The 55,574-nt window shown below is 59.4% G+C and carries 55 protein-coding genes; 29 read left to right on the top strand and 26 right to left on the bottom strand.

The annotated features are described in order from the left end of the window. Positions 1 to 94: 94 nt before the first annotated feature. Positions 95 to 544, top strand: a complete 450-nt coding sequence (locus tag QRN36_RS25425) for an EVE domain-containing protein (protein WP_285426562.1) — start codon at positions 95 to 97, stop codon at positions 542 to 544. 84 nt (positions 545 to 628) lie between these two features. On the opposite strand, the gene QRN36_RS25420 is transcribed toward QRN36_RS25425, so the two are convergent. Then, a complete protein-coding gene (locus QRN36_RS25420; protein ID WP_285426561.1) occupies positions 629 to 1,039 on the bottom strand; it encodes a flagellar basal body-associated protein FliL in 411 nt (136 codons plus the stop codon). Positions 1,040 to 1,174: 135 nt separating this feature from the next. On the opposite strand from QRN36_RS25420, the gene QRN36_RS25415 reads away from it, so the two are divergent. The 4 genes from QRN36_RS25415 to QRN36_RS25400 all read left to right on the top strand — a co-directional run bounded on the left by QRN36_RS25415 (position 1,175) and on the right by QRN36_RS25400 (position 5,083). Beyond that, on the top strand, positions 1,175 to 2,152 hold the full coding sequence (locus QRN36_RS25415) for an NADPH:quinone oxidoreductase family protein (protein WP_285426560.1): 978 nt from the start codon (positions 1,175 to 1,177) through the stop codon (positions 2,150 to 2,152). Positions 2,153 to 2,344: 192 nt separating this feature from the next. Continuing rightward, on the top strand, positions 2,345 to 3,898 hold the full coding sequence (locus QRN36_RS25410; protein ID WP_285426559.1) for an S-type pyocin domain-containing protein: 1,554 nt from the start codon (positions 2,345 to 2,347) through the stop codon (positions 3,896 to 3,898). Next, positions 3,885 to 4,169 (top strand): bacteriocin immunity protein, encoded by a 285-nt coding sequence (locus tag QRN36_RS25405; RefSeq protein WP_285426558.1) that lies wholly within the window; start codon positions 3,885 to 3,887, stop codon positions 4,167 to 4,169. Before QRN36_RS25410 ends, QRN36_RS25405 begins: the two co-directional genes overlap by 14 nt. A 44-nt stretch (positions 4,170 to 4,213) precedes the next feature. Further along, complete coding sequence (locus QRN36_RS25400) at positions 4,214 to 5,083, top strand: hypothetical protein (RefSeq protein ID WP_285426557.1); 870 nt, start codon at positions 4,214 to 4,216, stop codon at positions 5,081 to 5,083. Positions 5,084 to 5,249: 166 nt separating this feature from the next. Here QRN36_RS25400 and QRN36_RS25395 read toward each other — a convergent pair whose 3' ends face one another. After that, positions 5,250 to 5,969, bottom strand: coding sequence for an energy transducer TonB (locus QRN36_RS25395; protein ID WP_285426556.1), 720 nt, complete (start codon positions 5,967 to 5,969; stop codon positions 5,250 to 5,252). 265 nt (positions 5,970 to 6,234) lie between these two features. Between QRN36_RS25395 and glpT the strand changes: the two genes are divergently transcribed. Then, positions 6,235 to 7,584: a glycerol-3-phosphate transporter gene (gene glpT, locus QRN36_RS25390; protein ID WP_285426555.1), complete on the top strand. Its 1,350-nt coding sequence runs from the start codon at positions 6,235 to 6,237 to the stop codon at positions 7,582 to 7,584. 100 nt (positions 7,585 to 7,684) lie between these two features. On the opposite strand, the gene QRN36_RS25385 is transcribed toward glpT, so the two are convergent. The 7 genes from QRN36_RS25385 to QRN36_RS25355 all read right to left on the bottom strand — a co-directional run bounded on the left by QRN36_RS25385 (position 7,685) and on the right by QRN36_RS25355 (position 15,796). Next, positions 7,685 to 8,359, bottom strand: a complete 675-nt coding sequence (locus QRN36_RS25385; RefSeq protein WP_285426554.1) for a gamma-glutamylcyclotransferase — start codon at positions 8,357 to 8,359, stop codon at positions 7,685 to 7,687. A gap of 186 nt (positions 8,360 to 8,545) precedes the next feature. Continuing rightward, positions 8,546 to 9,514, bottom strand: coding sequence for a CDP-6-deoxy-delta-3,4-glucoseen reductase (locus QRN36_RS25380; RefSeq protein ID WP_285426553.1), 969 nt, complete (start codon positions 9,512 to 9,514; stop codon positions 8,546 to 8,548). Then, positions 9,514 to 10,980 carry a 4-hydroxy-3-polyprenylbenzoate decarboxylase gene (gene ubiD / locus QRN36_RS25375; protein WP_285426552.1) on the bottom strand — a complete coding sequence of 489 codons (1,467 nt, stop codon included), beginning with the start codon at positions 10,978 to 10,980 and terminating at the stop codon, positions 9,514 to 9,516. The genes QRN36_RS25380 and ubiD overlap by 1 nt, the downstream gene beginning before the upstream one ends. 73 nt (positions 10,981 to 11,053) lie before the next feature. Beyond that, positions 11,054 to 13,015, bottom strand: a complete 1,962-nt coding sequence (locus QRN36_RS25370) for an acyltransferase family protein (protein WP_285426551.1) — start codon at positions 13,013 to 13,015, stop codon at positions 11,054 to 11,056. A gap of 91 nt (positions 13,016 to 13,106) precedes the next feature. Next, the gene (gene rho / locus QRN36_RS25365) at positions 13,107 to 14,366 is read right to left on the bottom strand and encodes a transcription termination factor Rho (protein WP_027979976.1); all 1,260 of its coding nucleotides are present in this window, start codon (positions 14,364 to 14,366) and stop codon (positions 13,107 to 13,109) included. A gap of 228 nt (positions 14,367 to 14,594) precedes the next feature. Next, entirely contained in the window at positions 14,595 to 14,924 is a 330-nt protein-coding gene (trxA, locus tag QRN36_RS25360) for a thioredoxin TrxA (protein WP_166594126.1), read from the bottom strand. Positions 14,925 to 15,091: 167 nt separating this feature from the next. Further along, positions 15,092 to 15,796, bottom strand: coding sequence for a FadR/GntR family transcriptional regulator (locus tag QRN36_RS25355; RefSeq protein WP_285426578.1), 705 nt, complete (start codon positions 15,794 to 15,796; stop codon positions 15,092 to 15,094). Positions 15,797 to 16,052: 256 nt separating this feature from the next. On the opposite strand from QRN36_RS25355, the gene QRN36_RS25350 reads away from it, so the two are divergent. The 5 genes from QRN36_RS25350 to ppx all read left to right on the top strand — a co-directional run bounded on the left by QRN36_RS25350 (position 16,053) and on the right by ppx (position 20,817). Continuing rightward, a complete protein-coding gene (locus QRN36_RS25350) occupies positions 16,053 to 16,838 on the top strand; it encodes a transporter substrate-binding domain-containing protein (protein ID WP_285426550.1) in 786 nt (261 codons plus the stop codon). Positions 16,839 to 16,879: 41 nt separating this feature from the next. Continuing rightward, positions 16,880 to 17,545: an amino acid ABC transporter permease gene (locus tag QRN36_RS25345; RefSeq protein ID WP_285426549.1), complete on the top strand. Its 666-nt coding sequence runs from the start codon at positions 16,880 to 16,882 to the stop codon at positions 17,543 to 17,545. Next, positions 17,542 to 18,192: an amino acid ABC transporter permease gene (locus tag QRN36_RS25340; RefSeq protein WP_285426577.1), complete on the top strand. Its 651-nt coding sequence runs from the start codon at positions 17,542 to 17,544 to the stop codon at positions 18,190 to 18,192. Before QRN36_RS25345 ends, QRN36_RS25340 begins: the two co-directional genes overlap by 4 nt. Further along, entirely contained in the window at positions 18,179 to 18,913 is a 735-nt protein-coding gene (locus QRN36_RS25335; RefSeq protein WP_285426548.1) for an amino acid ABC transporter ATP-binding protein, read from the top strand. Before QRN36_RS25340 ends, QRN36_RS25335 begins: the two co-directional genes overlap by 14 nt. A 401-nt stretch (positions 18,914 to 19,314) precedes the next feature. Beyond that, complete coding sequence (gene ppx / locus QRN36_RS25330) at positions 19,315 to 20,817, top strand: exopolyphosphatase (protein WP_285426547.1); 1,503 nt, start codon at positions 19,315 to 19,317, stop codon at positions 20,815 to 20,817. Here ppx and ppk1 read toward each other — a convergent pair. After that, a complete protein-coding gene (gene ppk1 / locus QRN36_RS25325) occupies positions 20,804 to 22,975 on the bottom strand; it encodes a polyphosphate kinase 1 (protein ID WP_373568800.1) in 2,172 nt (723 codons plus the stop codon). The genes ppx and ppk1 overlap by 14 nt on opposite strands. 702 nt (positions 22,976 to 23,677) lie before the next feature. Here ppk1 and QRN36_RS25320 point away from each other — a divergent pair. After that, the gene (locus tag QRN36_RS25320) at positions 23,678 to 24,295 is read left to right on the top strand and encodes a DedA family protein (protein WP_285426545.1); all 618 of its coding nucleotides are present in this window, start codon (positions 23,678 to 23,680) and stop codon (positions 24,293 to 24,295) included. Here QRN36_RS25320 and QRN36_RS25315 read toward each other — a convergent pair. Next, complete coding sequence (locus QRN36_RS25315) at positions 24,273 to 25,511, bottom strand: sterol desaturase family protein (RefSeq protein WP_285426544.1); 1,239 nt, start codon at positions 25,509 to 25,511, stop codon at positions 24,273 to 24,275. The two genes, QRN36_RS25320 and QRN36_RS25315, sit on opposite strands and share 23 nt — an antisense overlap. Before the next feature lie 188 nt (positions 25,512 to 25,699). On the opposite strand from QRN36_RS25315, the gene elbB reads away from it, so the two are divergent. After that, entirely contained in the window at positions 25,700 to 26,380 is a 681-nt protein-coding gene (elbB, locus tag QRN36_RS25310) for an isoprenoid biosynthesis glyoxalase ElbB (protein WP_285426543.1), read from the top strand. Between the two features lie 80 nt (positions 26,381 to 26,460). Here the strand turns inward: elbB and QRN36_RS25305 are convergent, their stop codons facing one another. Beyond that, entirely contained in the window at positions 26,461 to 26,913 is a 453-nt protein-coding gene (locus QRN36_RS25305) for a YaiI/YqxD family protein (RefSeq protein WP_285426542.1), read from the bottom strand. A gap of 462 nt (positions 26,914 to 27,375) precedes the next feature. Here QRN36_RS25305 and QRN36_RS25300 point away from each other — a divergent pair, with 462 nt between their 5' ends. Genes QRN36_RS25300 through QRN36_RS25285 form a run of 4 tightly spaced genes read left to right on the top strand, consistent with a single transcriptional unit; the run spans position 27,376 to position 30,540 of the window. After that, on the top strand, positions 27,376 to 28,782 hold the full coding sequence (locus tag QRN36_RS25300) for a COG3014 family protein (RefSeq protein WP_285426541.1): 1,407 nt from the start codon (positions 27,376 to 27,378) through the stop codon (positions 28,780 to 28,782). Positions 28,783 to 28,795: 13 nt separating this feature from the next. Continuing rightward, positions 28,796 to 29,167 carry a YcfL family protein gene (locus QRN36_RS25295; protein WP_285426540.1) on the top strand — a complete coding sequence of 124 codons (372 nt, stop codon included), beginning with the start codon at positions 28,796 to 28,798 and terminating at the stop codon, positions 29,165 to 29,167. Between the two features lie 39 nt (positions 29,168 to 29,206). Then, the gene (gene lpoB, locus QRN36_RS25290; RefSeq protein WP_373568799.1) at positions 29,207 to 29,794 is read left to right on the top strand and encodes a penicillin-binding protein activator LpoB; all 588 of its coding nucleotides are present in this window, start codon (positions 29,207 to 29,209) and stop codon (positions 29,792 to 29,794) included. A gap of 2 nt (positions 29,795 to 29,796) precedes the next feature. Continuing rightward, positions 29,797 to 30,540: a penicillin-binding protein activator LpoB gene (locus tag QRN36_RS25285; protein WP_285426538.1), complete on the top strand. Its 744-nt coding sequence runs from the start codon at positions 29,797 to 29,799 to the stop codon at positions 30,538 to 30,540. A gap of 74 nt (positions 30,541 to 30,614) precedes the next feature. Here QRN36_RS25285 and QRN36_RS25280 read toward each other — a convergent pair whose 3' ends face one another. The 3 genes from QRN36_RS25280 to QRN36_RS25270 form a co-directional block, all read right to left on the bottom strand. After that, on the bottom strand, positions 30,615 to 31,241 hold the full coding sequence (locus QRN36_RS25280; RefSeq protein WP_285426537.1) for a LysE family transporter: 627 nt from the start codon (positions 31,239 to 31,241) through the stop codon (positions 30,615 to 30,617). A 105-nt stretch (positions 31,242 to 31,346) separates the two neighbouring features. Beyond that, positions 31,347 to 31,949: a mechanosensitive ion channel family protein gene (locus tag QRN36_RS25275; RefSeq protein ID WP_285426536.1), complete on the bottom strand. Its 603-nt coding sequence runs from the start codon at positions 31,947 to 31,949 to the stop codon at positions 31,347 to 31,349. Beyond that, positions 31,949 to 33,859 (bottom strand): ATP-binding cassette domain-containing protein, encoded by a 1,911-nt coding sequence (locus QRN36_RS25270; protein WP_093466007.1) that lies wholly within the window; start codon positions 33,857 to 33,859, stop codon positions 31,949 to 31,951. The genes QRN36_RS25275 and QRN36_RS25270 overlap by 1 nt, the downstream gene beginning before the upstream one ends. Before the next feature lie 46 nt (positions 33,860 to 33,905). Between QRN36_RS25270 and QRN36_RS25265 the strand changes: the two genes are divergently transcribed. Further along, positions 33,906 to 34,373: a TIGR02444 family protein gene (locus QRN36_RS25265; protein WP_285426535.1), complete on the top strand. Its 468-nt coding sequence runs from the start codon at positions 33,906 to 33,908 to the stop codon at positions 34,371 to 34,373. Here the strand turns inward: QRN36_RS25265 and QRN36_RS25260 are convergent. Beyond that, positions 34,370 to 35,521 (bottom strand): AlgP family protein, encoded by a 1,152-nt coding sequence (locus tag QRN36_RS25260; RefSeq protein WP_285426534.1) that lies wholly within the window; start codon positions 35,519 to 35,521, stop codon positions 34,370 to 34,372. The two genes, QRN36_RS25265 and QRN36_RS25260, sit on opposite strands and share 4 nt — an antisense overlap. 180 nt (positions 35,522 to 35,701) lie before the next feature. On the opposite strand from QRN36_RS25260, the gene QRN36_RS25255 reads away from it, so the two are divergent. Beyond that, the gene (locus QRN36_RS25255) at positions 35,702 to 36,379 is read left to right on the top strand and encodes an FKBP-type peptidyl-prolyl cis-trans isomerase (RefSeq protein WP_285426533.1); all 678 of its coding nucleotides are present in this window, start codon (positions 35,702 to 35,704) and stop codon (positions 36,377 to 36,379) included. A gap of 94 nt (positions 36,380 to 36,473) precedes the next feature. Here the strand turns inward: QRN36_RS25255 and rsd are convergent, their stop codons facing one another. From rsd to QRN36_RS25215, 8 genes are all read right to left on the bottom strand, one after another. Continuing rightward, positions 36,474 to 36,932 carry a sigma D regulator gene (gene rsd / locus QRN36_RS25250; RefSeq protein ID WP_093466016.1) on the bottom strand — a complete coding sequence of 153 codons (459 nt, stop codon included), beginning with the start codon at positions 36,930 to 36,932 and terminating at the stop codon, positions 36,474 to 36,476. Between the two features lie 183 nt (positions 36,933 to 37,115). Next, positions 37,116 to 37,643 (bottom strand): disulfide bond formation protein B, encoded by a 528-nt coding sequence (locus QRN36_RS25245; protein ID WP_285426532.1) that lies wholly within the window; start codon positions 37,641 to 37,643, stop codon positions 37,116 to 37,118. 251 nt (positions 37,644 to 37,894) lie between these two features. Beyond that, positions 37,895 to 39,142 carry a heme biosynthesis protein HemY gene (locus QRN36_RS25240; protein ID WP_285426531.1) on the bottom strand — a complete coding sequence of 416 codons (1,248 nt, stop codon included), beginning with the start codon at positions 39,140 to 39,142 and terminating at the stop codon, positions 37,895 to 37,897. Then, positions 39,139 to 40,281: a uroporphyrinogen-III C-methyltransferase gene (locus QRN36_RS25235; protein ID WP_285426530.1), complete on the bottom strand. Its 1,143-nt coding sequence runs from the start codon at positions 40,279 to 40,281 to the stop codon at positions 39,139 to 39,141. Before QRN36_RS25235 ends, QRN36_RS25240 begins: the two co-directional genes overlap by 4 nt. 51 nt (positions 40,282 to 40,332) lie before the next feature. After that, positions 40,333 to 41,106, bottom strand: coding sequence for a uroporphyrinogen-III synthase (locus QRN36_RS25230; protein ID WP_285426529.1), 774 nt, complete (start codon positions 41,104 to 41,106; stop codon positions 40,333 to 40,335). Beyond that, entirely contained in the window at positions 41,103 to 42,044 is a 942-nt protein-coding gene (hemC, locus tag QRN36_RS25225) for a hydroxymethylbilane synthase (protein ID WP_285426528.1), read from the bottom strand. The genes QRN36_RS25230 and hemC overlap by 4 nt, the downstream gene beginning before the upstream one ends. 255 nt (positions 42,045 to 42,299) lie before the next feature. Further along, positions 42,300 to 43,046: a LytTR family DNA-binding domain-containing protein gene (locus QRN36_RS25220; RefSeq protein ID WP_093466028.1), complete on the bottom strand. Its 747-nt coding sequence runs from the start codon at positions 43,044 to 43,046 to the stop codon at positions 42,300 to 42,302. Next, positions 43,043 to 44,125, bottom strand: coding sequence for a sensor histidine kinase (locus QRN36_RS25215; protein ID WP_285426527.1), 1,083 nt, complete (start codon positions 44,123 to 44,125; stop codon positions 43,043 to 43,045). Before QRN36_RS25215 ends, QRN36_RS25220 begins: the two co-directional genes overlap by 4 nt. A gap of 143 nt (positions 44,126 to 44,268) precedes the next feature. Here QRN36_RS25215 and argH point away from each other — a divergent pair, with 143 nt between their 5' ends. From argH to QRN36_RS25195, 4 genes are all read left to right on the top strand, one after another. Next, the gene (gene argH, locus QRN36_RS25210; protein WP_285426526.1) at positions 44,269 to 45,663 is read left to right on the top strand and encodes an argininosuccinate lyase; all 1,395 of its coding nucleotides are present in this window, start codon (positions 44,269 to 44,271) and stop codon (positions 45,661 to 45,663) included. Positions 45,664 to 45,723: 60 nt separating this feature from the next. Continuing rightward, the gene (locus QRN36_RS25205; RefSeq protein ID WP_285426525.1) at positions 45,724 to 46,017 is read left to right on the top strand and encodes a hypothetical protein; all 294 of its coding nucleotides are present in this window, start codon (positions 45,724 to 45,726) and stop codon (positions 46,015 to 46,017) included. Between the two features lie 540 nt (positions 46,018 to 46,557). Beyond that, on the top strand, positions 46,558 to 46,806 hold the full coding sequence (locus tag QRN36_RS25200) for a TIGR02647 family protein (protein ID WP_093466040.1): 249 nt from the start codon (positions 46,558 to 46,560) through the stop codon (positions 46,804 to 46,806). Positions 46,807 to 47,013: 207 nt separating this feature from the next. Continuing rightward, positions 47,014 to 49,863 carry a class I adenylate cyclase gene (locus QRN36_RS25195; protein ID WP_285426524.1) on the top strand — a complete coding sequence of 950 codons (2,850 nt, stop codon included), beginning with the start codon at positions 47,014 to 47,016 and terminating at the stop codon, positions 49,861 to 49,863. A gap of 150 nt (positions 49,864 to 50,013) precedes the next feature. Here QRN36_RS25195 and QRN36_RS25190 read toward each other — a convergent pair whose 3' ends face one another. Then, on the bottom strand, positions 50,014 to 50,232 hold the full coding sequence (locus QRN36_RS25190) for a DUF1289 domain-containing protein (RefSeq protein ID WP_285426523.1): 219 nt from the start codon (positions 50,230 to 50,232) through the stop codon (positions 50,014 to 50,016). Then, positions 50,232 to 50,588 carry an iron donor protein CyaY gene (cyaY, locus tag QRN36_RS25185; RefSeq protein ID WP_285426522.1) on the bottom strand — a complete coding sequence of 119 codons (357 nt, stop codon included), beginning with the start codon at positions 50,586 to 50,588 and terminating at the stop codon, positions 50,232 to 50,234. The genes QRN36_RS25190 and cyaY overlap by 1 nt, the downstream gene beginning before the upstream one ends. A 239-nt stretch (positions 50,589 to 50,827) precedes the next feature. Between cyaY and QRN36_RS25180 the strand changes: the two genes are divergently transcribed. The 6 genes from QRN36_RS25180 to QRN36_RS25155 are packed head-to-tail and all read left to right on the top strand — an operon-like array spanning position 50,828 to position 55,425. Then, positions 50,828 to 50,989, top strand: coding sequence for a lipoprotein (locus QRN36_RS25180; RefSeq protein WP_285426521.1), 162 nt, complete (start codon positions 50,828 to 50,830; stop codon positions 50,987 to 50,989). Positions 50,990 to 50,998: 9 nt separating this feature from the next. Next, positions 50,999 to 52,246, top strand: a complete 1,248-nt coding sequence (gene lysA / locus QRN36_RS25175; RefSeq protein ID WP_285426520.1) for a diaminopimelate decarboxylase — start codon at positions 50,999 to 51,001, stop codon at positions 52,244 to 52,246. A 4-nt stretch (positions 52,247 to 52,250) separates the two neighbouring features. Continuing rightward, positions 52,251 to 53,081, top strand: coding sequence for a diaminopimelate epimerase (gene dapF / locus QRN36_RS25170; protein ID WP_285426519.1), 831 nt, complete (start codon positions 52,251 to 52,253; stop codon positions 53,079 to 53,081). A gap of 13 nt (positions 53,082 to 53,094) precedes the next feature. Next, positions 53,095 to 53,832, top strand: coding sequence for a DUF484 family protein (locus tag QRN36_RS25165; protein WP_285426518.1), 738 nt, complete (start codon positions 53,095 to 53,097; stop codon positions 53,830 to 53,832). Between the two features lie 2 nt (positions 53,833 to 53,834). Then, on the top strand, positions 53,835 to 54,740 hold the full coding sequence (gene xerC, locus QRN36_RS25160; RefSeq protein ID WP_285426517.1) for a tyrosine recombinase XerC: 906 nt from the start codon (positions 53,835 to 53,837) through the stop codon (positions 54,738 to 54,740). Then, positions 54,730 to 55,425, top strand: coding sequence for an HAD family hydrolase (locus QRN36_RS25155; RefSeq protein ID WP_285426516.1), 696 nt, complete (start codon positions 54,730 to 54,732; stop codon positions 55,423 to 55,425). Before xerC ends, QRN36_RS25155 begins: the two co-directional genes overlap by 11 nt. Positions 55,426 to 55,574 lie beyond the last annotated feature (149 nt).

Below are 55,574 nucleotides of genomic sequence, written 5' to 3'. Positions count from 1 at the left end.
GTGACGCAACACGCAAATACTGGCGTCAACCGACCGTCGGGTTGTCATAAAAGCGTAGGACAAACTGTCCAGACCCCATTCAGGAGCCACAAAAATGGCCTATTGGCTGATGAAATCCGAGCCCGATGAGCTCTCGATTACCGGTTTGCAAAAACTTGGCCAGACCCGCTGGGACGGCGTCCGCAACTATCAGGCACGTAATTTTCTGCGCGCGATGGCAGTGAGTGATGAGTTCTTTTTCTATCACTCAAGCTGCCCGGAGCCAGGCATCGCCGGCATCGGCAAAATCATCCAGGCCGCGTATCCGGATCCCACCGCACTTGATGACAAGAGCCACTACTTCGACGCCAAAGCAACTCAGGAAAAGAATCCCTGGAGCGCCATCGACGTGGCTTTCGTCGAAACCTTTCCACGCGTTCTCAGCCTCGGTTTTCTGAAACAACAGACCGCGCTCGAACAGCTGCCGCTGGTGCAAAAAGGCAGTCGGCTATCGGTCATGCCAGTGACGGCCGATCAATGGGCCGCAGTGCTGGCATTGCGCTGAGGCGCCCGAACGCTCGGTGCCAGCAGCAACACGCTGACCGCCTCGTTGCTTATCCTGTCAGGGGCGCTTACACAACTGAATGCGTCATTGCGCAATAAAGTTGTTGAACAGCAGATCGTCAACGACAGGCTTGCCGGTCTCTTGGGTCAGTACTTCCTGCGTCTGCTTGAGGGCTTCCTGACGCAGCTTTTCCTTGGCTTCGACATTGCTCATGCTGTCGACCGTCTGCTGTGTGAACAGCGCGACCAGTTGATTGCGGATCAGCGGCTCGTTCTGTTTCACCAGTTTCTGCGCCTCGGCGCCCGTCACGCGCAATGCGACGTCGGCTTTGTAAACATGCAGCTTCGGACTGCCATCCAGCGAGTAATTGCCCACGAATGGTGGCGTCAGCGCCACGTAAGAGACCTTGTTCGGGTCATCCTTCTCACCGCCCTCTTCGGCCATTGCCACCACAGGAATCGACAACGCCAACAACATCAGAATCCACGCTTTCACAGTCCACTCCTCAATCCGGTTCGACGCATAGCTTACTGCAGCTTATGCACACCTATCAGGCCGGGGCATGCTCATTGACCCGACAACCCCGCTACCTACACTTATCGGCCATCACCGGAAAAGGAATAGCCCTCGATGAAAGCCGTGCTCTGCAAAGCCTTCGGTCCTGCCAGAAATCTGGTGCTGGAAGACATTCCGGCGCCTGAACCGAAGAAAAACGAAATCCTTCTGGACGTGCACGCTGCCGGGGTCAACTTCCCGGACACCCTGATCATCGAAGGCAAATACCAGTTCAAACCGCCCTTCCCCTTCTCACCAGGCGGAGAGGCTTCCGGCGTCGTGGCCGCCGTCGGAGAGAAGGTGAGTCATCTGAAAGTCGGCGACAGAGTCATGGCCCTCACGGGCTGGGGCAGTTTCGCAGAGCAGATCGCCGTCGCCGGGTACAACGTCCTGCCTATTCCACAGGCGATGGACTTCACCACAGCTGCCGCTTTCAGCATGACTTACGGCACGTCGATGCACGCACTCAAACAGCGCGCCAACCTGCAGCCAGGCGAAACCCTCCTCGTGCTCGGCGCGTCAGGCGGAGTCGGCCTGGCCGCAGTGGAAATTGGCAAAGCCATGGGCGCCCGCGTCATTGCCGCCGCCAGCAGCGCCGACAAACTCGAAGTCGCCCGAAACGCAGGTGCAGATGAGCTGATCAATTACAGCGAATCCAGCCTCAAGGACGAACTCAAGCGCCTGACCAAAGGCAACGGTGTCGACGTCATCTACGACCCCGTTGGCGGCGACCTTTTTGACCAGGCCATCCGCGCCATCGCCTGGAATGGCCGCCTCCTCGTCGTCGGCTTCGCCAGCGGACGCATCCCCGAACTCCCCGCGAACCTTGCTTTGCTGAAAGGCGCCTCGGTGGTCGGCGTGTTCTGGGGCTCATTCGCCCAGCGCCAGCCCCAAGACAACGCGGCTAATTTTCAGCAACTGTTCAAGTGGTATAGCGAAGGGAAGTTGAAGCCGCTGGTCTCGAAGGTTTATCCGCTGGAAGAGGCAGGGGAAGCGATTGATTCGTTGGGTCAGAGGAAGGCGGTTGGGAAGGTAGTGATTGGGGTGAGGTAAATTCACCATTCGAAAGCGAATCTACCGCTGCTATTTCTTCTGTAGATTTTAGATTTAACAACATTGGGGGTCAGCAAGGAAGCCACTAACCCCTACCACGAAAGCAGATAGATCCTAACATAAATATATATGTAAATATTTTATAAAAATCAGGTTACGTATCCCCCATACAGCTAACAAGGAGAAAACTGTATGGGCGAGAAAAACATAGTTGTAAATTGGGGCCAGCCTCAAGCCTCACGTTCTGATCCTAACAGTGGTTCGCACAGAAATTTGCCTGCTGGATATGGACTGAGCAGCAGGGGAGATTTCCTGAGTCAAGATTTTGATAACAGCGACTTTATTTCATTCTGGCTTCATGAGATTTGGGTAAGAGAGGCCGAAGCTGCGAGGGAAAAAAAAGCAGCGGCTATCATGGCTGCCGAAGTCACGAAGAGAGACGCAGAAGCCGCTGCGCGGGCAATAGAGCATCAGACGAACGAACTCGCTAGACTTCAGGTTGAAAAGGCCGCTGCCGAGCTAGCAGAACAGCAAGCCCGAAAGGCGGCGCAGGAAAGTTTAAAGCGTGATGCTGAAGACTCCGCACGTATAAAAGCGGAGAAATTAGCTGATGAGGCGAATTCAGCTGCCAAATTCGCAAAAGCCGAAAAGCTAAGAACTGATGCAGCAGAACATGTAAAGCGTACTTCCGATGCAAAGCGATTTTGGTCAGCGATCGCAAGCCCTAACGCACCGACAATAGAGGCTCCAGGTGTGCTGGAAAGGGCAACCGATTTGACAAAAAAGTTTTTTATCAACAACGCTATAAATACATTAGGCAGGCAATTACCACTCCTCGCCGCTCTTTACCCGTCGGGTCTTGACCCCGCCGAGAGGTTCCCGCAAGTATTCACAACTCCCGCCTCTGGGTTGGGAGCATTGAATGCTGACCTCCTGTTTATTGCAGGCAAAAAGGGAACAGTCGATGTAACTCACCGACTAATGCCTGACGCTCAGGGCACTCGACTAGAATGGCACAAGGCTGATGGAGTTCTTGTTGGATCGAAGGTGCGTGTTCGGCCAGCCGTTTACGATCCACATACGAACACTTACAACTTCACACGAGATGGCGAGACCATTCCTTCGCTCACTTGGACCCCGCAGATCCGGCCAACGAGTAGCTCGACGACCTTACCAGCAACCTACCAAGACACGCCTGCATACCCGGGCGCCGAAAGCACTCCTGCAGTTCCTCAGCTTAATTTACATCCCGAGCAAACTGCGGAGCCGGACGATTATATAATCGACCTACCGGCTGAGTTAGGACTCGAAAACCCATATGTTTATTTCAAGAATCCTCGGCAAATTCCGGGGATTGCAAGTGGCTATGGCCAGCCAGTTACAGGAATATGGCTAGGTGACTGCACAAATACACAAGGAGCTCCTATCCCTTCACAAATTGCAGACAGACTGAGAGGTCAACGTTTTTCAGACTTTAATAAAATGCGAGAAGCCATTTGGGCAGAAGTTGCCACTGATACGATCCTTAGCGGGGATTTTTCTAAACAAAATCTCAGCCTAATGTTGAACGGGGACGCGCCATTTGCTAAGGAAGCAGATCAGCGCGGCGGGCGCAAAAAATTTGAGATACATCATATTGAAGAAGTAGCAAAAGGTGGCGAAGTGTACGACTTTTCCAATATGGTTATAATGACCCCTAGCGCTCACATCACTTACCATGGAAAAACCCAGCATGAATCTCTTTAAAGACACGATAGAAGAGTATACTGAAAGCGAATTCTTGGCCTTTTTGGAAGCGATGATGGCTAACCCTGATAATTTAAAGGGTCGCGATTTCGGTAAGCGAGTAGAAAAATTTGTCGAACATTTCAAAAAGGTTACAGAACATCCGGAAGGATCGGACGTTATCTTCTATCCCAAGGAGGGCCAAGAGGACAGCCCGAAAGGTATACTGAAAGAGGTGAAACAATGGCGAGCGGCGAATGGCAAGCCTGGATTCAAGCGTGAAGATGATTAACCCGACACGTCAAATATAACCATACAAACAAGGAAGTCTTATACATGTACGAAGTCACTCATCAACTTAATCTGTTGCCTAATGCCGTTCGCTCAGAGCTGATTGCCCGCGCCGGGCATACCGCTGGTATGGCGCCTCTCCTGCTCGTCACACATCACCGAGCAATCGCGCATGACCTGATCGCGCAGAAGCGAGCACGGTTTGAGCCTTTGCCGCCACATGGCGAAATGGCCAGCTTGATTTCCGACATGCTGCAATCTAACGACCTCTCACTTCTCAGCGGTCCTGCTCATCAACCATTTTCGCGCTGGGTTACTCACGAGATCGTCAAATCTTTGCAGATTTTCATGGATAACCTTGCGCCCTTGCAGGCAAACCTTGAGCAGGAGGCGCATGAAAGAGCAGTGCATGCAGCTCGAATTGCCCAACGCCAAGCAGAAGAAACAGCCCGGAAGCTAGCCCAACGTCAGGCTGAAGAGGCAGCACGTATGCATGCTCAACGTATGGCAGATGAAGCTGCCCGTCAATTGGCTCAACATCAAGCCGAAGAGGCGGCGAAATCAGCCGCCCGACAGCTTGCGGAGCAACAGGCGTATGCTGCGGCGCAAGCGTTAGCAGAACAGAAGGCACAGGAAGCTGCACTACAGGAAGCCCGATTTACGCTGGAATTAGTCCCTTTGATAACGGAGCAACCTCTTGAAGCAGCGTTCACCATTGAGCCTTCTCTTAGCGAGACCGCTATAAACACCTCAGTGGTTAAAATCGCATTCATGCCAGGTCCTGCAGCGATGGCGGAGATTGACCGCGCAACATTGGTACTTAAACAGAGCATCGATGCTGCGGTGATTGAGTATGCCTCTGCAATCAGCCCTTATCTGAAGACTCCTGAGGATACCGTCCAGATGGCCCGATAAAGGCTTGCCTAGTAACACTTGCCATTAGCGAAACGTAGATCTGATCTCCGTTTCGCCTGCCCCAACAGGGGAGATGAGCAAAACATGAAATAAGCGCCTTCGTTGGCAACACCTGCGTATACCGTACGTTGAGCGCTTATTTATTTATCAACGCCAGCGCCTGAACCTAAGCATGGATATTTCCAATCAAAACATCCTCAGTCAACCTCACACTTCCTACTTCTGACCGGGCGTTCTCATCTGTCGCCAGGTTCAGCATCAACCTGCGAATGGCCTCGGGCAAATGATCGGCATAGCGGCTGTTCGGCTTGCGCCGACAGAGGGTGGCGACTTGTGGAATCGACTTCTTGAATTGCACGAGTAACGCATTGCGCTGGTTTTCATCGGGCACTCTCGACGCCACGTAGTCGCTGGCAAGAAATTCAGCCATGTACCAGAAGACGTCAACGTCGCTCAGCTGCGCCTCGGGAAAATCTCGTTTGCTGGCCTTGATCTCATGGTTCAGGTACGCGCAGAGCGTCTGGTTCAGGCCGACCGTGATCTCGCGCGAGAAAGGTTCGATGCCGCGAGCGCCGAACAGGACCAGTACCATGAATTCCTCTTTATTGGGTCCGCTGCTCTGCGCGTTCCAGGGTTTGAATCGCCATTGCACCACTGCCCGTTGGACGGCAAGGGCCAGCTCGGGATGCCCGCTCTCGACGACACGTGTGGCCTGCACGGTGCCGCTCGGCCCCACGGTGAGGCTGACCCGGACCTTGCCGGCGTAACGAGCTTCTGCCAAATCGGGAGGAAACTCGGGCTTGGGGGCATATACGGCAGTCAATGCCTCCCGTGCATGAACTTCCAAGGCGCAAAGCAACAACAGAATGAACGCAAATAACCGCACAGCTTCCTCAACATCCAGACACCTTTCGGCAGACGGCGGCGATGGTAGGCGCTCCCTGACGCCCGGTTAAGGTTATCGCTTCCTGTACGCAAGTAGGACCGATCCTAAACGCCGAACACCCAGTTACACATCCGCGCCATGTTCGTAATCCAACACGCCAACGCGCCTGAAATCGGGAGATTTCCCGATGAGAAGCCTTCCTATTTTCTGTAATGAAAATGTAATATTCACTTTCGCATAACAATACAAAAACTGGAGTGTCTCGATGTTTGCCTTCTTCCGCCCAGCCGCGCATCAGGCTCCGCTGCCTGCCGAGCGCGTCGATAAAACCTACCGTCGCCTGCGCTGGCAGATCTTCGCCGGTATTTTCTTCGGCTACGCGGGCTATTACCTGCTGCGCAAAAACTTCTCGCTGGCAATGCCTTATCTGATCGATCAGGGCTATACGCGTGGTGAGCTGGGTGTGGCGATTTCGGCCATTGCCATCGCATACGGCCTGTCGAAGTTTCTGATGGGGCTGGTGTCCGACCGCTCCAATCCGCGCTATTTCTTGCCGTTCGGCTTGCTGATTTCCGCGCTGGTCATGTTCGTCTTCGGCTTCGCGCCTTGGGCGACGTCGAGCGTGACCATCATGTTCATTCTGCTGTTCATCAACGGCTGGGCTCAGGGCATGGGTTGGCCGCCGAGTGGCCGGACCATGGTGCACTGGTGGTCGCAGAAAGAGCGCGGCGGCGTGGTGTCGGTATGGAACGTGGCCCACAACGTGGGCGGCGGTCTGATCGGTCCGCTGTTCCTGCTGGGCCTGGGCTGGACCAACGACTGGCATGCGGCGTTCTACGTCCCTGCAGCGGTGGCCTTGTTCGTCGCACTGTTTGCCTTCATCACCATGCGCGACACCCCGCAATCAGTCGGCTTGCCGCCGGTTGAGGAGTACAAGAATGACTACCCGGAAGGCTACGATGCGAGCCACGAGGAAGAATTCAGCGCCAAGGAAATCTTCGTCAAATACGTGCTGCGCAACAAGATGCTCTGGTATATCGCGCTGGCTAACGTGTTCGTTTACCTGCTGCGCTACGGCGTGCTGGACTGGGCACCGACCTACCTCAAGGAAGCCAAGCACTTCACGGTAGACACGACGTCCTGGGCGTACTTTTTCTACGAGTGGGCAGGCATCCCCGGCACGCTGTTGTGCGGCTGGATGTCGGACAAAATATTCCGGGGCAATCGCGGCCTGACCGGCATTGTGTTCATGCTGTTGGTGACTGTCGCCACTCTGGTTTACTGGCTCAACCCGCCGGGTAACCCGACCATCGACATGGTTGCATTGATCTCCATCGGCTTTCTCATTTATGGACCGGTCATGCTGGTCGGCCTGCAAGCGCTGGAGCTCGCTCCTAAAAAGGCGGCAGGCACTGCGGCGGGCTTCACAGGGCTGTTCGGTTATCTGGGTGGTTCGGTGGCTGCGAGTGCTTTGATGGGTTACACCGTGGACCACTTCGGCTGGGACGGCGGCTTCATCATGCTGGTGGCTGCGTGCGTGCTGTCGATCGTGTTCCTGGCGCCGACACTCAAGCACACACGCGTGGCGAGTCAGTCGCGTGAGGCCGCGGCGTAAAACGTCCGGAAGAACGGCTTGATAGGCTTCAACGCTTATCAAGCCGACGGGCGAAACTCCCGCATCGCCTTGGCATGAAAACAGCGTTCGCGACCAGCTGTTAAACCGCCAGCAATATCGGTTTGCACCGTTTGAACCGCTCTTCCAGGCTCAAGTCCGGCATTGCATGGCTGCGCAAGGCGTGGATGGTCTGTTCAACGTACTCCCACGTCGTGCCATAGCGGCCGCTGGCGCTTGCCAGCACTTGGGTCAGCACGCTGTCCGGCAGATTTCCTGCGTAGCTGGGCAGGTGACGCTCCAGCACGAATCCGAGCGCTTGCACCTTGGTGCCATCCTCCAGGCGGCAACTGAGCCAATGAGGACGATAGGACGGGAACGGCATTTCTCGCTGCCACAAAGCCAGCAACGATTCCTCGATGTTCTCTTCCGGCAAGCGATAGGCGAAGCCGCTGCACGAACCGCCGCGATCAAGACCGAAGACCAGACCGGGCTGCTCCGGGGTGCCACGATGCTCGTGGGACCAGAGGTAGAGGCCGCGGTGATAACCATGCACGCGGCCGCGCTGACGCTCCACGGCGGAGCATTCCGGACGCCAGATCAACGAGCCGTAAGCGAACAGCCAGACAGGCCCGCCCTTGTGGCGGCTCATGGTGGCATGCATGGAGGCGAGAAGTTGTTCGCGGGTCAGTTTAGGCCCAAGGTCGATAACGGGTGGATATGACAACCCGAGGCCGTCGTGTACAGCTTCCACCAAGCTATTGATTTGATTCCCCATCTGGCTCCCCCGCTGGCCAATATGACGCCAGCGTAGTGCAAAGTACTGCTTAAAGCGGCTCACGCAACAGCGAATCAACAATCAGACACTGTTGCGAGCAACGTGCGGGCCGTGACGCCGAAAAACCGACCCCGCACCTATTCTGATGCAATTAGCTCTCCACGGCTGCCGCCATCGGGCGGACGGTCAGGCGCGCGGCGCGTAGGCGAACACGTCAGCACGCATCTGATGCGCATCCATTCCGGCCAGCACCAGCGCATCGAGCGTGGAATAGACCATCGCCGGCGAACCGCTGGCGTAGACGTAGATCGACTTGAGGTCCTTGAAATCCTCGCACACAGCTTCGTGCAGCATCCCGCAGCGTCCTTCCCAGCCACACAGATCACTGACGATCTTGTGCAGGTGCAAGTTGGGCAGCGTCTTCCACTCATCCCAGTGCTTGAGCTCGTAAAAGTCTTCCGGACGGCGAACGCCCCAATAAACATGCACCGGATACGGAAAACCTTTGGCCCGGCAGTGCTCGATCAAACTGTGCATCTGCCCCATGCCGGTGCCGGCGGCGATCAGTACCAGTGGACCGTCCGGGAGCTCGCCCAGGTGCGTATCGCCAAAGGGCAGCTCGACGCGCGCCATGCCCTCGCGTTGCAACTGCTTGATCAGATTCTGAGCGCTGGCTTCTCTCGCCAGCACGTGAAACTCAAGATCGCGACCGCTCTCAGGCGCCGATGCCATGGAAAACGCCGACTTCTCGCCGTCGTCCCGCTCGATCATCAAATACTGACCCGCGTGATAGCGCGGCGGCTTACCCGCTGGTGCACGCAGCATGACACGCCAGACATCGCCGCCCACCTCGACACACTCGCTGACCTGACAGGCGAACGTGCGCACCGGCAATTCACCAAGGGCCAGAACGCTGTCCCAGAGGACCACGCAGTCCGCCTGCGGCACCGCCAGGCAGGTGTAGATTTCGCCGTGCTCAAGGACTTCGCCCGCCTGCAGCACGCGGCCTTCGACCAGCAGTGCCGAGCAGATATGGCAATTGCCGTTGCGACAGCTTTGCGGGCATTCGTAGCCCAGGCGCTGAGCGGCGTCGAGGATCCGCTCGCCAGGCAACGTTTCGATTACTGCGCCCGACGGCTGCAAGGTTACGCGCATCAATCTATTCCCAGCTGATTCCAGATGTCATCGATCCGGCGAGTGACGGCGTCGTCTTTGACGATGGTGCGCCCCCATTCCCGGGTGGTCTCGCCTGGCCATTTATGGGTGGCATCGAGTCCCATTTTCGAACCCAGGCCGGAGACCGGCGAGGCGAAGTCGAGGTAATCGATAGGCGTGTTGTCGATCATCACCGTATCGCGCTTGGGGTCCATGCGCGTGGTAATCGCCCAGATGACGTCATTCCAGTCACGAGCATTGATGTCGTCATCGGTGACGATAACGAACTTGGTGTACATGAACTGTCGCAAAAACGACCAGACACCCAACATCACGCGCTTGGCATGGCCGGGATACTGCTTCTTCATGGTCACGACCGCCATGCGATACGAGCAACCCTCTGGCGGCAGATAGAAATCAGTGATTTCCGGAAACTGCTTCTGGAGGATCGGCACGAACACTTCGTTCAGCGCCACACCCAGAATCGCGGGCTCATCCGGTGGACGGCCGGTGTAAGTGCTGTGGTAAATCGGCTTGATGCGGTGAGTGATGCGCTCGACGGTGAACACCGGGAAGCTGTCGACCTCGTTGTAATAGCCGGTATGGTCGCCATAAGGACCCTCGTCAGCCATTTCGCCGGGGTGAATCACGCCCTCGAGGACGATCTCGGCGCTGGACGGCACTTGAAGATCGTTGCCACGGCATTTGATCAGTTCGGTCCGATTGCCGCGCAGCAAACCGGCGAACGCGTACTCGGACAGGCTGTCAGGCACCGGCGTGACGGCGCCGAGAATGGTCGCAGGGTCTGCGCCCAAGGCCACGGAGACAGGGAATGGCTGACCCGGATGCTTATCGCACCACTCTTTGAAGTCCAGCGCGCCGCCACGATGGCTCAGCCAGCGCATGATCACTTTGTTGCGGCCGATGACCTGCTGACGGTAGATACCCAGATTCTGGCGTTCTTTGTTCGGGCCTTTGGTGACGGTCAGCCCCCAGGTGATCAAGGGACCGACATCTCCCGGCCAGCACGTCTGGACGGGAAGCATGCCCAGGTCGACGTCATCGCCTTCGATGACCACTTCCTGACACGGCGCGTCCTTGACGACCTTCGGCGCCATGGAGATGACTTTCTTGAAGATCGGCAACTTCGACCAGGCGTCTTTCAGGCCTTTCGGAGGCTCGGGCTCTTTGAGGAAGGCCAGCAACTTGCCGATTTCCCGCAGCTCTTCGGTGGATTCGGCGCCCATCCCCATCGCGACACGCTCGGGCGTGCCGAAGAGGTTGCCAAGTACCGGAATGTCATAGCCGGTCGGGTTCTCGAACAGCAGTGCCGGACCCTTGTTACGCAAGGTCCGGTCGCATACTTCGGTCATCTCCAGCACAGGGGAAATCGGTACCTGGATGCGTTTCAACTCTCCGCGCTGCTCAAGCTGCTGCACGAAATCCCGTAGATCCTTGAATTTCATTAACCCGGCCACTTAACAAATAGATGCACATCCTACCTGCTCTGGCGGCCGACAGCAGCTGTCGAACACGCAATCAGCCGCCCCGAAGCGTGTTTTCACCAAGGAAAACCGGCGCCAGCAGCGGCTTCATGCGCTCCCCGCCATGGTCGGACAGGTGATCTTCGTCCTTGTATTGGGAAACTCCATTGAGTGCAGCCCGACAGATGCCGTCCGGACACAGGATGGGTGCAGGGTCCAGCACATGCACATCAGGATCGGCCGCGCTGAGGCCGGCGAACAACTCACTGATGAAGCGCTGTCGAGCCAGGTGATCGGTGATCGGGCGACCAACGTCTGCCGCCGATCGCCCTACCATCGCCAGGCTGCTCAGCCGCGCGATGGTCCCTTGACGCTGCAAAGGCACTTCCTTGACCAGCCATACCTGGGCGCCGGTCTGACGAATGCTGGCGACGGTCTCGCGAATCTGCGCTGACACGCGCTGCTCGGCAACCTCGCGGCTCTCGTGCTTATAGATCGCGTTGCGCATGTCGCCGTCCTCGGCACCGTAAAGGTACAGACTCCAGCGCGCGGCAAGGACCACGTCGTGGATGCGCTTTTCCTGAATCAGGCTCGCCACCCGCTTGTTGAAGTCCGCGCATTGTTTTCGAGAAACCTTGCCCGGAATCGGCGGGCACCCGGACAGCGATATGAGCCAGACCGGCTGGTTGTACAGTTCTGCGTCCGACTTGATCGCAGGAAGCAGGTGTGCCGCATGGCTGTCGCCCCACACCAGCTGTTCAGGGGTATCGTGCGACTCGGGACCGAAACGGCACACTTTCATCGGCTCTTTGCTGTCGCTGTCCATCAGGCACTGCAACTGACCTGCCTGCCACTCGCGTGAGTCGGCATACGCCTTGGCAAGCCCGGACAGCCTGTCCGGTACGCCATCGGCCGAGCGGATGACCTGCCCGGCAGTGCCTAACACGACAATCGCCGCCAGCCCGCCGACCAATATCGATTTACGAGTGGCCAGCACACGCCTGTCGCGGAACGGCAGCTCGACAAACTTCCAGCTCAGGAGGGCCAGCACCACGCTTAATGCAATCCAGAGCACCGACTCACTCCAGACCATCGCGTCTACCGATATCGCATTCGCATAAACGAAAACCGGCCAGTGCCACAGATACAGCGAGTAGGAAATCAGCCCGACACCCACCAGCGCCGGATGGCTGAGCACGCGGCCCACTAACGTGCTGCGATGACCGTTGGCCCAGATCATTGCTGCTGCGCCCAGTACCGGCAGCAGCGCAGCCTTGCCGGGAAACGGCGTGAACTTGTCCAGAGCGAACATCGCATACAGCACCGACAATAGCCCCAGACCGCTGACCGCCTCATAGACCCAAGGTCGCAATCTAGTGGAGGTTGCCGGGACGACCGCGAGCATCGCGCCACACAGCAGCTCCCAGGCGCGCATCGGCAGCAGGAAAAACGCAGCGTCGGGGTTGCGATTGATAATCCAGACATTCAGGCCGAAGGACAGCAGCAAAAGGCCGCCGAGGACCATGCGCCAATGCTTGAGGAAGCGGGTGAGCAGGACCATGAGCATCGGGAAGAACACGTAGTACTGCTCTTCGACCGACAGCGACCAGGTATGCAGCAGCGGCTTGAAATCCGAGGCCGGATTGAAATAACCGTCCTGCCTCATGAACAGGATGTTGGACATGAAGGTGGCCTGATAACGAACCGCCCTTCCCAACTGCGAGAGATCCTTCGGGGTCAGTAACAGCCAGCCCACGACAAGGCAGGCCAGCAACACCACGCTGAGCGCCGGCAGGATACGACGCGCACGTCTTGCCCAGAAATCGACGAAGCTGAAACGCCCCGCGCTGATTTCACGAAAAATGATGGAGGTGATCAGATAGCCGGAAATGACGAAGAATACGTCTACACCGACGAACCCTCCGCTGAAACCAAGGCCGAAATGAAAGAGCACGACCGGTATTACGGCCAGAGCCCTCAGCCCGTCGATGTCACGACGGTTGCCAAACGTATGCATGACGCTCCCTGTCTCCTGATGTGCGAATGAAAACTAAAAAAATGGTGCCCCAAGGGACACCATTTTTTTATAGCCGGTTCGGTGAGGCGCTTTACTTGCGCTTCATCGACAGGAAGAACTCATCGTTGGTCTTGGTCTGTTTCAGCTTGTCGACCAGGAATTCGATGGCGGCCACTTCATCCATCGGATGCAGCAGCTTGCGCAGAATCCACATGCGCTGCAGCTCGTCATCGGCGGTCAGCAACTCTTCACGGCGCGTGCCGGAACGGTTGATGTTGATGGCCGGGAAGACGCGCTTTTCAGCGATCTTGCGATCCAGAGGCAGCTCCATGTTGCCGGTGCCTTTGAACTCTTCGTAGATCACTTCGTCCATCTTCGAGCCGGTTTCAACCAGCGCGGTAGCGATGATGGTCAGCGAGCCGCCTTCTTCGATGTTACGAGCCGCACCGAAGAAACGCTTTGGTTTTTCCAGTGCGTGGGCGTCGACACCACCGGTCAGTACCTTGCCGGAGCTCGGGATGACGGTGTTGTAAGCGCGCGCCAGACGAGTGATGGAGTCGAGCAGGATGACCACGTCCTTCTTGTGCTCGACAAGACGCTTGGCCTTCTCGATCACCATTTCGGCGACTTGCACGTGACGGGTAGGTGGCTCGTCGAACGTGGAGGCGACCACTTCGCCGCGCACGGTGCGCTGCATTTCGGTCACTTCTTCCGGACGCTCATCGATCAGCAGAACGATCAGATGGACTTCAGGGTTGTTACGGGTGATGTTCGACGCGATGTTCTGCAGCATGATGGTCTTGCCCGCCTTTGGCGGAGCAACGATCAGACCACGCTGACCCTTACCGATCGGGGCGCAGAGGTCGATCACGCGACCGGTGAGGTCTTCGGTGGAACCGTTACCGGCTTCCATCTTCATGCGCACGGTCGGGAACAGCGGCGTCAGGTTTTCAAACAGAATCTTGTTCTTCGCGTTTTCTGGACGGTCGAAGTTGATGGTGTCGACCTTGAGCAGTGCGAAGTAACGCTCGCCTTCTTTCGGCGGGCGGATCTTGCCGACAATGGTGTCGCCCGTGCGAAGGTTGAAGCGGCGGATCTGGCTCGGCGAGACGTAGATGTCGTCTGGGCCGGCGAGGTAGGAGGCGTCTGCAGAGCGGAGGAAGCCGAAGCCATCCTGGAGGATCTCCAGCACGCCATCACCCGAGATTTCCTCGCCGCTTTTAGCGTGCTTTTTCAGCAGGGAGAAGATCACATCCTGCTTGCGCGAACGGGCCATATTTTCTATGCCCATCTGTTCGGCCATTTCGAGCAGATCGGTAATAGGCTTTTGCTTGAGTTCAGTCAGGTTCATATAGGAATGACGTAATCATGTATGGAGGGGGAAATTAAGCTTTTGGCTTAATGAGGCCGCGCCGCAGAGAAGGCGACAGGATCGCGTACAAATCGAAAGGAGAGCGTCGGCGACGGCTAGCAGGGGGCAACGGAGAAGCCGTTGCGGGGCCGAATGTACCACTTGATTTTCCAAGCGTCTAGTGCAACGCCAGAAAAAAGCCCCGCTGTTTGCGGGGCTTTAGCGCCATCAGATGTTGGCGTCCAGAAACGCTTGCAACTGAGACTTGGACAGAGCGCCGACCTTGGTGGCAGCCACTTCACCGTCCTTGAACAGCATCAGGGTCGGAATGCCACGAACGCCGTGCTTGGCCGGAGTTTCCTGGTTTTCGTCAATGTTCAGCTTGGCAATGGTCAGCTTGCCTTCGTAGGTGCCGGCGATGTCGTCCAGAACCGGAGCGATCATTTTGCACGGGCCACACCACTCAGCCCAGTAATCAACCAGCACAGGGCCTTGTGCCTTCAGGACATCGGCTTCGAAGCTCGCGTCGCTGACGTGTTTGATAAGGTCGCTACTCATGAGATTTCTCCGAGGTCATAGGCAAAAAAACGTGGACCATCATAACTGTGTCACGCCGTGACAGGAAGGCGCGGGCGATTGTCTCTTGCTATGAACATCGATGACTAGCTTTATTGAAGTGACGGGGGCGCCCATACACGGCTCGCCCGCCCTAGGGGCATGATCCTTCATGCAGAAGGCGCGACGAATACGATTCCGGTACGCAGCGCCGCACCTCTTATATGCTCCTGCATCGCTTTCTGCGCCGGACCTGAGGCGTTTCGGGCCAGCGCGCGGAGGATTTTGCGATGCTCCTGCCAGGTTTCCATGGCCCTGCCCGCGCGAATGAAGGGCAGTTTCTGGCTCTCGAGAAAAATGTCTGCGCTCGCAGTAATGATGCTGAGAATCGCCTGGTTGCCGCTGGCGATCAAAATGCGTCGGTGAAAATCGAAATCGAGCCGGGCGGCGCAATCGAAGTCGCCCGCTTTCAGCTCCAGACGCATGGCCTCCACATTGTCTTCAAGCACATCGCGCTCATCGGCCGTCAATGTCACCGCGGCAAGGCCCGCGGCGAAGCCTTCGAGCGCGTAGCGCAACTGGAAGGTTTCTGAAGGCGACGCATGGGCGGCATACGGCCATGAAAAACCGCTCGTGCGCTGTTCTGGTTCAGAAACGGCCTGCACGAATACGCCTTTCCCGGGCTGCACACTGACAACGCCCAACGCACTCAAAGACGACAAGGCCTCTCGCAACGAGGCACGACTCACGCCGAGGCGAACCGCCAGATCCCGCTGCGATGGCAGGCTGTCGCCGGGCGCGTAGCCCTGCTCGGCGATCAATTTGCGGATCGCCTGAAAGGCTGCTTCGGGTACTGCAATGGGACTCGGATGCATGGCTGTCCGGAGGCGATAACCGTTGGAAATTCCTCTTTTATAGTCATCCGCCGGATTCGGCAAGTCACGCCCAAGCAAGGGGCGCCGGGGCTTTGCGGCGCGCCAAAGGAGGGCGAACCATTGATCGACTGTTCAGACCAGTTAGACCGCTTTGGCGCCACAGCCCGCATTCCGTGGTCGCGTCCGTGTGGGTGGCATGGGCTGTGCAAATGACGTTCGGCATCCGCTAACCATACGATCGATCCGGAGACGTCACATGACCAAGCGTTACAACGCTCTGCTTGCTGCCCTGTTTGCCAGCCTGATGCTCGGCCAGGCCCCCGCTCAGGCCAATGGCCTGGACGATGTGACTGCGCGCGGCACACTCAAGGTCGCCGTTCCTCAGGATTTCCCGCCGTTTGGTTCGGTCGGCCCTGACATGAAGCCACGCGGGCTGGACATCGACACCGCACAGCTGATCGCCGATCAATTGAAGGTCAAGCTTGAGCTGACGCCAGTCAACAGCACTAACCGCATTCCGTTCCTGACCACCGGCAAGGTCGATCTGGTGATCTCCAGCCTCGGCAAGAACCCGGATCGTGAAAAAGTCATCGATTTTTCCCGAGCCTACGCGCCCTTCTACCTGGCGGTATTCGGTCCGCCTGATGCTTCCATCAACGGCGTGGACGACTTGAAAGGCAAGACCATCAGCGTGACCCGCGGCGCCATCGAAGACATCGAGCTGACCGCCGTTGCGCCCAAGGAAGCCACGATCAAGCGCTTCGAAGACAACAACTCCACCATTGCAGCTTATCTGGCCAACCAGACTGACCTGATCGCCAGCGGCAACGTGGTGATGGTTGCCATCAGCGAGAAGAATCCGAAGCGTATCCCGGCCCTGAAGGTCAAGCTCAAGGATTCGCCGGTGTATGTCGGTGTCAACAAAGGTCAGCCGGAACTGCTGGCCAAGGTCAACGAAATCCTTGAAGCGGCGAAGAAAGACGGCGCGCTGGAAAAGAACTCGCAGACCTGGCTCAAGCAGCCGCTGCCTGCTGATCTCTGATCGCCGTTCTCCAGCCACCCCACCTGATTCGAGGCATTTAGATGGCTTATCAGTTCGACTTCGTTCCGGTCCTGCAAAACGCCGATCTTCTGTTGCGCGGGGCGCTGTTCACACTGGAATTGACTGCCATCGGAACGCTGTTGGGCGTAAGCGTCGGCGTCGTCGGCGCGATCGTCAGGGCCTGGAAGATTCAGCCGTTCTCGGCGCTTTTCGGGGTTTACGTCGAGCTGATACGCAACACGCCGTTTCTGGTGCAGCTGTTCTTCATCTTCTTCGGCCTGCCCTCGCTCGGGCTGCAGATTTCCGAGTGGCAGGCCGCGGTGCTGGCGATGGTGATCAACCTGGGCGCGTATTCGACGGAAATCATCCGCGCCGGCATTCAAGCGATATCACGCGGTCAGCTCGAAGCATCGGCTGCGCTGGCGATGACCCGTTACGAAACCTTCCGTCACGTGGTGCTGATCCCCGCCCTTGGCAAGGTCTGGCCCGCACTGAGCAGCCAGATCATCATCGTCATGCTGGGTTCGGCGGTCTGCTCGCAAATCGCGACGGAGGAGCTCAGCTTCGCTGCCAACTTCATCCAGTCGCGTAATTTCCGCGCCTTCGAGACCTACATCGTCACCACTCTGATTTATCTGGCCATGGCGCTGCTCATCCGCCAGTTGCTGGCGTGGGTCGGCCGACGTTACATCGCGAGGAGTCGCTGATGGATTTCACTCTATGGGACATCGTGCGCAATCTGCTCACGGGCCTGCAATGGACGCTGGCCCTGTCGCTGGTGGCGTTCATCGGCGGCAGCGTGATTGGTCTGCTGGTCATGACGATGCGCATTTCCAGCACCTCGTTCTGGCGCAGCGTCGCGCGTGGCTATATAGAATTGTTTCAAGGCACGCCGCTGCTGATGCAGCTGTTTCTGGTGTTCTTCGGTGTTGCGCTAATGGGCGTCGACATTTCACCGTGGTTCGCCGCAGCGCTTGCACTGACGCTGTTCACCAGTGCCTATCTGGCGGAGATCTGGCGTGGCTGCGTCGAGTCGATCTCCAACGGTCAGTGGGAAGCGTCCGCGAGCCTCGCGCTGACGCCTCTGGAGCAACTGCGCTACGTGATCCTCCCGCAAGCGCTGCGCATTGCGGTCGCGCCAACGGTCGGCTTCTCGGTGCAGGTCGTCAAGGGCACCGCCGTGACCTCGATCATCGGCTTTACCGAGCTGACCAAAACCGGCGGCATGCTGGCCAACGCCACGTTCCAGCCTTTCATGGTCTACGGCTTCGTTGCCTTGGGCTACTTCCTGCTTTGCTACCCGTTGTCACTCAGCGCGCGCTACCTGGAAAGGAGACTTCATGCCTCTGCTTAGAATTTCCGCCCTGCACAAATATTATGGCGACCACCACGTCCTCAAAGGGATCGACCTGAGCGTCGAGGAAGGTCAGGTCGTGGCGATCATCGGTCGCAGCGGCTCGGGCAAGAGCACGCTGCTGCGCACGCTCAATGGGCTGGAGTCGATCAACGACGGCGTGATCGAGGTCGACGGCGAGTACCTCGACGCAGCCCGTGCCGACCTGCGCACCCTGCGGCAGAAGGTCGGGATGGTCTTTCAGCAATTCAACCTGTTTCCTCACCTGACGGTGGGCGAGAACGTCATGCTGGCGCCGCAAGTCGTGAAGAAGGTGTCCAAGGCTGAAGCCGCCCGGCTGGCCAGGGAAATGCTCGATCGCGTTGGGCTGGGCGAGAAATTCGACGCGTTCCCTGACCGTCTGTCAGGCGGGCAGCAGCAACGCGTGGCGATCGCTCGCGCGCTGGCCATGTCGCCGAAGGTGTTGCTGTGCGACGAGATCACCTCGGCTCTGGACCCGGAGTTGGTCAACGAGGTGCTCAGCGTCGTGCGTCAGCTGGCCAAGGACGGCATGACCCTGATCATGGTGACCCACGAAATGCGCTTCGCCCGCGAGGTCGGCGACAAGCTGGTGTTCATGCACCAAGGCAAGGTGCACGAGGTGGGCGACCCACGGGAATTGATGGCCAACCCGAAGACGCCTGAGCTGGCGAATTTCATTGGGTCGGTTGAGCAGGCGTGACTTCGGGCGGCTGATGTTTGCAGCCAGCCGATAACTGACGGCGTACATACCGGCCTCTTCCCGGCTGAAGCCGGTCCTACATATCGACCTACGCGCGCGCTCTGTAGGACTGGCTTTAGCCGGGAAGGCGTCAGTGACCCCACCGCAAATCGATGGCGCACGTACTGACCTCTTCCCGGCTGAAGCCGGTCCTACATATCGACCTACGCGCGCGCTCTGTAGGACTGGCTTTAGCCGGGAAGGCGTCAGTCGCCCCACCGCAAATCGATGGCGCACACGGCCTCTTCCCGGCTGATGCCGGTCGTACATGCCGTGCAACAGTGTCGGCGAGGTGTTGTCGGTTTGGCGGCAGTGATGGATCGTGGCACGATGTCGGGGTTATCGACCGAGATCTTTTGACCATGCCGCACTCAACAGCCAAAAACCTCTCGCTGATCGCCGCGATCGACCTGGGCTCCAACAGCTTTCATATGGTCGTCGCCAAAGCCCACCAAGGTGAGATACGCATCCTTGAGCGGCTGGGCGAAAAAGTGCAGCTGGCCGCCGGGATCGACGATGAGCGCCGCCTCAACGAAGAATCCATGCAGCGCGGGCTCGATTGCCTCAAGCGTTTTGCCCAACTGATCAACGGTATGCCGCCCGGCGCCGTACGGATCGTCGGCACCAACGCCCTGCGCGAGGCTCGTAACCGCAACGAATTCATTCATCGCGCCGAAGAAATCCTCGGGCATCCGGTTGAAGTCATCTCTGGCCGCGAAGAAGCACGCCTCATCTATCTGGGTGTGTCTCACACCTTGGCGGACACGCCGGGCAAACGTCTGGTGGCCGACATCGGTGGCGGCAGTACCGAATTCATCATCGGGCAACGCTTCGAACCGCTGCTGCGCGAGAGTCTGCAGATGGGTTGCGTAAGCTTTACCCAACGTTACTTCAAAGACGGCAAGATCACTCCGGCTCGGTACGCCCAGGCGTACACGGCAGCGCGGCTGGAGATCATGAGCATCGAGCACGCCCTGCACCGCCTGACCTGGGATGAAGCCATCGGCTCGTCGGGCACCATTCGGGCCATCGGCCTGGCGCTCAAGGCCGGCGGACATGGCAACGGCGAAGTCAATGCGGACGGCCTTGCCTGGCTCAAACGCAAGCTGATGAAGCTGGGCGAGGTCGACAAAATCGACTTCGACGGCATCAAGCCGGACCGTCGCGCAATCTTCCCGGCGGGTCTGGCGATTCTGGAAGCGATTTTCGACGCGCTTGAACTCAACCGCATGGATCATTGTGAAGGTGCGCTGCGTGAAGGCGTGTTGTATGACCTGCTTGGGCGTCATCACCATGAAGACGTCCGCGAGCGCACGCTCAGCTCGCTCATGGATCGCTACCACGTCGACCTGAAACAAGCCGAACGCGTCGAGCGCAAAGCGTTGTCCGCGCTGGAGCAGGTGGCCAAGGCCTGGGAGCTGGAAGACGATCTGTATCGCGAACTGCTGCGATGGGCCGCCAAGGTGCATGAAGTGGGGCTGGACATCGCCCATTATCACTACCACAAGCACGGCGCTTACTTGATCGAGCATTCGGATCTGGCGGGATTTTCGCGCGAAGACCAGCAGATGCTGGCGCTACTGGTGCGCGGACACCGTCGCAATATCCCCAAGGACAAGTTTGCCGAGTTCGGCGGTGAAGGCGTGAAGCTGATTCGCCTGTGCGTGTTGCTGCGCTTCGCGATTCTGTTCCATCACATTCGCGGCACCCAAGAGATGCCGCAACCTGTGCTGACTGCCAACGGTAACCATCTGGACATCCTGTTCCCCGATGGCTGGCTGGAAAACAACCAACTGACTCAGGCCGACTTCGCCCTGGAAGCGGAGTGGCTGACCCGAGTCGGTATCGTCCTCAGCGTACGCTGAGGACTGGGTTGCTCAACTTCTCGAGCAGCATCGCCTGCACGTTGCGGGCGTTCTGGTTGCCGGTCGGCGTGCTGCGGATGTAGCGCCCGTCCGGTTGCAGCAGCCAGGCGTGGGTGTTATCGGTCAGATAGCCTTCCAGTTCCTTCTTGACCCGCAGGATCAGCTTCTTGCCCTCGACCGGGAAGCAAGTCTCCACACGCTTGTCGAGGTTGCGCTCCATCCAGTCGGCACTGGACAGGAACATCTGCTCGTCGCCGCCATTGAGGAAATAAAACACCCGCGTGTGCTCAAGGAAGCGGCCGACGATCGAGCGCACCTGAATGTTATGGGAGACGCCCGGCACGCCAGGACGCAGACAGCACATGCCGCGCACGACCAGATCAATTTTCACACCGGTCTGACTGGCCTTGTACAGCGCCCGAATGATCTTCGGATCGGTCAGCGAGTTGAACTTGGCGATGATGTGCGCAGGCTTGCCCTCGGCCGCGAACTGCGTCTCGCGGGCGATCATGTCGAGCATGCCTTTCTTGAGCGTGAATGGGGCGTGCAGCAGTTTTTTCATGCGCAGCGTCTTGCCCATGCCGATCAGCTGACTGAACAGCTTGCCGACGTCCTCACACAACGCATCATCGGAGGTCAGAAGGCTGTAGTCGGTGTACAGGCGCGCGTTGCCCGCGTGGTAGTTGCCCGTACCCAGATGCGCATAACGCACGATCTCGCCGGCCTCACGGCGCAGGATCAGCATCATCTTCGCGTGGGTCTTGAAACCGACGACGCCGTAAATCACCACCGCGCCAGCTGCTTGCAGACGACTGGCGAGCTGCAGGTTGGACTCTTCATCGAAACGCGCGCGCAGCTCGATGACGGCAGTGACTTCCTTGCCGTTTCGCGCAGCGTCCACCAGCGCATCGACGATCTCCGAGTTGGCGCCGCTACGATAGAGCGTCTGGCGCACGGCCAGAACGTGAGGGTCCTTCGCGGCCTGACGCAGCAGGTCGACCACCGGCGTGAACGACTCGAACGGGTGCAGCAGCAAAATATCCTGCTTGCTGATGACGTTGAAGATGTTCTCGCTGTTCTGCAAAAGCTTGGGAATCGCCGGCGTGAACGGCGCGTTCTGCAGCTCCGGATGGCTGTCCAGACCGGTGATGCTGAACAGCCGGGTCAGGTTCACCGGACCATTGACCTGATATAACTCGGTTTCACTGAGGTTGAATTGCTTGAGCAGATAGTCCGAGAGGTGCTTGGGACAGGTATCGGCCACTTCCAGGCGCACGGCGTCGCCATAACGCCGGGAAAACAACTCGCCACGCAGCGCGCGGGCCAGGTCTTCGACGTCTTCGGAGTCCAGCGCCAGATCGGCGTTGCGGGTCAGGCGGAACTGATAGCAGCCCTTGACCTTCATGCCCTGGAACAAGTCATCGGCGTGAGCGTGGATCATCGACGACAGGAACACATAATTATCGCCAGGACCACCGACGTCTTCCGGCACCTTGATGATGCGCGGCAGCAAGCGGGGCGCCGGAATGATTGCAAGGCCCGAGTCGCGACCGAACGCGTCGATACCTTCCAGCTCGACGATGAAGTTCAGCGACTTGTTCACCAGCAACGGGAACGGGTGCGTCGGATCCAGGCCGATGGGCGTAATGATCGGCGCAATCTCATCGCGGAAATAGCGCCGCACCCAGGTTTTCAGCTTGGTCGTCCAGGCCCGGCGACGAATGAAGCGCACCTGATGTTTTTCCAGCTCAGGCAGCAGGATGTCATTGAGGATCGCGTACTGGCGATCGACATGCCCGTGCACCAGCTCGCTGATACGCGCCAGCGCCTGATGCGGCTGCAGACCATCGGCCCCAGCCTGCTCGCGGGCGAATGTAATCTGCTTCTTCAGGCCCGCTACACGGATTTCGAAGAACTCATCCAGATTGCTGGAAAAGATCAGCAGGAACTTGAGCCGCTCGAGCAGCGGATAGGACTCGTCCAGCGCCTGCTCCAGCACACGAATGTTGAACTGCAGCTGCGACAGCTCGCGATGAATGTAGAGGCTGCTGTCATCCAGATTGGGAATCACCACGGCTGGCGCGGCGGGAGGATGCGGCTCGATGGCAGGCAGCACTTCGATGCTCGGTTCGACCACGGCAGTGATTTCCTGCGTCATGGCCTGGGGGTCAAGTTCAACTGCTGCTTCGGTAGATCCTTCGGTGCTCATGAATAATCCTGTAAGGCAATTGGCCTTGTAACAGTTGGGCCGCGCAAACGGCGAATCCGATCGACGTGCCGTGTGCGCCACAACGATGGTGACGTCCAGCGCCCCGGTCCGGTCACGCCATCAGCAGGGTGACGCCAGGATCGGGCAGTCAGCGGCACGAACGTAAAAACGGGGTGGGCCTGCCCAAGGGACGAAGTACGCGCGATGACTCCCCACGCTACGCATTTCTGCGCGGCCTGCAACCCCAAACGGGCCATCGGCAGTGCGACGAGTGGTTGCTCGGCCGAATCCTTGAGGTGAGCCGATGATCGGAGGAAACAAGGCGTTTGCGCCGAAAGCAGGTTCCTTGGAACCGTTCGGCAGAACAGATCGGCGTGGCCTGACGATTCGAAAGGCGGTGATCGGGGGATTAGGGCAACGCGCACGGAATGCTCCCGGGCCCATGCATACGGGCAAGCGTGACATTTATAAGCTGGGAGTATGACGCTTGTGTGACAGCTATGATCCCGACTTATCTTGCAGGACTCAAACCTGCTTTCCAGACGATCATTCCCTCAAGCCTGTAGGAAACTTTAACGAGGAGACACATTTCCACACTTTCCTGAATGTCTTCGGCGAGTTAGGCTGCGCGTTCATTTCGCCAGCACCTACATGATGCTCCAGCATTTTTTACAAGAATTTGGCTACTTCGCCCTTTTCCTCGGGACCTTTTTCGAAGGTGAGACCATTCTGGTTCTCGCCGGATTTCTTGCGTTCCGTGGTTACATGGACATCAACCTGGTGGTCGTCGTCGCCTTTTTTGGCAGTTACGCAGGCGACCAGCTCTGGTACTTCATGGGACGCAAGCATGGCCGCAAGCTTCTGGCACGCAAGCCACGCTGGCAATTGCTGGGCGATCGCGCGCTGGAACATATTCGTCGTCATCCCGACATCTGGGTGCTGAGTTTCCGTTTTGTGTACGGCCTGCGCACCGTCATGCCGGTCGCCATTGGCCTTTCAGGCTATCCGCCAGGCCGTTATCTGCTTCTCAATGGTATCGGCGCGGCGGTCTGGGCAGCGGCACTGGGCGCAGCCGCCTACAAATTCGGCGCCGTGCTTGAAGGCCTGTTGGGCAACGTCAAGAAATACGAGCTGTGGGTGCTGGGCCTGTTGTTGGTCATTGGCGTGCTGCTCTGGATTCGGCGCCGCATCAAGAACGCGCGAATCGCCAAAGAAGCCAGGCTCGCCGTTGCGGCGAATGCCGACGTCAAGAACCCTCCAGACGAGTGATGCGCACTCGGGCGCCATGCAGCGCGGCCGCGCTCAGCGCCGTGTAAGCCAGCGTCATCACCCAGCCGAGCGCACTGACTTGCCAAAGGCCCACCACGGGCGCCACAGCCATCAGTGGCAGATTCGCTGCCAGCCTCAACCCTTCCAGCTTCATCGCAGACGGCCTGTCCTCCAGCGCAGCGCCGAAAACACACAAACCGAATGCCACCCAGCCCCAACCGAGCACCAACGCAGGTGATGGCAGCGTTTCGCCATTGGACAGCAGATAGCTGCCGAGCAACGTGTACAGCGAAAACTGCACGCCCACATACAGCTGTCGGGCGAGGCTTATCGGCACCTCGTATTTGCAGAACTGACCGAGGTCGGGCTTTTCGATCGGATGCATTTGCGCCACATCCGCTGGCCGCCAACCGGTGCGCATGAACCAGATCCTCAGCTTGTCTTTCCACGATGCGGTGTGGCGCGCGTCCGAAGCCAGCCGAGCATAGAACTGCAGGTTTGCCCATATCGGATTCCAGCTGCGCAATGGCGTGGTCACGCCGAAAACCGGAGGATCACTGTCCAGTTCCTCCTGGAATGTGCCGAACAGCCGGTCCCAAACAATGAACACCCCGCCATAGTTGCGATCCATGTAGATAAGGTTCTGCGCATGGTGGGCTCGATGATTGGACGGCGTGACGAAAACCTGCTCGAACCAGCCAAGCTTGGGAATGTGCCGGGTATGCACCCAGAATTGATACAGCAAGTTGAGCGATGCCACCGCGACGAACACCACCAGCGGCACACCGATCACGGCCAGCGGCAGGTAGAAGATCCAACTCAGCAGGAAACCCGTGCTGGTCTGCCGCAAGGCAGTGGAGAGGTTGTAGTCCTCGCTCTGGTGATGCACCGAGTGAGCGGCCCAGAGGATATTCCGCTCGTGCCCCATTCGATGCAGCCAGTAGTAACAGAGGTCATAAGCCACGAACGCAAAAACCCAGACCCACACGCTTTGCGCCGGCAACTGCCACAACGCCAGATGCTCCAGGGCGAAGGCGTAGGAAACAAGCCCGACGCCCTTGGTCAGCAGCCCGGTCGTGGTCGACAGGACACCGGTACTGAGGCTGTTGATTGCGTCTGCGACTCGGTAATTGCTGACCTTTCGCCAACGGTCCGCAAGCAGCTCAACTGCGATCAGTACGAAGAAAAAGGGCACCGCGTACAGAATGAAATTCATCAACGTCACCTGACGACGAAACATCGAAGACTAGGCGTGCTCCGGGCAAAACCCTATGGCACCGAATGACAAATTAGTAGACATTTGTCGACATCGTTGGCGACGCGGCTGGATTGCGCAGCGCCATGGAAAACGACAGAACCGGCGCCCTGATACGCACCGGATCGCCCAAGAGAGGGAGCACACGCATGAGCAAAAAAGTTGCCGTTATTCTTTCCGGCTGCGGCGTCTACGACGGCGCGGAAATTCATGAAAGCGTGCTCACCCTGCTGCGCCTGGACCAACGCGGCGCTCAGGTGAAATGCTTTGCACCCAACATCGCGCAGCATCACGTCATCAATCATCTGACGGGTGAGGAAATGCCCGAAACGCGCAATGTGCTGGTTGAGTCGGCGCGCATCGCTCGCGGCGCCATCGAAGACATTCGCGAAGCCGACATCACCGAATTCGACGCGCTGATCATCCCTGGCGGCTTCGGCGCTGCGAAAAACCTGTCGGACTTCGCCGCACAAGGCGCTGGCTGCAAGGTACAGGCACAGGTGCTGGCCATGGCGGAGGCTTTTGCCGAAGCGGGCAAACCTGTGGGTCTGATCTGCGTATCACCGGCACTGGCCGCGAAAATCTATGGCCCGGGCGTCACCTGCACCATCGGCAACGACGCCGACACCGCTGCGGCGATTACCCGAATGGGCGGCACCCATCAGGAATGCGAGGTCAGCGACATCGTCGAAGACAGAGACCGCAAGCTGGTGAGTACGCCCGCGTACATGGTCGCCAAGTCGATCGGCGAAGCGGCGTCCGGCATCAACAAGCTGGTGGACCGCATACTGGAATTGGTTCAGGAAAACGAAGAACAGGTCACCGCCTGATTCGCGCATCGCCTGATCGCTGACCGCTGCAGTTCAGCACTCAGGGCAAGCCGCGCTGCGGCGATCAGCGAGCAAGCCGCTCAGCCGCGGGCGAGTCGGGTCAGAATCCTGTCCAGTGAATTGGCGAACGCCTGTTTTTCCCGGTCGCCGTAAGCGCCCTGCCCGCCGCTCGCTTGCCCTTGCTCGCGCAGATCAGTGAACAGGTTGCGCACGGCAAGCCGCTCGCCCATGTTCTGTGCATCGAACTCCTTGCCTCGGGGGTCCAGAGCCGACACGCCCTTTTTCACCAGGCGGTCAGCCAGCGGCACGTCGCTGCAGATCACCAGCTCGCCCGGCACGGCATGTTCCACCAGATAATCATCGGCAGCATCAGGCCCGCTGGGCACGACGATCAGCCTGACCAGGGTGAAGCTCGGCTTGATCTGACTTTGACCCGCCACCAGCACGACCTCGAACTGCCGCTTGAGGGCGAATTTGATGACCTGGTCCTTGGCCGCCTTCGGGCAGGCGTCGGCATCGATCCAGACGCGCATGACTCATACTCCACGATCACATTTGAAAACATCCCGCAGCCATCTTGCTGAGGGATCACTCGGTATTACGTTGCCGCCAACTCGGCCCTGACAACGTCAGCAAGCACTGTCGGAAAGCGGCCTGGCTCGACTTACGGGGCTGGAAGCGGCCATTGTTCCTGCCGCAGCGTCGGCACTCAAGCTTTGCTTCACCTCATGCAGAAACAATGGATTCTCTGGCGGGCAGGCTGATTCCTGAGCCTTTGAGACAGCCGTGCGAAGAACTCAGATCAGCGGGTCGGACGTTTCCGAAACAGTCGTGAGATATCAAATAGCCATTGTTTTAGCTGGCACGCTCTCTATAATCCCCGCCCCACGACGAGGCCCTCCAGCGGCGCTCGTGTTTGTTTGAAGGTGCACGCCTTCTGAAACGGATTGTAGCGCCGCCCTTCTATCGGGCCGGCCTTTTCAAGGATCGATTTGATGCTTCGCCGCGCCCTCACCCTATTCAGCCTGATCGTGATCCTGACCCTGACCGGCTGTGCGGCGTTTCGCAGCTATGACACCGAGTTGCAGCAGACCAACCAGCAACTGAGCAGCGGCAACGTGGACGGCGCGCTCGCCTTGCTGGAAAAGAACAACACCGGCGACGAAAAAGACCTGCTCTATTACTTCGAAAAAGGCGAGCTGTTGCGTTCCAGGGGCGATCTGATCGGCAGCCAGACAGCCTGGAGCCGAGCGGACCAGACCGTCATCGCATGGGAAGACGCGGTCAGGCTCGACAGCAGCAAATACCTGGCCGGTTTCGGCAGTCTTCTGATTAACGACAAGGTTCGCCGCTACGAAGGCTACGACTATGAAAAGGTCATGCTGACGACGCAGATGGCCCTGAACAGGCTGGCCCAGAACGACTTCGATGGCGCCCGTACCGAAATAAAGAAAACCCACGAGCGCGAGGCGCTCATCGCTGAACTGCACGACAAGGCCTACCTCAAGCGTGAGGATGAAGCGCAAAACCACGGCGTGACGACGCAACTCAAGGACTTGAAGGGCTATCCGGTCGAGTCTCTGGATGCACCGGAAGTGGTAAGCCTGAAGAACAGCTATCAGAGTGCGTTCAGCCATTACCTTGCCGGCTTTGTCTACGAAGCGCTGGGTGAAAAAGACCTTGCTGCGCCCGGCTATCGTCAAGCTGCGGAACTGCGGCCGGGCACTCCACTGCTGGAACAGGCGCTGCTGAATCTCGACGCGGCCGGCAGCAAGCACGGCAACGCCGACGCAAACAGCGAAGTTCTGATTGTCGTGCAGAGTGGTTTTGCCCCTGCCCGGGACTCGATCCGCATCCCGCTTCCCCTGCCGATCGACAATAACGTTGTGATCACTGCGCTCTCATTCCCGGTAATCAGAGCTGACACCTCGACGCCGTTCTTCAATCAGATCGGTCTCGACGGACAGCAAATCAACCTGACCGCACTCAACAGCACCACCGCCATGTCCCGCCGTGCATTACGCGACGACATGCCCGGCATCATCGTGCGCACGACGGTACGCGCGGTCAGCCGCGGTGTCGCGCAGAAGAAACTGAATGAGGTGAACCCGCTGGCTGGCCTTGCCGTGGGGATAGCATCGGCGATCACCGAGGGCGCAGACACCCGCACATGGCGCACGCTGCCGGACCAGACGCTGGTCGCACGCCTGCGCCTGAAGCCCGGTGAACATAACCTCGTACTGCCATCGACAGTCGGCGGCACGCACGTGCGCCTCGACATTGATCGCCCATATCAGGTCGTCACACTTCGCGCCATCGGCAATCAGGTCTACGCCAGCGGTCTGGCTGCTCGGGTAATGCCCACAGACCTGCCGCAGGCCGTGGCCATTAACAAACCGTGAACGGAGAATCTCCATGCGTTGCAAATCGTTCGGCCTGATGGTGCTGGCCTTGCTCGCCGGCTGCGCCACACCGCCGCCGCCGGCCCCCGGCAGTGCGGCCAGCAAGGTCGTTGCCATGGGCAGCCTTAAAAACATCGAGATAGGCGCGATGCGCGTCGCACGTGAAAACGGCTACCTGACCGTCAACGTGTCACTCCAGAACACCAGCCGTTACAACAAGACGATGTATTACCGATTTGCCTGGCTGGGTAATGACGGTTTCCCGGTCGCCGAGCCGGATGTCTGGAAGAGCGTTGTGCTGTACGGCTCTCAGAGCAGTTTCCTGCCCGCTGTCGCTCCCTTGCCGAAGGCCACGGACTTCCGGCTTGAAGTCAAAACCCCTTGATCGATACCGCTTCGTTCAGTTCACGAGATTCCCTGCATGCTGACATTCCGCTTTTCGCTCCTCGCCGCGCTGGCCGTGCTCACCGCCGGTTGCGCCAACAATTCACCCGTACTGGGCAGCAAGAACATCAGCTACGGTGACACCAAGGCCATCGAAACCGTGACCAATGAGTTCGGCTCGACCGATCTGCAAATGATCGCCGAAAGCATGACCCGCTCTCTCGCCCAGTCCGGCACCCTCCAGGGTCGCCCGGTGGTGCAAGTCTACGACGTGAAGAACAAGACCAGCGAATACATCGACACCCGTGAGATCACCACCTCAATCAAGACTCAGCTCATGAAGTCTGGTGCTGCCCGTTTTGCCAGCGACAACACGGACATGCAAAGCCAGATCGATCAGTTGAAGCTGCAAAACCAGAGCGGCCTGTACAAGCAGTCGACAGTCAGTAAAACCGGCAACATGGTCGCCGCCAGATATCGTCTTGAAGGCTCGATCAGCTCGATCGTCAAGCGCAGCAGCGACTACAAGGACGTCTTCTACAAATTCAGCCTGCAGTTGGTCGACGTTGAGACCGGGCTGGCCGAATGGATGGACGAAAAAGAAATCCGCAAGACCACGGAGCGATGATGATGCGTGCATGGATCGGCGTTCTCGCGCTGCTGTGCGCGATGGAGGCACAAGGAGCGCCCAGATTGGCAGTCACTGACCTGGCCTTCGAACAGCGTGTGGAGGAATACATCCACACTGTTTCGGCGCAAACCAGGTTCCAGGCCAACACCTACAGCGCGAACGGCTCGGCGAACTACAGCGAGTACGAATCGCGCAACACGTACATCGAACAGGGTGAGCTGCGACAATTCAGCGGCGACATCAAGGGCCAGATTCTCAAGTCCGGCCTGTTCCAGCTGGTGCAGGGCGCGCCCTACACGGCGAGCTCCAGAGAGGATGTTCACGACATCATCAAACGTATCAAGAACGGCAACTTCAAAGGGGCTGACTACGTTCTGTTCGGAACCGTATCGGACATCGACTTTCGACAGAACATCAACGAAATCGCCAGCACCAACAGCCACTCGGCGGTGTTGGGACTGACACTGGTGGGTGATTTCAGCCTGATCAATACCCGGACCTACGAAATCACCTCGGCATTTACCGCGATGGGCGAGGCGCAGGACACCAGGTTGGTCAACGGCAACGACGTACGCGTCTCGCCCAATCGTGGCCGTGTGGTCCGTGAAGTGTCGAAGTCGATCGGTATGGACGTCGCGCGCCAGCTCAGCGAGCAATTGCGCGGCGAGGTGGAGTACTCGCAAGACCAACCTGCACCGCGCAGCAGCCTGCCCCGCGATGAGGCACCGAAGATTCTGCGTTAAATCGTAAGGAATCTGCGAAGCGCTGTGGGAGCGAGCTGGCTCACTCCCACTCAGTCAGACCACCGAGCGATCAATCACGCGCGGTGCAATGTCGCGAGGAACGCCGCGGCGCTGACGAACAATCCGGCAAAGGTGCGGTTCATGCGCCGTTGCTGCTTGGGGGTTTTCAACAGGCGCAGGACCTTCGAGGCAAGCCCCGTGTAGCCGGCCATCACGATCAGATCAACGCTGACCATTGTCGCCATGATGGTCAGGTATTGGGGCATCAGTGACAGGTGGGTATCAATGAACTGAGGCAGGATCGCGAGCATGAACACCAGCGCCTTAGGGTTGCTGATGTTGACCAGAAAACCTCGCGCCACCAACGCCAGAGGCTTGCCGATCGGGCGAACCGCCGAGTCGTCTGACAGGTCGCCCGGCAGCGCGCGCCATTGCTTCACGCCCAGATAGACCAGGTAGGCCACACCGAACCATTTGATCAGCGTGAACGCCAGCGCGGAGGTCGCCAACACCGCGCCCAGGCCAGCGGCGATGACTGCGATCTGAACGATGAGCGCCAGTTGAAGACCCAGCGCGTTCCAGTAGCCGCGCCAGAATCCGTATTGCAGACCACTGGACATCGATGCAATGGCACCGGCACCCGGCGAAAGGCTGATGACCCAGCAAGCTGCAAAGAAAGCCAGCCATGTTTCAAGCGACATATGCACCTCGGCGACGAAAATCTTCGCTTAACCTAAGGTTTATGCGATTCAAAAACCATTTATTTCTAACTGTTGCTGTGACTTCGCAGGCAGCTGTGCAGGTCGTTAGCGCTGCGCGTGTTCGCCCGCGCGCTTTTCACCGGAGATGATCGGAGTGCCGTCATTGCCGCGCCAGCGGCGGATCGATTTCTGGAAAAACTGACTGTTGGGCACCTGCACCAATGTGCCGCCCAATTCAGCGGGCTCGACCAATGTGGTGAACATCAGGTTGATCGCGGTGACGCGCCCTTTGATGCCGGGTTTGTCCGTGGTGTCGACCAGCTCGACCATATCCCCGATCCTGAACGGCCCCATCGTAAAGATGAACACCGCACAGAGCAGGTTGGACAACACACTCCACATCGCGAAAAACGCGACGGCGGCGACCGCGACGAAGCCGGACAGCGCCGCCCACAACACCGAGGCCGAAACCCCCAGGCGGCCCAGCACCGCAACGAACGCAGTGCCCATGATCAACCAGCGAAGGCCGCCGCGCAGCATCACCAACAGCTCTGGCGGTAACAGCGGATAGCGCTCGGCCAACCCCGTCAGAAAACGCGCGACGATGCGCTGCAGCGTGTAGCCGACGAGCAGAATCAACAGAATCTGCAGGCCGACCAGAATCGGCTCGATCCAATAAGCAGGAACAGGCAGTGCCAGCGATTCCATCAGGACAGTGCTTCCAGCTCGGCCTGCATCGATTCGAGCAACTCCAGGGCTTCCATCCAGGCTTCTTCAAGCTCGGACTCACGGACCTTGAGCTTCGCCTGATCCGCAAGCAGATCGCGTAGCTTGTCCTTGTTGGCCGCTTCATAAATGGCGCTGTCGCCCAACGCGGACTCAATCTTCGCCAGCTTTTCGTGAAGCGTCCCCAGCTCTTTCTCCAGCTTCTCGGCTTCGCGCTTGTGCGGCGCCAGTTGTTGGCGCAGGGCAGCCGCCTGCTGACGCTGGGCCTTCTTGTCGGTCTTGTCGGCATTGACCGGCGATGTGCTCACCGGCGCGTTGCGCAAGCGATAATCCACCAGCCAGCGAGCGTAATCATCCAGATCACCGTCGAATTCCTGTACGACGCCATCGGCGACCAGCAGGAAATTATCGGTCGTGCTCTTGAGCAGGTGGCGATCGTGAGAGACCACCAGCACCGCGCCGCTGAACTCTTGCAGCGCCATGGTCAGCGCCAGGCGCATCTCCAGATCGAGGTGGTTGGTGGGCTCGTCGAGCAGCAACAGGTTCGGCTTGTCCCAGGCGATGAGCGCCAACGCCAGCCGGGCCTTTTCGCCACCCGAGAAATTCAGGACCGGCTCATCCAGCCGAGCGCCGCGAAAATCGAAGCCACCCAGGAAATCACGCAGCGTCTGCTCCCGCTCGGTCGGCGCAATACGCTGCAGGTGCAGCAGCGGGCTGGCCTTGGCATCAAGTGAATCCAGTTGATGCTGGGCGAAATAACCGACGACTGTGTTCTCACCACGAACCAGGCGGCCGCTCAACGGCTCAAGCTCGCCAGCAAGGTTCTTGATCAACGTGGATTTACCGGCGCCGTTCGGGCCCAGCAAACCAATGCGAGCGCCCGGCGTGAGCTGCAGCTTGACCTTCTGCAGGATGGCTTTTTCGCCATAGCCCAGGCGCGCATCAGACAAATCCAGCAACGGGCTGGAAATCTTGTCGGACTCGCGGAAGGTGAAATCGAATGGCGAATCGACATGCGCTGCCGACAGCTCTTCCATGCGTTCCAGCGCCTTGATACGGCTCTGCGCCTGACGAGCCTTGGTGGCTTGGGCCTTGAAGCGCGCAATGAATTTTTCCATGTGCGCGCGCTGCGCCTGCTGCTTCTCATACGCCTGTTGCTGCTGCGCCAGACGCTCGGCACGGGCGCGCTCGAAGGCGCTGTAACCGCCGCGATAAAGCGTGATTTTCTTTTGCTCGACATGGGCGACGTGATCGACCACAGCGTCGAGAAAATCCCGGTCGTGGGAGATCAGCAAGAGTGTTCCGGGATAGCTCTTGAGCCAGTCCTCAAGCCACAGAATGGCGTCGAGATCCAGGTGGTTGGTTGGCTCATCGAGCAGCAGCAGGTCCGATGGGCACATCAAGGCTTGCGCCAGGTTCAGACGCATCCGCCAGCCGCCGGAGAAGTCTCCTACCTGCCGTTCCATCTGCTCATTGGTAAAGCCCAGACCGGCCAGCAACTTGCGGGCCCTTGCGTCAGCGGTGTAGCCGTCCGCGCTGTCGAGCTCCGAATGCAATCGCGCCTGAGCCGCGCCGTCGTGCGCGGCCTCGGCTGCCGCAAGATCACGCTGCACCTGACGCAAACGCAGATCGCCGTCGAGCACATAGTCCACAGCCAGACGGTCAAGGGTGTCGACCTCCTGACGCATGTGCGCGATGCGCCAGTCTGCAGGCAGCGAGCAATCACCGTTGTCGGGAGACAGCTCACCCCGCAACAGTGCGAACAGGCTGGATTTACCGGCGCCATTCGCGCCGATCAAGCCGGCTTTCTGGCCGGCGTGCAGCGTCAGCTCGGCGTCTTCTAGCAGACGTTGCGGACCACGCTGTAAGGTAAGGCTTTGAAGTCTGATCATAATGGCGGCGGAGTCTACCAGCTTCGTCCAGAACAGGTAGATGACTATGCCTTGCGACCTTTGGAGTTTCACCCTGGATTTCTATGCCCGAGCGGGTGTCGAGCAAGCCTGCCTGACGCTGCAGGCCAGCGGCGCCAACGTTTGTGCGCTGCTGTGTGGCGTCTGGATGGATCAACGTGGCGTTCCGTTCGATCAGCGACGCGCCGAGGAAATCGGACAATTGGCGACCCCGTGGCACGATCAGGTGGTGGGCCCATTGCGGGCGGTTCGTACACGCTGGAAGGCCGACTCAGCGAACGATGAGGAACTCAAGGCACTGCGCGAAAGGGTTAAAACGCTTGAGCTGGATGCCGAGCGCGAGCTGCTGGTGAGGCTCGAACGCTTGACCAAAGACTGGCCGGAAGACGGACCGAGCCAGACAGGCGCCTGGCTGGCGGCGCTCGCAGGGCGAGCGGCGAACGAAAATCCCGACGCGCTTCATGTTTTGCTGCGCGCCGGGACGGAGATTGCTTAAGAAGCGCTGTTCGAGGTCGAACCCGTCGACGGCGTCGCTGCAGGAGTGGCAGGTGCCGCTGGGGCGGTAGTCGATGCGGGCGCTACCGGTGCTGGAGCAGCGGGCTTGGCGGAAGCCGGCGTCGCAGGCTTGGCCGCAGGTTTCGCTGCAGGCTTGGCAGCGGCAGGCTTTGCCGCTGTCGGCTTGGCTGTTGCAGGCTTGCTGGCGGCTTTGGTGGCGGCAGGTTTTGCAGCAGCAGGTTTGGCGGCCGCTGGCTTGGCAGCCGGAGTCGCTTTGGCAGCAGGCTTGGCAGTGGCAGATTTGGCAGGCGCTTTGGTAGCCGCAGGTTTTGCAGCAGGTGCTTTCGCCGCAGGCTTGGCAGCAGCGGTTTTCGCAGCAGGTTTAACGGCTGGCTTGGCAGTCGCGGCGGGCTTGGCGGCCGCGGTCTTGACTGGAGTTTTCGCCGCGACCGGCGCCTTCACAGCGGGTTTCGCAGCTGGCTTGCTTGCAGCTTTGACGGCTGGTTTTGCGGCAACCGGCGCCTTGCTTGCGGCAGGTTTGGCGGCAGCGGTTTTCACCGGCGCCTTGGCGGCAGGTTTCACAACAGCCTTGGCAGAGGCTTTTACCGGGGCTTTGGCAGCAGGCTTGGCAGCAGGCTTGGCAGCTGCAGTTTTGACAGCGGGTTTGGCGACCGTCGTTTTGCCGGCCGGCTTGCTGGATGCTTTGACAGCAGCCTTGGCGGCAGTCTTCTCGGTGGCAGCTTTGGCCGCGCGATCACTCAGCGCTTTGCCAACGGCTTCTTTCACGCGACCCACGCCCTGCGCGAGCTTCAGGCTTTCCTGCGCGTCACGCTTGAGGTTGAGGATGTAGGCGCGGGTTTCGGTCTGACGATCTTTCAATGCATCGAGCAGGGTCTCAAGCTCAGCAACGCTGCCCTTGGCTTTGGTCTGAGCCTTGGCTTTACCGGCGTTGGCAGAGTCTTGCAATTTGATGCGGGATTTATGCAGTTTTTCCTGGGCTTTGCCGCGTTGCTTTTCCAGCTTGGCGAGCAATTTTTCAGCGTCTGCGAGCGCTTGAGAACAGGCATTTTCAAGGTGCTCAAGCAGACTGCCCGAAAGTTGTTGGAGCAAATGCAACGGAGTGTTTACTGGCTTCTTGGTGGCCGACATGACTTACCTCCTGGCTGATTTGAATGCGGCTCATACTAGACCTCTGCCCGCACCGCCGCTAGGGCATCTTGACACTGCAATTTCCGGTCTGTTGCAGTTCGGGCAAAATCGCTGCATTCCCCATCACATTCGGCGCGCGGCGCTGGCATAATCGCTCACTTCCCAGGCCGGAGAGCATTCATGTCGCGCTACCTGTTTATGTCGTTGTTCCTCTTGGTACCCTTTGCTCACGCGACCGATGCCCCGCCGTCCGATAACGCACACGACCTGGCGTACAGCCTGGGCGCCAGTCTTGGCGAACGTCTGCGTCAGGAAGCGCCGGATCTGCAATTGCCTGCGCTGATCGAAGGTCTGCAGCAGGCCTATCAGAACAAGCCTTTGGCGATCAAGCCGGAACGCATGGAACAGATCCTCAGTGACCACGATGCCGCGCTCGCTCAGGCTGAAAATTCCGGGCAGTCCGAGCCACAGACCGAGGCGGCGCTGAAGGAAGAACGTCGATTCATGGAGGCCGAAAAAGCCAAGCCTGGCGTCCGTCAGCTGGCCGACGGAATCCTGATGACCGAGCTGGCGCCCGGTAACGGTCCGAAGCCTGACATCAATGGTCGTGTTCAGGTCAAGTACGTCGGCAAGCTGCCTGACGGCACCATCTTCGACCAGAGCCAGCAGCCGCAATGGTTTCGACTGGACAGCGTAATCGCCGGCTGGACCACCGCGCTGGTGGACATGCCCGTAGGCGCCAAGTGGCGTCTGGTGATTCCGTCGGCCCAGGCCTACGGCGCTGAGGGCGCAGGCGACCTGATTGATCCCTACACGCCGCTGGTGTTCGAGATCGAGCTGATCGCAGTGTCCCAATAACGTCGGATTCGGGCACGCATCAGTGGAGAGCCGCTGTGCGCAAGGCCATAAAAAAGGGTGCCCCGAGGCACCCTTTTTTGCGACCTGAACGGGGTCAGGCCTGAACAGCCAGCTTGTCTTTGTGTGCGGTATGCAACACTTCGATCAGGCAGTCTTCCAGCTCGAAGCGCTCATGCAGCAAGCCGCCCAATTCTTTGAATTTCTCTGCCACGCATTTCCCTTCATCGCACAGATCATTGAACGCCAGCAGCTTTTCAGTGATGACGTCGATTCGGGGATAGAGGGTGTCTGCGAGTTCGAGACCGCGCTGATCGTTGAAAGCCTTGGCTTCGCCCGTCAACTGCTCGTAGATTTCGAAATGACCGGCCGATACGTAATCGACCAATGTGCCGCAGAACTCCTGCAGCTGCTTGCGAGTTTCAGACAACGCTTCTGGCTCTGCACCAAGCACATCGTAGGCTTTGATCAGCTCGTTGCGTTCTTGCAGCCAGCGATCGATCAGCTTGTGAACTCCGCCCCAGCGTTCCTGAGCATTCTGACAACTTTCCAGCATGATGTTCTCTCTTCCCTTCAGGGGCATGCTGCCTTGAATCGCTTGGCGATCCGGCCGATGCGTATGAAAACCGGCTCAGAAAAACCGTCGATGGCAGCATTATTCCGATGATGCGTGCGGCCCAGATTATGCCCGCATGACTAGGCCTTCAAGGTACGCAGGAGAGAAAGTTCATACAAGTGTTTAATCAGAGCTGCCCGATTCCATTGGTCCGAATCGACGAAACTTGATGAAAAGGCAGTACAGCGCGAACAGGCTCATGCCCGCAAACGCCAGCAGACTCCACTCCGGCAGGCTGATGCCAAACAACGACCAGGTGATTTCAGAACACCCTGCATTGCCAGCCAGCACCAGGGAAAGAACCTTCGCGTACGGTTGCGTATCCAGCAAGTAGCGAAGGTTCTCCAGACACGCCGACATGTTTTCCGGAGGCGATGCTTGTAACCAGACTTGCCGGGCGGCAACTGATGCACCGATCAGTGAAAGCAGCAGGAGCGTGGCGGAATAGATTCGCAAACCAGTGCGAGCTGGCGCATGACAGGCGGCGATCAGGCAAACGCCCGCGAAGGTCATCAGCAGCGCGCGTTGCAGAGCGCACAGCGGACAAGGCGCGAAGGTCAATGTGGAGCCGAGATAGACAACCGCTCCTGTAATCGATGCACAGGCCAGAAACGCCAGAAAGAACAGGGAGCGCGTGCGAGCCAGATGCATGGAAAATCCGTAACAAAAGACGAAGGCGGCTACGGTAGAGGAAAGCGAGAGTCGCTTTCAAGGCAACCAGCGGAGGATATTTCTTAGTTCGTGTAGGGAAATCCCGACGCTCGCCCTAAGACGTTATACCGGCATCGCGGAACGCATTCTAAAGCCCTACAGAACATTAGGAAACTTCCCACATCTCCAACAAAGCAAAACAGAAAAGGCCCCTGATGGGGCCTTAAGTTCTGCGAAGCCGACCCGCTCGATCAGACGCTGGTCAATGCCGGCAACGGTCTTGCCAGTAAACGCTCATCCAGTAATCCGAGGCCTTCCTGAAACAACTGATTGCTGCGATCCGTTTCACCCAGCTGCCCAAGAAGGCGCGCCAGTTCGGCACACGCTTCAGGATTGCGCTGCAACCTCAGGCTGCTCTCGAGATAGTCCCGCGCCTTGCCCCACAGACTGCTCTGCAGGCACAGCCGTCCAAGGGTCAGTAACAGTCCTGGATCGTCGGAATGGTTCTTCAGCCAACCTTCTGCGGTCTGCAATTGCTTGCCGGGATCACTGCCGCGGACCAGCCCATAGAGACGCGCCAGATGGCTGCTGTACTCACGTTTGAGCGAGTTGCGCAGCACTTCTTCGGCCTGAACCTCGGCCCCATGGCGACGCAGTTGCTCGGCGTAGGCCAGAACCAACGCAGGCTCCTGACGCTGGGCGGACGACAGCTGCTGCCAGGCCTTCTCCAACGCGGGCAATCCGGCAGCGCCCGCCTCGCCTTCCGCCCCGCGATAGGCCGCCAGCGAAAGGTTCTCACCCCAGGCACGCTTCTCGAGTTCGGCCAGCTCCTGGGCGGGCAGCACTTTGTCTTTGCGCAGCTCCGGCATCAGGCGGATCAGCTCGGACCACTCGCCGCGCTGACGATAAAGCCGCTGCAACTGACGCAACACTTGCGGGTTGTGCGGGTGACGTTCCTGCATGGCCTGCAAGGTCGCCAGAGCACCCTCACTGTCGCCGCGATCAAGTTGCAGTTGTGCATGATTCAACGCGATTGCCAGCTCGGCTTGCGGCTGACGTTCGAGCGCGCGTTCCAGCAGGTTGTCACTCTCCTCATAACGGCCCTGTTCGTTTGCCGCGCGGGCAGCGCCGAGGTAATACAAGAGCGGCTGGCTGTCAGCTTCGGCAGCACGATGCAGGTGCCGTTGCGCACTGGCCCAGCGACCTTCGGCAAGATCCATCTGGCCCTGCTCGATCGCGATCTGCACACGGCGGCTGCGGTTACGACGGGACCATGGATTGACTACGCCACCGGAGGTCGTCAGCAGCCGGATCAGGCCGCGAACGAACCAGATAATGAAGCCGATCGCGACGAGCAAGGCGAGCGCAGCCCAGAGGCTGGATTCGTAGCGGAACGTGTCGTAAGCAATCAGCACGTACCCGGCATGATGCGAAATGGCGAGACCGATCAGCGCCGCGACCACGATCAGTACGAAGACGATCACATAGGCGCGCTTCATGGGCGACTCCCCGACTGCGCCCCGTCAGCCTGGCCGTCCAGCGCACCACCGACCGGCGAGTGGCGCTGCTGCAGATAGGCCTGAACCGCACTGAGACTTTGACTCAGGTCGGGCGTGACAACAGACACGGGTTTGCCGGCCAACTCGTCGAGGCGCTGGCCAACGACCTTGCTTTGCGGGTTGTCGCGGTTGAAGTTGGTATCCAGCACGCTCCGCGCTTCGGCAATCGCTTTACTGTAAACCGGCGCTTCTCCGTTCAAGGCTGCCCACTGCGCCTGCTCCAGCGCAAGGCTCAGCGCCAGTCGTACCTGGGTCAGGCTCTGGCCCGCCAACAGAGGGCGAATGTTGCGATCGGCATGAAAATCAATGCGCACGTACTGAGAGATCTTGTCCCACCACTTCGCCCAGTAGCTGTCTTCGCTGCCGTCAGTGAGGCCGAACAGGGAGTCGCCCTTGTCTTTGTATTCAGGAGCCAGGGCATTCAACTCGCCAACCTGATCGCGCAAGGCAGCCAGTTGCAGGAACAACCCCGTGCGGTCCGGTTGATCGACGCTGCGCAGCGCCGCGAGGCTCTTGGCCAACTGCTCGCGGGCGGCAAATGCGCCTGGATCGTCTTGTTCGCGCAGGATCTCGTCGGCGCCCTGAACCAGCGCCTGCGCGCTGTTGATGTCTTGCAACGCAGACAGGCGCAGCGTCGCCAGACGCAGTAAATGCTCGGCTTCGGCCAGACGCCAGTCCTTGCGGCTCGCGCCCAGCACTGTCTCCAGACGCTGGCTCAGACGCTGCTGATCACCCTGCAACTGCGTGACCAGCCGGCGCCGGTCTTCCAGCTCTTCAGCCGGCGGCAGTTGCGCCAGTCGTGCCGACAGTTGCTGTTCGCTCTGCTTGAGTATCTGGGTTTGCGACCCGATGTCCTGCAACTGGCCAGACTGCTGCTGGCTGCCGGCCTGAATCGCGCGCAGCTGCCAGACGCTCCAGCCTCCAACGGCGACGCCTGCTGCGCCGAGCAAGACGGCCAGGATTGCCAGACCATTACTGCTGCGGCGGCTGGACGGTTGTTTGTGCGCTGGATCAGGCACCGGCTCAGAGTGGGCCAGTACCGGTTCAACGTCATCTTTTGGCAAGACTGTTTCGCTCACGTATCCATCCTTTGCATTTGGGCGTAATCGCGTAATCCGACTCGTCGATCATTACGCCTGTGAGGCAGGCGCGGGCGTTTCCCGCAATGCTGCCAGCAAGGCCGAAGCGCTGGCGCCACGGCAGTCCACTACGGTCGAAGCGCCGGCAGCACGTGCCAGTTCAGCGACCCGGGGGCTCGGTACGAATAACGGCAACTGCGAAAGCAAAGGCCAGGCGTCGCCCGCCATTTCACGCAGATGCTCAAAACCCTGTCCACTGCTGACCACCAGCCCGTTCAAGCGTTCCGCCGCAACTCTGTGCACCAGCGTCGAAGCCGGGTAAAGCGGCAGGTTTCGGCGATACAGTGGCAGATAATCGACAGTAGCACCTCGCTCGCGCAAGCGCTCAGCCAACAGCTCTCGGCCATCTTCGCCGCGCATGATCAGCACTCTAGGGTCGTAGCCGGAAATGGCCTGTTCCAGCTGCGCCAGCTCAAGCAGCGCTTCGCTGTCGTCGCCGTGCTCGGGGAAGAACACTTGCAAGCCATAGTCGTCGAGGATCTGCGCCGTGGCCGCACCGACGGTGAACCACTTTTGCATGGGTGGCTGCGGCCAGACTTCATCGACCCTCTCAAGCCCAAGCCGGGCAGCGGGTTTACTGACGACAATCACTGCACAGTAAGTGGCAAGGTTGTAGATGATCGAGCGACTTTCTTCAGACACCGGCAGCGGTTCGATCTCAAGCAGCGGCAGGCTGGAGCTGAACACGCCCTGCTCGGCCAGCACGTCGGCGACGGCTTTTGATTCTTCTGCCGGCCGGGTCAACAGCAGGCGCCAACCCTTCACTCTTCGTCCGCCTCGCCGTAGACCGCCTTGAGGATCTTCGCGGCGCCCTGCGCCAGCAACTCCTCGGCAACTTGAACACCCAACGCCTGAGCGTCGACGTGAGGAGCGCGGGCTTCAGCGCGCAGCAACACGCTGCCGCTCGGGTCGCCAACCAGTCCGCGCAGCCATAGCTGATCGTTCTCCAACACGGCGTAGCAGGCGATCGGCACCTGGCATCCGCCGTTGAGGTGTTTGTTCAGCGCACGCTCGGCGGTCACCCGCATGGCGGTGTCGGCATGATGCAGCGGAGCGAGCAACGCGTGCAGCTCAACATCAACGCTGCGGCACTCGATGCCGACGGCGCCTTGCCCGCCGGCGGGAAGGCTGTGTTCGATGCTGATGGGGGCGGTGATCCGGTCTTCGAATCCCAGACGGATCAGGCCGGCAGCCGCGAGAATGATTGCGTCGTACTCGCCGGCATCCAGCTTGGCCAGACGCGTGTTGACGTTGCCGCGAAGGAAATGGATCTTCAAATCCGGGCGCCGGGCCAACAACTGGGCCTGACGGCGCAAGCTCGATGTACCCACCACACTGCCGGCGGGCAGCTCATCGAGGCTGGCAAAGGTATTGGAAACGAAGGCATCGCGCGGGTCTTCGCGTTCGCAGATGCAGAAAAGACCCAGCCCCTGCGGGAAATCCATCGGCACGTCTTTCATCGAATGCACGGCGATATCGGCTTCGTGCTCGATCAGCGCGGTTTCCAGCTCCTTGACGAACAGACCCTTGCCGCCGATTTTCGACAACGGCGAGTCGAGCAGTTTATCGCCACGGCTGACCATCGGCACCAGCGTGACGACAAGCCCAGGATGGGCCTGCTCCAGCCGGGCCTTGACGTACTCGGCCTGCCAGAGGGCAAGCGCGCTTTTGCGGGTGGCGATGCGGATCTCGCGAGAAGACATGAATCAATCCGTACTGAGTGAATGCGGCGGATAATAACAGCTCGGCCTCACAGGGCCGAATGACTGTATTCAATCTGCACGCATCATGATCTCAATCACGGGATGGACGCCATGCGGCGGCGTGTCGCTCGCCGGGCCTGTCGGATTTCCCTGCAGGGGCGCGCTTGCCCGCGAGCGCATCGTCTCAGTCGAGAGTCTTGTCTGAGATACTTCGCAATCCCAGGCAAGCGCACTCCTACAGTGGTAAGCGATCGGTCAAAGTTGCTGCATCATTTTGCGCACGCCCGCCACGTGCCTGCGACTGACGATCAGCGCGTCACCGTTCAAACCTTTGAGGAACAGCTGGAAATGCCCAAGCGGCGTGCGTTGCAAACGTTCGATACGGTCGCGGGCCACCAGTGCATTGCGGTGAATTCGCACGAAACGGTCACCGAATTCATCTTCCAGCGCTTTGAGCGGCTCATCGAGCAACACTTCGCCGTCCTCATGACGCAGGGTCACGTACTTGTGATCGGCAATGAAATAGATCACATGATCCAGCGGGATCAGCTCGATGCCTTTGCGGGTCCGGGCACTGATGTGGCTGCGCGGACCATTACCGCTTTCGGCAGCCGGACGGGTCATCGCTGCAAGCTGCACACGATTGGGCCGCTCGGCCTTGCGAAGGGCTTCGAGAAGGTTTTCCGGACGCACCGGTTTGACCAGATAGCCCACCGCACTGACCTGGAAGGCCTCCAAAGCAAACTCGTCATGCGCGGTGCAGAACACCACGGCAGGCGGCGTATCACGCTCGCACAATTTGGCTGCGACTTGCAGCCCATCCAGCCCCGGCATGCGGATATCGAGTAACACCACATCGGGCTTCAGACTATCGATCAGCGTCAAGGCTTCTTCGCCATTGGTGGCGCTGGGTTCAAGGACCCGATAACCCTCAAGATCTCCAACCATACGGCTCAGGCGATCGCGGGCTAGGGGTTCGTCATCAACGATCAGGACATTCATATTGCTCTGGCTTCCTGCGTGAGTCTCGCACAAGGATAGCGTAGACAGGTGAAGTGACGACCGTCACGGCGCTCCACGCTCAGACTCGCGTGAGGTCCAAAAAGTGCCGTGATCCGGGCGCCGATATTTGCCAATGCCTGCTGGGTGCCGTTTGAAGTCTGTCGCAGAGCGACCTCGTCGTAGGGATTACTGACACGCAATATGAATACTCCCCGTTCGTAGTCCGCCTCGACTCTGACCACGCCTCCTTCGACACGGGGCGCGATACCGTAAATCAACGCGTTTTCAAGTAATGGCTGCAAGGTTAGCTGGGGAATCGGCAAATCGTCGGGAATTGCACTGACGTCCCAGTCCAACTGTAGACGCTCGCCAAGTCGATATTGCTCAATCGATAGATATCGTTTGGCCAACTCAAGTTCTTCGCCCCACGTCGTCAGGCTTCCGGGCTTGCCCAGACTGGCGCGAAACAGGTCGGAAAGGTCCAGCACCGCCTGCTCGGCCTTCGCCGGATCGCTGGTGACCAGACTGGCGATACTATTGAGCGTATTGAACAGAAAGTGCGGCCGGATCCGCGCCTGCAACGACTCGATCCGCGCCCGCAACTCGGCCTGTTGCTGCTTGCGCCACTGACTCTGCAGATAAAAGTAGCGCAACATCAGCGCAGACATGATCAGCGCAATCAATGAATAGCGAATATAGCGCTCGATCACGCCATCCAGAGACGTGGCTGGCGACACCTGACAGTAATCGGTGACCGCCGTGCAGGCCAGCGTCACCGCGACCACCAGCAGACAGCCGATAGCGCCTGCAACGCCGGCCCTCAGACGCGCCAGCCAGGGCCGCAATCCGCAGAGCAAGGCGGCGGAGAGCAGCACGATCCATTGCACGAACATCGAGATCAACGCCAGTCGCACCCAATTGAAGTCGGGACGCATGGGCTCGATGAGCACCAGAACCAGCACCAGCAGTTCGGCCAGCACGACCAGCACCAGCAGCGCCTGCGGCAGGCACAGTTCCGGCAGGAAGAACTCTTTGCCGGGCGAGGCGCTCTGGCCCGGTGTATTGCGCTCGATTTGCATGATTCAGAGTCTCCGCGCTCGTCCCCGTTCGGGCAAGCAGCCCGGAATAAAAAACCGGCAATGCTGTTATCATCGCCCGCGCCTTTTAAATCGGCCACGCCACTTTCATCAGCACAGTAACCAGTAGAGCAGCGAGCGAATCCATGAGCACCGACAAGACCAACCAGTCCTGGGGCGGCCGCTTCAGTGAACCCGTCGACGCCTTCGTCGCACGCTTCACCGCCTCCGTCACTTTCGATCAGCGCCTTTATCGCCACGACATCATGGGCTCCGTTGCCCACGCTACGATGCTGGCAAAAGTCGGCGTGCTGACCGATGCCGAACGCGACACCATCATCGACGGCCTGAAGACTATTCAGAGCGAAATCGAAGCCGGTACGTTCGACTGGCGTGTGGATCTGGAAGATGTGCACATGAACATCGAGGCGCGTCTGACCGACCGCATCGGCATCACCGGTAAAAAGCTGCACACCGGCCGTAGCCGCAACGATCAGGTCGCAACCGACATTCGTCTGTGGCTGCGCGATGAAATCGATCTGATCTTGGCCGAGATCACCCGCCTTCAAGAAGGTCTGCTGGGCCTGGCCGAGCGCGAAGCCGAAACCATCATGCCGGGCTTCACGCACCTGCAGACCGCGCAACCGGTAACCTTCGGCCATCACATGCTCGCCTGGTTCGAAATGCTCAGCCGTGATTACGAGCGTCTGGTCGACTGCCGCAAGCGCACCAACCGCATGCCACTGGGCAGCGCTGCGCTGGCTGGCACGACCTACCCGATCGATCGTGAGCTGACGTGTCAGTTGCTGGGCTTCGAAGCGGTTGGCGGCAACTCGCTGGACAGCGTGTCCGATCGCGACTTCGCCATCGAATTCTGCTCCGCCGCCAGCGTCGCAATGATGCACCTGTCGCGTTTTTCCGAAGAGCTGGTGCTGTGGACCAGCGCGCAATTTCAGTTCATTGATCTGCCGGATCGCTTCTGCACCGGCAGCTCGATCATGCCGCAAAAGAAAAACCCGGACGTTCCGGAGCTGGTGCGCGGCAAGAGCGGCCGCGTATTCGGCGCGCTGATGGGCCTGCTGACCCTGATGAAAGGCCAGCCTCTGGCCTACAACAAGGACAATCAGGAAGACAAGGAACCACTGTTCGACGCCGCCGACACGCTGCGCGATTCGTTGCGCGCGTTTGCCGACATGATCCCGGCGATCAAGCCCAAGCACGCGATCATGCGCGAAGCTGCGCTGCGCGGCTTCTCCACTGCGACCGACCTGGCGGATTACCTGGTTCGCCGCGGCCTGCCATTCCGCGATTGCCACGAGATCGTTGGCCATGCCGTGAAATACGGCGTGCAGACCGGTAAGGATCTGGCCGAGATGACGCTGGACGAGCTGCGCCAATTCAGCGATCAAATCGAACAGGATGTGTTCGCCGTTCTGACCCTCGAAGGTTCGGTCAACGCGCGTAACCACATCGGCGGCACGGCGCCGGCCCAGGTCAAGGCTGCCGTGGGCCGCGGCCAGCAGTTGCTCGCCAGCCGCTAAGCCCCATCAAACGGGCCGCTCTCATCGAGCGGCCCTCATTGTCAGGACATCGAGAACATCATGAGCGACAAGATCGAAAACGACGAAGAAGAGTTCGCTGAGTCGACCCTGATCCAGGCCATCGAAAACCAGATCGAAAGCGATAACCCTCCAGCGGCCAAGGCCACGTTCAATAAGCTGACACTGGTCGGCTACCCGCGCGAGGAAATCCTGGTGATGATGGCTCACGTGCTGGCGGTGGAAATCGACGGCATCCTGGAAGAGGACCGTCCGTTCAACACCGAGTGGTACGAACAAGCCCTGCGCGCGCTGCCAGAACTGCCGCCAGGCGTGAAGCTGGAAGAAGACGAGTAACGCCCCGCCCCTTTATATGGCTTGCCCGATCCCCTGTGCTCGCAAAGTCTGGTGCACAGATGCTGCAGAGGCTGTGGATGTACCGGCCTCTTCGTGAGCAAGCTCACTCCCACCGGGATTTGTAGCGCTGCAGATTTCGGGGCCGCCCCCAAAACCTGTGGGAGCGACCTCGCTCGCGAAGACTGAGTTCCAGACGTTACCTCTCCACCGCCTGCACCGGCCTCTTCCCGGCTGAAGCCGGTCTACAGACGCCGCGAGTTTTTCGTAGGACCGGCTTTAGCCGGGAAGGCATTGGGTGTTACGCCGTAGGTCGAAGGGGGCGCTGGAGACAGTTGGCTCACTCCCAACGATCCGCATCAACCCATTATTCCGAGCTGCGGCGATCATCTTTCGGCGTGATCTGACGACCGGCCAGATACTTTCTGCAAAACCTCCAGACGCTTACTACACTCCAGATGCCTCGCTGCCGCTTGACCACGGGGCCGTCATGTCTGCGATTCCTTCGCCGCGTCATTCAATTAGAAAAAGTCTGGAGCACCTATGTCGTTTACCCCGGAATTGGTTGCTGAACTGGAAATCCTGTCACTGTTCAATCTGAGCAATACCCAGGAGGGTTTGAAGGTCCACCACGTCGCTGCGCCCTCGGCCATCGCGGCCGCCAAACGACTTTTTGAAAAAGGCCTGACCACTCAGGTCGACGGAGGCTATCTGACCAGTCTCGGACTGGACGCCGCTGAGCACGCCCAATCACTGTTGACCATTCTCGCCGTGAGTCAGGAAGCGGCTTGATATCGCCGCTCGCGAAACCTTCGCCAGGAAGCGTGAAATAAAGGTTTCGCGAACCCTTCTTTTGTAAGATGCTGCGCCGATAAAATTATGGCGCCAGAAAAAAGACACGCAGCCACCTGAGCCCCGAAGCCCGATGCTGCCCCTTCTTTATTTACTGTCGTCCTATTCGCCACCCCAAGTAGTGCCGCTCGCCGGCTTCGAGTCGCGATGACGCGTAGTTTCGAAATTCGCCCTGACCTGGATGAGGGCATTGACCGCAAGGTTCTCAGCCAGCTGCGCAACCGCTTTCTGACCCTTAACGAAGGGCGACTGAGTCGCGCCAACGACGGACTGTCCACGCGCCAGCAAAGCGTGCTGACGCTGCTGCCGCTGTTTTTTCACGTCAATCACCCGCTGCTGCCCGGCTATGTGTCGAGCGCCACGCCGGCGGGCGTTTCTCACTATGAACCCGATGCCCACGCGTTGGCAGAAGCCCAGCGGCTGACCCGGTCTTTTTCCTACAAACCGCGTCGAGGCAATCCGCCTCAACCGATCTACGGCATTTTTCTGATGGGCAGCCTTGGCACGCTGGCGCAAGCCGATCAAAGCGATATGGACGTATGGATCTGCCACGACTCGGCGTTGTCGGCCGAAGACGTCCAGGAGCTGCGCAAAAAATGCCAGGCGCTGGAAACCTGGGCCGCCACGCAAGGCGCCGAAGCGCATTTTTTCCTGATCGACCCTCAGCGATTCGTCCTCGGCGAGCGCGACGCGCAGCTCAGCGGCGAAGACTGCGGCACGACTCAGCACTATCTGCTGCTCGACGAGTTTTATCGGACCGCGATCTGGCTCGCCGGGCGCACGCCCATGTGGTGGCTGGTGCCGGTGTATGAAGAAGCCCGCTACGCCGAATACACCCATACGCTGCTGTCCAAGCGTTTCATCCGGGCCGATGAAGTCCTCGACCTGGGAAACATGTCGCATATCCCGCCGGGAGAATTCATCGGCGCGGGACTCTGGCAGCTGTTCAAAGGCATCGAATCGCCCTACAAGTCAGTGCTCAAACTCCTGCTGACCGAGGTCTATGCCAGCGAGCACCCACAGGTGCAGTGTCTGAGCATGCGGCTGAAGAAGCAGGTATTCGCCAACCGGGTCGACCTCGACGAGCTCGACCCCTACATGATGGTGTATCGGCGGATCGAGGAATACCTCATCGCCCGGGGCGAGCCGGAACGACTTGAGCTGGTGCGTCGCAGCCTGTACCTGAAGGTGAACAAAAAGCTCACTGGCGCCTCGCGGTTGCGCAACGCCAGTTGGCAACGCTCGTTGCTGGAGCGCCTGGTGAAGGAGTGGCAATGGGACGAGCGTCAGCTCGCCCTGCTCGACAGCCGCAGCCAGTGGAAAGTGCGCCAGGTCTCCAGCGAGCGTCGGGCCCTGGTGGGCGAGCTCAACTACAGCTATCGGTTCCTGACTCAATTTGCCCGCACGCAGAATGCCGCCAGCTCGATCAACAAGCGTGACCTGAATGTGCTGGGACGTCGCCTGTACGCTGCGTTCGAGCGCAAGGCGGGCAAGGTCGAGTTCGTCAATCCGGGCATCGCACCCGACCTTGCCGAGGACACGTTGACGCTGGTGCAATCGCCGAACAAGCGCGAACCCGGCAAATATCAGTGGGGCTTGTACAACGGCAACCTCGGCGTGCACGAGTGGGAGGCTTTCGCGCCGATCAAGCGCAGCCGCGAACTGCTTGAATTACTGACCTGGTGTCATCGCAACAACATCATCGACAGCAGTACGCGACTGGCGCTGCATCCCGGCGCCAGCGACCTGAGCGAATTCGAGCTGTTCAACCTGCAGGGTGCGCTGCAGCAGTCAATCGCCCTGCCATTGGGCATGGTCGACGAAGTTGCGCTGCTCAAGCCCAGCGTGCCGAGTGAGATTCTGTTGCTGGTCAATGTCGGCGTCGATCCGCTCAAGCACCACAAGGACCTGAACATCCTGATGACCACCGAACGCACTGATTCACTCAGTTACGCCGGTGTGCGCGAAAATCTGGTGCTGACCTTCGACCAGATCACGCTCAACAGCTGGAATGAAGTGCTGGTCAACCGTTTCGACGGCCCGCACGCGCTGCTCGACTGCCTGACCGAACTGCTCAACAGCCTGCCGGCAACTGGCAACAAACCGGTCATCCGCGTGCGCTGTTTCTGTCACAACCGGGCGCAGGCGATTGCCCAGCGGGTCGAAGAACTGGTCAGCACCGCGCAACTGTTGCTCGAGCGTCGCCTGAATCACCGTTATCTCATTCAAGTCCAGCAGCACTATCACGTGCTGGAGATGGTTCCAGGCCAGATCAGCCACGTTGCACTCGACAGCCTGACTGCTCTTTACGACTATCTGGGCGAGGAACTGCCCGCGTACAGCCCGATTCATCTCGATCCGCAGGCACTGGACGACTCGGATCTGTCGCTGATCATTCCCCATGGCCAGCCTGAGTGCATCCAGGTGTTCTTCCGGATCAACGAGCCGCACGCCGACCTGTATGTGCTCGATGAACACAACGCGCTGTGGCATCAACGCTTGCCTTACCACGACGAACCCAGCCTGCTCATGCCGCTGCAGCGCTTTCTGCAGTCGTTGATGTATCGGCGCGGCGCCCTGCTGCCGCTGGACAACCCGCTGGAGCCTTCATCACTGGAGACGCTGTATTACCGGATTTCTCCTGATGGTGGCGCAAGGGCGCGGCGCATCGAGCAGCGACTGACGCCGGTGACGCCTACTGACAAACCGTTTTATGACGTTCAGGCAATCATCGAGGAAGCATCGCCCGGTCAGGTCAGCGTGACGCTGTACTGCGATGGAATGGAATATTCCGAGCTCGAATTCGGCGAGCAGTTGTTCAGCGTCGTGGCACGACAAATCCTCGAGCAGCGCCGCGAGCCGCAACGTTATCGCTGTTACATCACGGATCTGGATCTTTCAGGAATACTGGGCGATACGCGCGGGCAGACGATTCTGTTCCTGCGCTACAAGGCGGAGTTGGAAAAATCGCTGAACGAAGCGATGGATGAGGCTTGAGGGGCGCTCGATTCGGTATCAGGTCTGACAAGACCTTGTAGGAGCGAGCTTGCTCGCGAGAGGCCGGCGCATCCAATAGATGTTCAGAGGCCAAAGTCAGTCTTCGCGAGCAAGCTCACGCCTACAGGGGGGCGAATTCATCCGAAAGATTCAGCGTTGCGCCCGACGCTGATCGGCCAGCTGCACAATCTCTCGTCTGCGCTCGTCCGTGGCCGCGCGCCATTCCCGGATGTCCTCGACGTGACGCAAACAGCCTGTGCACACCTTCTGTTCATCCAGCCGGCAGACGCTGATGCAGGGCGACGGCACCGCCGGGCTGACATTGCTGTACAAAGGCTTGGGCGCTTTGACAGGGGCAGTACCGCTCACTATCGGTTTCCGTCGGAGTGACCGTCGACAGCGTCGAACTCGATTTCGACCCCGGCCTGCTTCAAGGCCAGGCGATGCAGCATCTCGCCGAGCAACTCTTCGCTCTTGTCGCACACCCAGCGTTTCTCTTCTTCGTCGTAATCGAAATGGAAACCGCCGGCCACGGCCGCCAGCCACAGCTGACGCAGAGGCTCCTGACGACTGAAGATGAACTGAGTGCCGTTCTCGAATTTCACGGTCAGCACACCGGCCGAACTCTCAAGGTCCAGATCCAGATCGCTCTCGTCGAAGATGTCCTCGAGCTTTTCTTGGGTGGCATCTACCAGGTCGTGAAAGCGGGCTTCGGTCAAACTCATTGCAGGAACCTCGAAAGTGTCTACGGATGGCGCAGCGACGCAAGATACGGTCGCTTCCCGGCAATTGCAAAGCATACCCGCCCAACTGCCGTGCCCTGCGCCAAAAATCCGCTCGCTGGCAGCACGCATATCCAGCAATTGCGTCAAAGCCCCGCCGGACGGGAACTGTGGCGCATAGGCAATCTCACGGGTGGCCGGTATACTCGGGCGCAATTAATGCTTATACAAAGGATTTCGCCATGAAGCGCCTGATTTCCTCCCTGGCCGCGCTCCTCGCTGTCGCGTGCCTGGTCTCTGCCTGCGGTCAAAAAGGTCCGCTGTACCTGCCCGACGATGATTCGTCCGATGGCAGCAGCCAGACCAAATCGCACTTGCACAAGCACCAGACCTCGACTTACTAGGAATCAGCCATGGACGCCTTCAACTACCGCGACGGTGAGCTGTTCGCGGAGGGAGTTGCATTGTCTGCCATTGCCGAGCGCTTCGGTACGCCGACCTATGTCTACTCCCGCGCCCATATCGAGGCGCAATACCGCGCTTATGCGGATGCTCTGAGTGGCATGCCGCACCTGGTCTGCTTCGCAGTCAAAGCCAACTCCAATCTGGGCGTTCTCAATGTGCTGGCGCGTCTGGGCGCCGGATTCGACATTGTTTCCCGTGGCGAGCTGGAGCGCGTGCTGGCCGCAGGTGGTCAGGCAGACAAAATCGTGTTCTCCGGCGTCGGCAAGACCCGCGATGACATGCGCCGCGCCCTAGAAGTCGGCGTGCACTGCTTCAACGTCGAATCCACCGACGAGCTGGAACGCCTGCAAGTGGTAGCCGCCGAAATGGGCGTGCGCGCGCCGATTTCCCTGCGCGTCAACCCGGACGTCGACGCCGGTACGCACCCTTACATTTCCACCGGCCTCAAAGAAAACAAGTTCGGTATCGCCATTGCCGACGCCGAAGACGTGTACATCCGCGCAGCTCAGCTGCCGAACCTGGAAGTCATCGGCGTCGATTGCCACATCGGCTCTCAGCTCACCACGCTGTCGCCATTCGTTGACGCGCTGGATCGCCTGCTCGATCTGGTCGATCGCCTGAGCGAATGCGGCATCCAGCTGCGCCACCTCGATCTGGGCGGTGGTCTGGGCGTACGTTATCGCGATGAGGAGCCGCCGCTGGCCGGCGATTACATCAAGGCCGTGCGCGAGCGTCTGGAAGGCCGCGATCTGGCGCTGATGTTCGAGCCAGGCCGCTTCATTGTCGCCAATGCCGGCGTGCTGCTGACCCGCATCGAGTACCTCAAGCACACAGAGCACAAGGATTTCGCCATTGTCGACGCGGCCATGAACGACCTGATCCGGCCCGCGCTGTATCAGGCGTGGATGGATGTGAAGGCCGTCAAGCCGCGCGACGGAGCAGCTCGTGCCTACGACATCGTCGGCCCGATCTGCGAAACCGGCGACTTTCTGGCCAAGGAACGCGAACTGGCGCTGGCCGAAGGCGATCTTCTGACCGTGAACTCCGCTGGCGCCTATGGCTTCGTCATGAGCTCCAACTACAACACCCGCGGCCGTACCGCTGAGGTGTTGGTCGATGGCGATCAAGCCTTTGAAGTGCGTCGTCGCGAAACCGTGACTGAGCTGTTTGCCGGCGAAAGCCTGCTGCCGGAGTAATCCCATGCTGCTGCGTTTTACCAAGATGCATGGGCTGGGCAACGACTTCATGGTGCTGGACCTTGTGAGCCAGCACGCGCACATCCTGCCCAAGCATGCCAAGCAATGGGGCGATCGCCACACCGGGATCGGCTTCGATCAGCTTTTGCTGGTTGAGGCGCCGAGCAACCCGGACGTCGATTTCCGTTACAGAATCTTCAATTCCGACGGCTCCGAAGTCGAGCAGTGCGGCAACGGCGCGCGCTGCTTTGCCCGGTTCGTGCTAGACAAACGCCTGACCGCCAAGAAGCAGATTCGCGTCGAGACCAAAAGCGGCATCATCGAGCTGGACGTCCGCAACGACGGCCAGATCAGCGTCGACATGGGTGCGCCACGTCTGGTCCCTGCCGACATCCCATTCGATGCACCGCAACAGGCGACCAGCTACACGCTGGACGTCGAGGGCGAACGCATCGAGCTAGCGGCCGTATCGATGGGCAATCCCCATGCGGTCCTGCGCGTTTACGACATCAACAATGCGCCGGTACACGCCCTGGGCCCCAAGATCGAAAACCATCCACGTTTTCCCGCACGGGTGAACGTCGGCTTCCTTCATGTCGTCGATCGTCAGCGCGCGCAGTTGCGCGTCTGGGAGCGCGGCGCCGGGGAAACCCAGGCCTGTGGCACTGGCGCCTGCGCTGCCGCGGTCGCCGCGATCAGTCAGGGCTGGATGGATTCACCCCTGTTGATCGACCTGCCCGGCGGGCGCCTGTCCATCGAGTGGGCCGGCCCCGGTCATCCGGTGGTGATGACAGGCCCGGCCGTTCGGGTTTACGAAGGCCAAGTACGTCTATGAGTGAGCATATCCAATGACCGACCAGCCTCAGACTTCAACCGACACGCCCGGCGTTCCTGACGCTGACAAAGCAGTGCCTGCCCTTGAAGCCGAGGCAGTCGCGGCCTGGCTGCAGCAACACCCGGACTTTTTCGCCGAGCACGACGAGTTGCTCACCAGCATGCGCATCCCGCATCAGCGTGGGGACACGGTTTCGCTGGTTGAGCGGCAGCTGAAACTGCTGCGCGAGCGCAACATCGAGATGCGCCATCGGCTGTCGCAATTGATGGACGTGGCGAGGGACAACGATCGCCTGTTCGAGAAAACCCGCCGCCTGATCCTCGACCTGATGGACGCCACCAGCCTGGAAGAAATCGTCATCGCTGTGGAAGACAGCCTTCGCCAGGAGTTTCAGGTGCCCTTCGTCAGCCTGATTCTGTTCAGCGACAACCCGATGACGGTCGGCCGCTGGGTAACCGGCGCCGATGCCCAGAAAGCCATCGGCGGATTGATCTCCGGTGGCAAAACCGTCAGCGGCGCACTGCGCGAGCATGAGCTGGAATTCCTGTTCGGCAGCGAACAGAGCAAGGAAGTCGGCTCGACCGCGATCGCAGCCCTCAGCCATCAAGGTCTGCACGGCGTGCTCGCCATCGGCAGCCGCGATCCGCAGCACTATAAAAGCTCGGTGGGCACGCTGTTCCTCAGCTACATCGCTGACGTGTTGAGCCGTCTGCTGCCGCGTTTCACCAATTCGCTGCGCTCGGTTCGCTAGTCATGGAACGGCAGCTGGATGCTTACTGCACGCACTTGCGCAGTGAGCGCCAAGTGTCGGGACATACGCTTGAGGCTTATCGCCGGGACCTGAACAAGGTTCTGGCGTTTTGCGAAAAACATCACATCGACAGCTGGAAGGCGCTGGATATTCAGGCCATGCGCAGCCTGGTTGCGCGCCTGCATCAGCAAGGCCAGTCTTCGCGCAGTCTGGCGCGCCTGCTGTCTGCGGTGCGGGGCTTTTATCACTATCTGAACCGCGAAGGCATTTGCGATCACGATCCGGCCAACGGCCTGTCGCCGCCCAAAGGCGAACGCAGGCTGCCCAAGACACTCGACGCCGACCGCACGCTTCAGTTGCTGGAAGGTGGCGTGGAAGATGATTTCCTTGCGCGGCGCGATCAGGCGATTCTCGAACTGTTTTACTCCTCCGGGCTGCGCCTGTCCGAGCTGACAGGACTGAATTGCGAGCAGCTCGATCTGGCCGACGGCCTCGTTCAGGTGCTCGGCAAAGGCAGCAAGACGCGAGTGCTGCCGGTCGGCAGCAAGGCCCGGGAAGCGTTGGAAGAATGGCTGAAGCTGCGAGCGCTGGCCAATCCTCAGGACGATGCGGTATTCATCAGTCAGCAAGGCCGGCGCCTGGGGCCGCGCTCGATTCAACTGCGTGTCAAGGCGGCAGGCGAGCGCGAGCTTGGGCAAAACCTGCACCCGCATATGCTGCGTCATTCTTTTGCCAGCCACCTGCTGGAGTCCTCGCAGGACCTGCGTGCCGTGCAGGAACTGCTCGGGCACGCCGACATCGCAACGACCCAGATCTACACCCACTTGGACTTCCAGCACCTGGCCACGGTGTATGACAGCGCCCACCCAAGGGCCAAACGCAAAGGTTCTTCTGACAATGAGCATTAAGCTGATCACGTTCGATCTGGACGACACGCTGTGGGAAACCGCACCGGCGATTGTCGGCGCCGAGACCATGCTGCGTGAGTGGCTGGCCGAAAACGCGCCGAAACTGGGACCGGTGCCTGTTGAGCACTTGTGGGAAATCCGTTCTCGGCTGGTGGAGGCTGACCCAGGCTTCAAGCATCGCATCAGCGCACTGCGACGCCGCGTGCTGTTCCACGCGCTGGAAGACGCCGGATATGCCCACGCAGAGGCCCAGGACCTGGCGGATCAGGGTTTCGAAGTGTTTCTGCAGGGGCGTCACCAGCTGGATATCTTCCCGGAAGTCGTGCCGACGCTGGAGATCCTTGCCAAGTCCTACACCTTGGGCGTTGTAACCAATGGCAACGCCGACGTGCGCCGATTGGGTCTGGCCGATTATTTCGCCTTCGCGCTCTGTGCGGAGGATCTGGGCATCGGCAAACCGGACCCGGCGCCGTTTCTCGAAGCGCTCAAGCGCGGCAATGCCGACCCGCGCCATGCCGTGCATGTAGGCGATCACCCAGGTGATGACATCGCCGGGGCGCAACAAGCGGGCTTGCGCGCGATCTGGTACAACCCGGGCGGCAAGGCGTGGGAGGCGGACGCATTGCCTGACGCGCAGATCAGCAGTTTGACGCAACTGCCCGAGGTTCTGGCGCGCTGGGGGTGATGGGTTGGGTTTTTTTTCGGGGCGACAAACCAATTAAGTCATTGTGCAAGAGCTGGCAACCCGGTGCATCAGGCCATGGCACGGTGCAAAAAATGTGGGAGATTCTATGGTTGCAAACAACGGTTTTCAGGCCGTTTTGCTCACGTATT

Origin of the sequence: Pseudomonas sp. efr-133-TYG-103a, assembly GCF_030209235.1 — a bacterium.
Classification (GTDB): Bacteria; Pseudomonadota; Gammaproteobacteria; order Pseudomonadales; family Pseudomonadaceae; genus Aquipseudomonas.
The sequence above is the reverse complement of the archived record's forward strand: the minus strand, read 5'-3'. Positions and strand labels throughout refer to the sequence as shown.

Excerpts from the sequence above, each read along its gene's own strand:
- QRN36_RS25245 (WP_285426532.1), bottom strand. The coding sequence starts at position 37,643 with ATGCATCTGGCTCGCACGCGCTCCCTGTTCTTTCTGGCGTTTCTGGCC.
- ppk1 (WP_373568800.1), bottom strand. The coding sequence starts at position 22,975 with ATGACGCAGGAAATCACTGCCGTGGTCGAACCGAGCATCGAAGTGCTG.
- glpT (WP_285426555.1), top strand. The coding sequence starts at position 6,235 with ATGTTTGCCTTCTTCCGCCCAGCCGCGCATCAGGCTCCGCTGCCTGCC.
- ubiD (WP_285426552.1), bottom strand. The coding sequence starts at position 10,980 with ATGAAATTCAAGGATCTACGGGATTTCGTGCAGCAGCTTGAGCAGCGC.
- QRN36_RS25350 (WP_285426550.1), top strand. The coding sequence starts at position 16,053 with ATGACCAAGCGTTACAACGCTCTGCTTGCTGCCCTGTTTGCCAGCCTG.
- QRN36_RS25155 (WP_285426516.1), top strand. The coding sequence starts at position 54,730 with ATGAGCATTAAGCTGATCACGTTCGATCTGGACGACACGCTGTGGGAA.
- QRN36_RS25215 (WP_285426527.1), bottom strand. The coding sequence starts at position 44,125 with ATGCAAATCGAGCGCAATACACCGGGCCAGAGCGCCTCGCCCGGCAAA.
- dapF (WP_285426519.1), top strand. The coding sequence starts at position 52,251 with ATGCTGCTGCGTTTTACCAAGATGCATGGGCTGGGCAACGACTTCATG.
- QRN36_RS25415 (WP_285426560.1), top strand. The coding sequence starts at position 1,175 with ATGAAAGCCGTGCTCTGCAAAGCCTTCGGTCCTGCCAGAAATCTGGTG.
- QRN36_RS25200 (WP_093466040.1), top strand. The coding sequence starts at position 46,558 with ATGTCGTTTACCCCGGAATTGGTTGCTGAACTGGAAATCCTGTCACTG.
- trxA (WP_166594126.1), bottom strand. The coding sequence starts at position 14,924 with ATGAGTAGCGACCTTATCAAACACGTCAGCGACGCGAGCTTCGAAGCC.
- QRN36_RS25295 (WP_285426540.1), top strand. The coding sequence starts at position 28,796 with ATGCGTTGCAAATCGTTCGGCCTGATGGTGCTGGCCTTGCTCGCCGGC.
- QRN36_RS25355 (WP_285426578.1), bottom strand. The coding sequence starts at position 15,796 with ATGCATCCGAGTCCCATTGCAGTACCCGAAGCAGCCTTTCAGGCGATC.
- QRN36_RS25425 (WP_285426562.1), top strand. The coding sequence starts at position 95 with ATGGCCTATTGGCTGATGAAATCCGAGCCCGATGAGCTCTCGATTACC.
- QRN36_RS25300 (WP_285426541.1), top strand. The coding sequence starts at position 27,376 with ATGCTTCGCCGCGCCCTCACCCTATTCAGCCTGATCGTGATCCTGACC.
- QRN36_RS25305 (WP_285426542.1), bottom strand. The coding sequence starts at position 26,913 with ATGCGCGTCTGGATCGATGCCGACGCCTGCCCGAAGGCGGCCAAGGAC.
- QRN36_RS25280 (WP_285426537.1), bottom strand. The coding sequence starts at position 31,241 with ATGTCGCTTGAAACATGGCTGGCTTTCTTTGCAGCTTGCTGGGTCATC.
- QRN36_RS25320 (WP_285426545.1), top strand. The coding sequence starts at position 23,678 with ATGATGCTCCAGCATTTTTTACAAGAATTTGGCTACTTCGCCCTTTTC.
- QRN36_RS25370 (WP_285426551.1), bottom strand. The coding sequence starts at position 13,015 with ATGCATACGTTTGGCAACCGTCGTGACATCGACGGGCTGAGGGCTCTG.
- QRN36_RS25240 (WP_285426531.1), bottom strand. The coding sequence starts at position 39,142 with ATGAAGCGCGCCTATGTGATCGTCTTCGTACTGATCGTGGTCGCGGCG.
- xerC (WP_285426517.1), top strand. The coding sequence starts at position 53,835 with ATGGAACGGCAGCTGGATGCTTACTGCACGCACTTGCGCAGTGAGCGC.
- QRN36_RS25180 (WP_285426521.1), top strand. The coding sequence starts at position 50,828 with ATGAAGCGCCTGATTTCCTCCCTGGCCGCGCTCCTCGCTGTCGCGTGC.
- rho (WP_027979976.1), bottom strand. The coding sequence starts at position 14,366 with ATGAACCTGACTGAACTCAAGCAAAAGCCTATTACCGATCTGCTCGAA.
- ppx (WP_285426547.1), top strand. The coding sequence starts at position 19,315 with ATGCCGCACTCAACAGCCAAAAACCTCTCGCTGATCGCCGCGATCGAC.
- QRN36_RS25285 (WP_285426538.1), top strand. The coding sequence starts at position 29,797 with ATGCGTGCATGGATCGGCGTTCTCGCGCTGCTGTGCGCGATGGAGGCA.
- lysA (WP_285426520.1), top strand. The coding sequence starts at position 50,999 with ATGGACGCCTTCAACTACCGCGACGGTGAGCTGTTCGCGGAGGGAGTT.
- QRN36_RS25315 (WP_285426544.1), bottom strand. The coding sequence starts at position 25,511 with ATGAATTTCATTCTGTACGCGGTGCCCTTTTTCTTCGTACTGATCGCA.
- QRN36_RS25205 (WP_285426525.1), top strand. The coding sequence starts at position 45,724 with ATGAGCGACAAGATCGAAAACGACGAAGAAGAGTTCGCTGAGTCGACC.
- elbB (WP_285426543.1), top strand. The coding sequence starts at position 25,700 with ATGAGCAAAAAAGTTGCCGTTATTCTTTCCGGCTGCGGCGTCTACGAC.
- QRN36_RS25195 (WP_285426524.1), top strand. The coding sequence starts at position 47,014 with ATGACGCGTAGTTTCGAAATTCGCCCTGACCTGGATGAGGGCATTGAC.
- QRN36_RS25275 (WP_285426536.1), bottom strand. The coding sequence starts at position 31,949 with ATGGAATCGCTGGCACTGCCTGTTCCTGCTTATTGGATCGAGCCGATT.
- hemC (WP_285426528.1), bottom strand. The coding sequence starts at position 42,044 with ATGTCTTCTCGCGAGATCCGCATCGCCACCCGCAAAAGCGCGCTTGCC.
- QRN36_RS25270 (WP_093466007.1), bottom strand. The coding sequence starts at position 33,859 with ATGATCAGACTTCAAAGCCTTACCTTACAGCGTGGTCCGCAACGTCTG.
- QRN36_RS25265 (WP_285426535.1), top strand. The coding sequence starts at position 33,906 with ATGCCTTGCGACCTTTGGAGTTTCACCCTGGATTTCTATGCCCGAGCG.
- QRN36_RS25410 (WP_285426559.1), top strand. The coding sequence starts at position 2,345 with ATGGGCGAGAAAAACATAGTTGTAAATTGGGGCCAGCCTCAAGCCTCA.
- QRN36_RS25400 (WP_285426557.1), top strand. The coding sequence starts at position 4,214 with ATGTACGAAGTCACTCATCAACTTAATCTGTTGCCTAATGCCGTTCGC.
- QRN36_RS25165 (WP_285426518.1), top strand. The coding sequence starts at position 53,095 with ATGACCGACCAGCCTCAGACTTCAACCGACACGCCCGGCGTTCCTGAC.
- QRN36_RS25385 (WP_285426554.1), bottom strand. The coding sequence starts at position 8,359 with ATGGGGAATCAAATCAATAGCTTGGTGGAAGCTGTACACGACGGCCTC.
- rsd (WP_093466016.1), bottom strand. The coding sequence starts at position 36,932 with ATGCTGGAAAGTTGTCAGAATGCTCAGGAACGCTGGGGCGGAGTTCAC.
- QRN36_RS25255 (WP_285426533.1), top strand. The coding sequence starts at position 35,702 with ATGTCGCGCTACCTGTTTATGTCGTTGTTCCTCTTGGTACCCTTTGCT.
- QRN36_RS25380 (WP_285426553.1), bottom strand. The coding sequence starts at position 9,514 with ATGCGCGTAACCTTGCAGCCGTCGGGCGCAGTAATCGAAACGTTGCCT.
- QRN36_RS25220 (WP_093466028.1), bottom strand. The coding sequence starts at position 43,046 with ATGAATGTCCTGATCGTTGATGACGAACCCCTAGCCCGCGATCGCCTG.
- QRN36_RS25405 (WP_285426558.1), top strand. The coding sequence starts at position 3,885 with ATGAATCTCTTTAAAGACACGATAGAAGAGTATACTGAAAGCGAATTC.
- cyaY (WP_285426522.1), bottom strand. The coding sequence starts at position 50,588 with ATGAGTTTGACCGAAGCCCGCTTTCACGACCTGGTAGATGCCACCCAA.
- QRN36_RS25345 (WP_285426549.1), top strand. The coding sequence starts at position 16,880 with ATGGCTTATCAGTTCGACTTCGTTCCGGTCCTGCAAAACGCCGATCTT.
- argH (WP_285426526.1), top strand. The coding sequence starts at position 44,269 with ATGAGCACCGACAAGACCAACCAGTCCTGGGGCGGCCGCTTCAGTGAA.
- QRN36_RS25335 (WP_285426548.1), top strand. The coding sequence starts at position 18,179 with ATGCCTCTGCTTAGAATTTCCGCCCTGCACAAATATTATGGCGACCAC.
- QRN36_RS25260 (WP_285426534.1), bottom strand. The coding sequence starts at position 35,521 with ATGTCGGCCACCAAGAAGCCAGTAAACACTCCGTTGCATTTGCTCCAA.